The 57,434-nt window shown below is 74.3% G+C and carries 55 protein-coding genes (2 of these 55 cut by a window edge); 39 read left to right on the top strand and 16 right to left on the bottom strand.

Going from position 1 to position 57,434, the window contains the following annotated elements; genetic code table 11:
* Positions 1-24: the beginning of a helix-turn-helix domain-containing protein gene (locus ACR9E3_RS14080; protein ID WP_460380917.1), read on the bottom strand. Its footprint begins 900 nt before the window's first position; the window shows 24 of its 924 coding nt (coding positions 1-24); its start codon is at positions 22-24; its stop codon lies beyond the left edge, outside the window.
* A 67-nt stretch (positions 25-91) separates the two neighbouring features.
* Between ACR9E3_RS14080 and ACR9E3_RS14075 the strand changes: the two genes are divergently transcribed.
* Positions 92-391 carry a hypothetical protein gene (locus ACR9E3_RS14075; RefSeq protein WP_460380916.1) on the top strand — a complete coding sequence of 100 codons (300 nt, stop codon included), beginning with the start codon at positions 92-94 and terminating at the stop codon, positions 389-391.
* Positions 392-401: 10 nt separating this feature from the next.
* Here ACR9E3_RS14075 and ykgO read toward each other — a convergent pair whose 3' ends face one another.
* Genes ykgO through rpmG form a run of 4 tightly spaced genes read right to left on the bottom strand, consistent with a single transcriptional unit; the run spans position 402 to position 1,210 of the window.
* Positions 402-524 (bottom strand): type B 50S ribosomal protein L36, encoded by a 123-nt coding sequence (gene ykgO / locus ACR9E3_RS14070; protein WP_460380915.1) that lies wholly within the window; start codon positions 522-524, stop codon positions 402-404.
* 40 nt (positions 525-564) lie between these two features.
* Complete coding sequence (gene rpmB / locus ACR9E3_RS14065; protein WP_460380914.1) at positions 565-801, bottom strand: 50S ribosomal protein L28; 237 nt, start codon at positions 799-801, stop codon at positions 565-567.
* 2 nt (positions 802-803) lie between these two features.
* Positions 804-1,049 carry a 30S ribosomal protein S18 gene (gene rpsR / locus ACR9E3_RS14060; protein ID WP_460380913.1) on the bottom strand — a complete coding sequence of 82 codons (246 nt, stop codon included), beginning with the start codon at positions 1,047-1,049 and terminating at the stop codon, positions 804-806.
* Positions 1,046-1,210: a 50S ribosomal protein L33 gene (gene rpmG / locus ACR9E3_RS14055; protein WP_337712131.1), complete on the bottom strand. Its 165-nt coding sequence runs from the start codon at positions 1,208-1,210 to the stop codon at positions 1,046-1,048. Before rpmG ends, rpsR begins: the two co-directional genes overlap by 4 nt.
* Positions 1,211-1,270: 60 nt before the next feature.
* On the opposite strand from rpmG, the gene mrf reads away from it, so the two are divergent.
* The 4 genes from mrf to ACR9E3_RS14035 are packed head-to-tail and all read left to right on the top strand — an operon-like array spanning position 1,271 to position 4,114.
* Entirely contained in the window at positions 1,271-2,536 is a 1,266-nt protein-coding gene (gene mrf, locus ACR9E3_RS14050; protein ID WP_460380911.1) for a ribosome hibernation factor-recruiting GTPase MRF, read from the top strand.
* Complete coding sequence (locus tag ACR9E3_RS14045) at positions 2,533-2,892, top strand: hypothetical protein (protein ID WP_460380909.1); 360 nt, start codon at positions 2,533-2,535, stop codon at positions 2,890-2,892. Before mrf ends, ACR9E3_RS14045 begins: the two co-directional genes overlap by 4 nt.
* 21 nt (positions 2,893-2,913) lie before the next feature.
* Entirely contained in the window at positions 2,914-3,783 is an 870-nt protein-coding gene (locus ACR9E3_RS14040; RefSeq protein ID WP_460380908.1) for an EamA family transporter, read from the top strand.
* A gap of 7 nt (positions 3,784-3,790) precedes the next feature.
* A complete protein-coding gene (locus ACR9E3_RS14035; RefSeq protein WP_460380906.1) occupies positions 3,791-4,114 on the top strand; it encodes a hypothetical protein in 324 nt (107 codons plus the stop codon).
* A gap of 29 nt (positions 4,115-4,143) precedes the next feature.
* Here the strand turns inward: ACR9E3_RS14035 and ACR9E3_RS14030 are convergent, their stop codons facing one another.
* From ACR9E3_RS14030 to ACR9E3_RS14015, 4 genes are read right to left on the bottom strand one after another with little or no spacing between them, the layout of a single operon-like run.
* Complete coding sequence (locus tag ACR9E3_RS14030) at positions 4,144-4,704, bottom strand: TetR/AcrR family transcriptional regulator (RefSeq protein ID WP_460380905.1); 561 nt, start codon at positions 4,702-4,704, stop codon at positions 4,144-4,146.
* Entirely contained in the window at positions 4,701-7,865 is a 3,165-nt protein-coding gene (locus ACR9E3_RS14025) for an acetyl-CoA carboxylase family protein (RefSeq protein WP_460380904.1), read from the bottom strand. The genes ACR9E3_RS14030 and ACR9E3_RS14025 overlap by 4 nt, the downstream gene beginning before the upstream one ends.
* The gene (locus ACR9E3_RS14020; protein WP_460380903.1) at positions 7,862-9,454 is read right to left on the bottom strand and encodes an AMP-binding protein; all 1,593 of its coding nucleotides are present in this window, start codon (positions 9,452-9,454) and stop codon (positions 7,862-7,864) included. The genes ACR9E3_RS14025 and ACR9E3_RS14020 overlap by 4 nt, the downstream gene beginning before the upstream one ends.
* A gap of 55 nt (positions 9,455-9,509) precedes the next feature.
* Positions 9,510-10,364: a 3-methyladenine DNA glycosylase gene (locus ACR9E3_RS14015; RefSeq protein WP_460380901.1), complete on the bottom strand. Its 855-nt coding sequence runs from the start codon at positions 10,362-10,364 to the stop codon at positions 9,510-9,512.
* A 94-nt stretch (positions 10,365-10,458) separates the two neighbouring features.
* On the opposite strand from ACR9E3_RS14015, the gene ACR9E3_RS14010 reads away from it, so the two are divergent.
* From ACR9E3_RS14010 to ACR9E3_RS13985, 6 genes are all read left to right on the top strand, one after another.
* Entirely contained in the window at positions 10,459-11,253 is a 795-nt protein-coding gene (locus ACR9E3_RS14010) for an ArsR/SmtB family transcription factor (protein WP_460380900.1), read from the top strand.
* A 201-nt stretch (positions 11,254-11,454) separates the two neighbouring features.
* On the top strand, positions 11,455-12,534 hold the full coding sequence (locus tag ACR9E3_RS14005; RefSeq protein ID WP_460380899.1) for a uroporphyrinogen decarboxylase/cobalamine-independent methonine synthase family protein: 1,080 nt from the start codon (positions 11,455-11,457) through the stop codon (positions 12,532-12,534).
* A 52-nt stretch (positions 12,535-12,586) separates the two neighbouring features.
* Positions 12,587-13,537, top strand: coding sequence for an NAD(P)-dependent oxidoreductase (locus ACR9E3_RS14000; RefSeq protein ID WP_460380897.1), 951 nt, complete (start codon positions 12,587-12,589; stop codon positions 13,535-13,537).
* A gap of 229 nt (positions 13,538-13,766) precedes the next feature.
* Complete coding sequence (ligA, locus tag ACR9E3_RS13995; protein ID WP_460380896.1) at positions 13,767-15,926, top strand: NAD-dependent DNA ligase LigA; 2,160 nt, start codon at positions 13,767-13,769, stop codon at positions 15,924-15,926.
* Between the two features lie 199 nt (positions 15,927-16,125).
* A complete protein-coding gene (locus ACR9E3_RS13990; protein ID WP_460380895.1) occupies positions 16,126-16,944 on the top strand; it encodes a 3-keto-5-aminohexanoate cleavage protein in 819 nt (272 codons plus the stop codon).
* Positions 16,945-17,140: 196 nt separating this feature from the next.
* Positions 17,141-18,532, top strand: coding sequence for an FAD-binding oxidoreductase (locus tag ACR9E3_RS13985; protein ID WP_460380894.1), 1,392 nt, complete (start codon positions 17,141-17,143; stop codon positions 18,530-18,532).
* On the opposite strand, the gene ACR9E3_RS13980 is transcribed toward ACR9E3_RS13985, so the two are convergent.
* Positions 18,529-19,188: an ACT domain-containing protein gene (locus ACR9E3_RS13980; protein WP_460380893.1), complete on the bottom strand. Its 660-nt coding sequence runs from the start codon at positions 19,186-19,188 to the stop codon at positions 18,529-18,531. The genes ACR9E3_RS13985 and ACR9E3_RS13980 overlap by 4 nt on opposite strands.
* A gap of 343 nt (positions 19,189-19,531) precedes the next feature.
* On the opposite strand from ACR9E3_RS13980, the gene gatC reads away from it, so the two are divergent.
* From gatC to ACR9E3_RS13960, 4 genes are all read left to right on the top strand, one after another.
* Positions 19,532-19,828, top strand: a complete 297-nt coding sequence (gatC, locus tag ACR9E3_RS13975; RefSeq protein WP_460380892.1) for an Asp-tRNA(Asn)/Glu-tRNA(Gln) amidotransferase subunit GatC — start codon at positions 19,532-19,534, stop codon at positions 19,826-19,828.
* A complete protein-coding gene (gatA, locus tag ACR9E3_RS13970; RefSeq protein WP_460380890.1) occupies positions 19,825-21,393 on the top strand; it encodes an Asp-tRNA(Asn)/Glu-tRNA(Gln) amidotransferase subunit GatA in 1,569 nt (522 codons plus the stop codon). Before gatC ends, gatA begins: the two co-directional genes overlap by 4 nt.
* A complete protein-coding gene (gatB, locus tag ACR9E3_RS13965; RefSeq protein WP_460380889.1) occupies positions 21,390-22,898 on the top strand; it encodes an Asp-tRNA(Asn)/Glu-tRNA(Gln) amidotransferase subunit GatB in 1,509 nt (502 codons plus the stop codon). The genes gatA and gatB overlap by 4 nt, the downstream gene beginning before the upstream one ends.
* A 173-nt stretch (positions 22,899-23,071) precedes the next feature.
* The gene (locus ACR9E3_RS13960) at positions 23,072-23,584 is read left to right on the top strand and encodes a hypothetical protein (RefSeq protein WP_460380888.1); all 513 of its coding nucleotides are present in this window, start codon (positions 23,072-23,074) and stop codon (positions 23,582-23,584) included.
* A gap of 208 nt (positions 23,585-23,792) precedes the next feature.
* On the opposite strand, the gene ACR9E3_RS13955 is transcribed toward ACR9E3_RS13960, so the two are convergent.
* The gene (locus ACR9E3_RS13955) at positions 23,793-24,962 is read right to left on the bottom strand and encodes a PQQ-dependent sugar dehydrogenase (RefSeq protein WP_460380887.1); all 1,170 of its coding nucleotides are present in this window, start codon (positions 24,960-24,962) and stop codon (positions 23,793-23,795) included.
* Between the two features lie 128 nt (positions 24,963-25,090).
* Between ACR9E3_RS13955 and ACR9E3_RS13950 the strand changes: the two genes are divergently transcribed.
* Together ACR9E3_RS13950 and ACR9E3_RS13945 are read left to right on the top strand one after the other, a co-directional pair.
* Complete coding sequence (locus ACR9E3_RS13950) at positions 25,091-26,005, top strand: 2-hydroxyacid dehydrogenase (protein ID WP_460380886.1); 915 nt, start codon at positions 25,091-25,093, stop codon at positions 26,003-26,005.
* Positions 26,006-26,100: 95 nt separating this feature from the next.
* Positions 26,101-26,283, top strand: coding sequence for a hypothetical protein (locus ACR9E3_RS13945; protein ID WP_460380885.1), 183 nt, complete (start codon positions 26,101-26,103; stop codon positions 26,281-26,283).
* A 9-nt stretch (positions 26,284-26,292) separates the two neighbouring features.
* Here the strand turns inward: ACR9E3_RS13945 and ilvD are convergent, their stop codons facing one another.
* The gene (ilvD, locus tag ACR9E3_RS13940) at positions 26,293-28,134 is read right to left on the bottom strand and encodes a dihydroxy-acid dehydratase (protein ID WP_460380884.1); all 1,842 of its coding nucleotides are present in this window, start codon (positions 28,132-28,134) and stop codon (positions 26,293-26,295) included.
* 45 nt (positions 28,135-28,179) lie between these two features.
* Positions 28,180-28,776, bottom strand: coding sequence for a PH domain-containing protein (locus ACR9E3_RS13935; protein ID WP_460380883.1), 597 nt, complete (start codon positions 28,774-28,776; stop codon positions 28,180-28,182).
* A 238-nt stretch (positions 28,777-29,014) separates the two neighbouring features.
* Between ACR9E3_RS13935 and ACR9E3_RS13930 the strand changes: the two genes are divergently transcribed.
* The 9 genes from ACR9E3_RS13930 (at position 29,015) to ACR9E3_RS13890 (ending at position 40,050) form a co-directional block, all read left to right on the top strand.
* Positions 29,015-30,976 (top strand): acetolactate synthase large subunit, encoded by a 1,962-nt coding sequence (locus ACR9E3_RS13930; RefSeq protein WP_460380882.1) that lies wholly within the window; start codon positions 29,015-29,017, stop codon positions 30,974-30,976.
* Entirely contained in the window at positions 30,973-31,479 is a 507-nt protein-coding gene (ilvN, locus tag ACR9E3_RS13925) for an acetolactate synthase small subunit (RefSeq protein WP_285655883.1), read from the top strand. Before ACR9E3_RS13930 ends, ilvN begins: the two co-directional genes overlap by 4 nt.
* Positions 31,480-31,523: 44 nt before the next feature.
* Positions 31,524-32,546 carry a ketol-acid reductoisomerase gene (gene ilvC, locus ACR9E3_RS13920; protein WP_460380880.1) on the top strand — a complete coding sequence of 341 codons (1,023 nt, stop codon included), beginning with the start codon at positions 31,524-31,526 and terminating at the stop codon, positions 32,544-32,546.
* 293 nt (positions 32,547-32,839) lie between these two features.
* Complete coding sequence (gene serA, locus ACR9E3_RS13915) at positions 32,840-34,411, top strand: phosphoglycerate dehydrogenase (protein ID WP_460381009.1); 1,572 nt, start codon at positions 32,840-32,842, stop codon at positions 34,409-34,411.
* A gap of 195 nt (positions 34,412-34,606) precedes the next feature.
* On the top strand, positions 34,607-35,653 hold the full coding sequence (locus tag ACR9E3_RS13910; protein ID WP_460380879.1) for a 3-isopropylmalate dehydrogenase: 1,047 nt from the start codon (positions 34,607-34,609) through the stop codon (positions 35,651-35,653).
* 92 nt (positions 35,654-35,745) lie between these two features.
* Positions 35,746-36,681, top strand: a complete 936-nt coding sequence (locus ACR9E3_RS13905) for a hypothetical protein (protein ID WP_460380878.1) — start codon at positions 35,746-35,748, stop codon at positions 36,679-36,681.
* Positions 36,682-36,708: 27 nt separating this feature from the next.
* Positions 36,709-37,503 carry a fumarylacetoacetate hydrolase family protein gene (locus tag ACR9E3_RS13900; RefSeq protein WP_460380876.1) on the top strand — a complete coding sequence of 265 codons (795 nt, stop codon included), beginning with the start codon at positions 36,709-36,711 and terminating at the stop codon, positions 37,501-37,503.
* A 43-nt stretch (positions 37,504-37,546) separates the two neighbouring features.
* Entirely contained in the window at positions 37,547-39,193 is a 1,647-nt protein-coding gene (lysS, locus tag ACR9E3_RS13895) for a lysine--tRNA ligase (protein ID WP_460380875.1), read from the top strand.
* A gap of 122 nt (positions 39,194-39,315) precedes the next feature.
* Positions 39,316-40,050, top strand: a complete 735-nt coding sequence (locus ACR9E3_RS13890) for a thermonuclease family protein (RefSeq protein ID WP_460380874.1) — start codon at positions 39,316-39,318, stop codon at positions 40,048-40,050.
* A 509-nt stretch (positions 40,051-40,559) separates the two neighbouring features.
* Here the strand turns inward: ACR9E3_RS13890 and ACR9E3_RS13885 are convergent.
* Together ACR9E3_RS13885 and ACR9E3_RS13880 are read right to left on the bottom strand one after the other, a co-directional pair.
* Positions 40,560-41,321 (bottom strand): AIM24 family protein, encoded by a 762-nt coding sequence (locus ACR9E3_RS13885; protein WP_460380873.1) that lies wholly within the window; start codon positions 41,319-41,321, stop codon positions 40,560-40,562.
* 12 nt (positions 41,322-41,333) lie between these two features.
* Positions 41,334-42,749, bottom strand: a complete 1,416-nt coding sequence (locus ACR9E3_RS13880; protein ID WP_460380872.1) for a class F sortase — start codon at positions 42,747-42,749, stop codon at positions 41,334-41,336.
* Between the two features lie 165 nt (positions 42,750-42,914).
* On the opposite strand from ACR9E3_RS13880, the gene ACR9E3_RS13875 reads away from it, so the two are divergent.
* From ACR9E3_RS13875 to ACR9E3_RS13815, 13 genes are all read left to right on the top strand, one after another.
* Positions 42,915-44,090, top strand: coding sequence for a CaiB/BaiF CoA transferase family protein (locus ACR9E3_RS13875; RefSeq protein ID WP_460380871.1), 1,176 nt, complete (start codon positions 42,915-42,917; stop codon positions 44,088-44,090).
* A 48-nt stretch (positions 44,091-44,138) separates the two neighbouring features.
* Positions 44,139-45,470, top strand: coding sequence for an MFS transporter (locus ACR9E3_RS13870; RefSeq protein WP_460380870.1), 1,332 nt, complete (start codon positions 44,139-44,141; stop codon positions 45,468-45,470).
* A gap of 60 nt (positions 45,471-45,530) precedes the next feature.
* Complete coding sequence (locus tag ACR9E3_RS13865; RefSeq protein ID WP_460380869.1) at positions 45,531-45,956, top strand: Rieske (2Fe-2S) protein; 426 nt, start codon at positions 45,531-45,533, stop codon at positions 45,954-45,956.
* Positions 45,953-47,056, top strand: coding sequence for an amidohydrolase family protein (locus ACR9E3_RS13860; protein ID WP_460380868.1), 1,104 nt, complete (start codon positions 45,953-45,955; stop codon positions 47,054-47,056). The genes ACR9E3_RS13865 and ACR9E3_RS13860 overlap by 4 nt, the downstream gene beginning before the upstream one ends.
* Entirely contained in the window at positions 47,053-48,120 is a 1,068-nt protein-coding gene (locus ACR9E3_RS13855) for an amidohydrolase family protein (RefSeq protein WP_460380866.1), read from the top strand. The genes ACR9E3_RS13860 and ACR9E3_RS13855 overlap by 4 nt, the downstream gene beginning before the upstream one ends.
* Positions 48,117-48,950 (top strand): alpha/beta fold hydrolase, encoded by an 834-nt coding sequence (locus ACR9E3_RS13850; protein ID WP_460380865.1) that lies wholly within the window; start codon positions 48,117-48,119, stop codon positions 48,948-48,950. The genes ACR9E3_RS13855 and ACR9E3_RS13850 overlap by 4 nt, the downstream gene beginning before the upstream one ends.
* 55 nt (positions 48,951-49,005) lie before the next feature.
* Positions 49,006-49,989 (top strand): LysR family transcriptional regulator, encoded by a 984-nt coding sequence (locus ACR9E3_RS13845; RefSeq protein ID WP_460380864.1) that lies wholly within the window; start codon positions 49,006-49,008, stop codon positions 49,987-49,989.
* A 127-nt stretch (positions 49,990-50,116) separates the two neighbouring features.
* Entirely contained in the window at positions 50,117-51,172 is a 1,056-nt protein-coding gene (locus ACR9E3_RS13840) for an ABC transporter substrate-binding protein (protein ID WP_460380862.1), read from the top strand.
* 1 nt (position 51,173) lies between these two features.
* The gene (locus tag ACR9E3_RS13835) at positions 51,174-52,037 is read left to right on the top strand and encodes an ABC transporter ATP-binding protein (RefSeq protein ID WP_460380861.1); all 864 of its coding nucleotides are present in this window, start codon (positions 51,174-51,176) and stop codon (positions 52,035-52,037) included.
* Position 52,038: 1 nt separating this feature from the next.
* Entirely contained in the window at positions 52,039-52,830 is a 792-nt protein-coding gene (locus ACR9E3_RS13830; protein ID WP_460380860.1) for an ABC transporter permease, read from the top strand.
* Position 52,831: 1 nt separating this feature from the next.
* Positions 52,832-54,121 (top strand): FAD-dependent oxidoreductase, encoded by a 1,290-nt coding sequence (locus ACR9E3_RS13825; protein ID WP_460380859.1) that lies wholly within the window; start codon positions 52,832-52,834, stop codon positions 54,119-54,121.
* Positions 54,122-54,132: 11 nt separating this feature from the next.
* Positions 54,133-54,681: a UGSC family (seleno)protein gene (locus ACR9E3_RS13820; protein WP_460380858.1), complete on the top strand. Its 549-nt coding sequence runs from the start codon at positions 54,133-54,135 to the stop codon at positions 54,679-54,681.
* The gene (locus ACR9E3_RS13815) at positions 54,674-55,960 is read left to right on the top strand and encodes a hypothetical protein (RefSeq protein WP_460380857.1); all 1,287 of its coding nucleotides are present in this window, start codon (positions 54,674-54,676) and stop codon (positions 55,958-55,960) included. The genes ACR9E3_RS13820 and ACR9E3_RS13815 overlap by 8 nt, the downstream gene beginning before the upstream one ends.
* On the opposite strand, the gene ACR9E3_RS13810 is transcribed toward ACR9E3_RS13815, so the two are convergent.
* Positions 55,942-57,434: the 3' portion of a LamG-like jellyroll fold domain-containing protein gene (locus tag ACR9E3_RS13810; RefSeq protein ID WP_460380856.1), read on the bottom strand. Its footprint extends 313 nt past the window's final position; the window shows 1,493 of its 1,806 coding nt (coding positions 314-1,806); its start codon lies beyond the right edge, outside the window; the stop codon is at positions 55,942-55,944. The genes ACR9E3_RS13815 and ACR9E3_RS13810 overlap by 19 nt on opposite strands.

Raw genomic sequence — 57,434 nt, 5'->3', positions numbered from 1 at the left:
CGTCGCGATGTCCCAGACCGCCACCGTCCCGACGGTAGCCCCGCGCCCGTCCCCGCGGAACGGTGTCGGACCCGCCCGGCACACTGCGGGCATGACGACGGCGGACGGGGACGACGCGGACCTGGTGGCCGGGGAACCGCGCAGGGTGCTGCGCCGGGCCCTGTCCCACCTGTCCACGCAGCGCCGCGACGACGGGTCGCTGGAGCTGCTGGGCGACGTGCCGCCGGAGCTCGCCGACCCGCTGGTGCGTGCCATGGGGCGCATCGGCGAGGAGCTGGCGGCCGACGACGAGCGTCGCGGTGAGGTGCCCCGCAGCGGCGGGCGGTTGCAGGCCGACGCCTTCCTCGCCCTGCTGCTGCGGGTCACCGACACGCCCCCGGACCGGGCCTAGGCCTCCCGGCTCAGGCCTGGCGCGCCTTCCACCGCGGGTTCTGCTTGTTGATCACCAAGACCTTGCCGTGCCGGCGCACGACGCGGGATCCCGGCTTCTGCTTGAGGGCCTTCAGTGACGCGCGGACCTTCATGGAGTCCTCCTCACCCCGCCCGACGTCGTGACGCCGGGCATCACATCCTCTCCCCGGCCGCCCGCAGGCGGGCCACGACGGCGTCGATGCCCTCGCGGTCGACCGTCTTGATCCCCTTCGCGGACAGCCGCAGGCGGACGTGCCGCCCGAGGCTCGGCGCCCAGTACCGGCGGTCCTGCACGTTCACGCCGAAGCGGCGCGGCGTGCGGACGTGCGAGTGCGCGACGTTCTTCCCCGACCCGGGCGAGCGCCCGGTCAGCTGGCAGCGTCGGCTCATGGTCACCCCTTCCCGGGCGCCGAGGAGTACGGCAGCAGCGCCATCTCCCGGGCGGTCTTGATCGCTGCGGCCACCTGGCGCTGCTGCTGGCCGGTCAGGCCCGTCACCCGGCGGGAACGGATCTTCCCGCGGTCGGACAGGAACGTGCGCAGGAGCGCGGTGTCGGTCCAGTCCACGCTCGTGATCCGGCGCTGGTGCAGCGGGTTGACCTTGCGGCGGGCCGGCCGCGGCGAGCGCGCGGGGCTCACCGCTCCTCGCGGAAGTCGACGTGCCGGCCCACGCGGGCGTCGTACTTGCGCAGCACGAGCCGGTCGGGGTCGTTGCGGCGGTTCTTGCGGGTCACGTACGTCGTGCCGGTCCCGGCCGTCGAGCGCAGCTTGACGATCGGTCGGATGTCGTTGCGGGCCACCTGTTCCCCTCGTTGTTGAGAATGATTATCGTTCACGATAACGCCGACGGAGGGAGCCTTATGCCGGAGGGTCCGGAGACCGGGCTGACGCTGGTGAGCGGTGCCGACCGGGTCGCGACGGCCGCGCTGGCCGCCGGGATGCGGCGGCACGGGGCCGTGCTCGTCGCCCACGACCTGCGGGAGCTGGGCGAGGGTGTGGTGCACCGGCGGGTCGTCGAGGACGACGGCGAGCACGACGCGGTCCTCGAGCTCGCGCACGGGTGCGTGTCCTGCACCCTGCGGGAGGACCTGCTGCCGCTGCTCGTGTGGCTGGCGCGCGATCCCGAGGTCGGTGAGGTCGTGCTGCTGCTCGACCCGGGCATGGAGCCCGAGGCGGTGTGCGAGGCGCTGCACGCCCTGGTCCCCGAGGGTGCCGCGGGGCCGGTGACCGACCTGCTCGCGCTGCGCGGCGTGGTGACGGTGCTCGAGGCGGCGCGCTGGCTGGACGACGCGGGTGGCGACGACGCCCTCGCCGAGCGCGGCCTGGGGCTCACCGCGGACGACGAGCGGACCGTGGCCCAGATGGTCGTCGGGTCGGCTGAGCTGGCCGATGTCCTCGTGGTCGCGGGACGGTGCCCCACGCCGTGGGACCGGGTCCGGCTCGAGGCCGTGCTCGACCGGCTCGCGCCGCGCGCGGTGCGGCTGAGCGCCGAGGACGCCCTCGCCCCCGAGCTCGCCGCGGACCTCGGCGTGGAGATCGTCGAACGCCTCGCGACGCTCCCGCGCGGGGCCCGCCGCGGAGTGCCCGAGGACGCGCACACCCCGCTGCTGCGGGGGCAGCCGCCGCTGACGCGCGACGCCGGGGTGTCGCTGCTGCACGTCGGGCACCGCCGCCCGTTCCACCCCGAACGGCTGCACGCCGCGATCGACGTGCTCCTGCACGGCACCGTCCGGGCCCGCGGCCGCGTGTGGGTGGCCTCGCAGCCCGAGCACGTGCTCTGGCTCGAGTCCGCGGGCGGTGCCCTGCAGATCGGCCTGGCCGGCACCTGGCTCGCCGCCGACCCGCAGGCCTGGGACGACGCCGAGGACGAACGGCGCGCGGCCGCGTCCCTGAGCTGGGACGAGCGCTTCGGCGACCGCGAACAGCAGGTCGTGGTGCTCGTCCACGACGCCGACCCCACGGGCATCGTCGAGGCGCTCGACGCCGCACTGCTCACCGACGCCGAGCTGGCCCTCGGCGAGGACGCGTGGCGCCGCTTCCCCGACCCGTTCGAGCACCGCCACGTCGACCCGTGCGAGGACGTCCCCGACGAGGCGCGGCAGGCGCGGGACCGGGGGGAGGCATGAGCACCCCCACCGGCTTCACGGCCGTCTACTGCGGCACCCCGGCGTGCCCGCACCACCAGCACCCGGCGCCGGACGGTGACGTCGTCGGGGAGGCCCTGCGCGGCGCGGTGCGGCGGTGCCCGCACGGGCTGCTCGTGCGCGCACCCTGCCTCGCCGCGGCGGCGTGCGGGCAGGGCACCGCGCCGCACGGGGCGGGCGGGCTCGTGCTCGTCCAGCCGTGCGACCACGAGCGCACGCCGACCGGCCCGGCCGTCGTCGCCGGCCCGCTGCACGAACGGGCGGACGTCGACGATCTCTGCGACTGGCTGGCCGGCGGCGTCGAGCACCCGCCGCCGTCGCACCTGCGCGCGGGCTGATGTCGCCCTAGCGTCGGGGCCGTGACGGGCGTGCGGGAGGAGTCGGCCACCCGGACGCGTGCCGGCGCCGTCGTCATGGTGCTGGTCGGGCAGTTCTCGGTGCAGTTCGGCGCCACGGCCGCGACAGGGCTGTTCGGCCGCGTCGGACCGGTCGGCGCGGTCGCCCTGCGCCTCGCGTTCGCGTCGCTCGTCCTGCTCGCCGTGTGCCGGCCGCGCGTGCGCGGGCTCGGCAGGCGCGACGGCGCGCTGGTCGTCGGCTTCGGGGTCGCCCTCGCGGGCATGAACTCGATGATCTACGAGGCGATCGCGCGCATCCCGCTCGGCGCCGCGGTGACCCTCGAGGTGCTCGGGCCGCTCGTGCTCTCGGTCGCCGCGTCGCGGCGGGCGTCGAGCTGGCTGTGGGCGGCGCTGGCGCTCGCCGGCGTCGCCCTGCTCGGCCGCGGGGGCCTCGCGGACCTGACGGTGCCCGGGGTGCTGTTCGCGCTGGGCGCGGCGACGATGTGGGCGGCGTACATCCTCGCCTCGCAGCGCGCGGGCGGGCGCTTCGACCGCCTCGACGGGCTCGCCCTCGCGATGACGGTCGGCGCCGTGCTGACGGTGCCGCTCGGGGTGCTGCAGGGCGGCGCGGCGATGCTCGACCCGGTGGTGCTCGGGTGGGGCGCGGCGGTGGCGCTCCTGTCCTCGCTCGTGCCCTACAGCCTCGAGCTGCTCGCCCTGCGCCGGCTGCCGGCCTCGGCGTTCTCGGTGCTGATGAGCCTCGCGCCGGCGATCGCCGCGACGGCCGGGTTCGTCGTCCTCGGCCAGGAGCTCACGGCGCTCTCCGCGCTGGCCATCGCGCTGGTGGTGGCGGCGAGCATCGGCGCGGTCCGGGCGTCGCGGCCGGCGGGGTAGCGACGCCGTGGCGATCCTCAACGCCGTCGTCCTGGCCGTCGTCGCCGCGCTGTTCACGCTCTACGCGCTGCTCCCGTTCGCCATGGCCAACGACGACCCCGCCTCCGGGCCGCTCGTGCGCCACGGGGTCCTGCAGCTCCTCGCCTACGGCGGGCTGATCGCCTGGGCGGTGGTCGGCGTGGTCGTCGCCTGGTCGGCGGGCGACCACGCCGGGTGGGCCGCCGTGGGCGTCGGCGCGGCCGGATGGGGTGTGTGGATCGGCGGCGTCGTCGCGACGATGGCGGTGTTCTTCCTGCTCGCCCGGCTCGACACGGCGCTCGGCGGCCGGTGACCCGTACGGCCGGGTCGCGGAGGACCTGATCAGTGCAGGCCGGTGAGCCGCAGGTAGGCGGTGACGGCGTCGTCGGCGAGACGGTCGCGGACGGCGGGGGAGGCGTCCTCGGCGAGCTCGGCGAACCGGCGCACGATGCCGGTGATCGCCTGCGACACCGTGTCGGCGTCGAGCGCGGGGTCGGCGCGCCCGGCCGCGGCGAGGCGGTCGACGAAGCGGGCGTTGCGCCGGTGGACCCGCGCGAGCAGGTCGTCACGGGCGGCGGCGACCGCCGGGTCGGTGCGGGCCCGCTGGTCGATCGCCGCGAGCAGGGGCAGGTGGCGGACGTGCAGCGCGAGGTAGGAGGTGATCACCGCGCGCGCGACCGCGACCGGGTCGTCGCCCTCGGGTACCTCCTGCGCGGCGAGGAAGGCGTCGCGGACCTCCCCGACGAGCGCGGTGAAGATCGCTTCCTTGGTGTCGAAGTACGCGTACACGGTGGGGCGGGTGACCCCGGCGCTGCTCGCGATCCGGCCGATGCTCGCCGCGCCCACGCCCTCGTCGGCGAACACCTGGGACGCCGCGTCGAGGATCGCCGTGCGGGTGCTCACCAGGTGTCCACGATCGGGTGGCGGGGCCCGAGGTCGTCGCCCGCGGTGTCGAGGGCGGCCAGGACGACGTCGCGGGTCGCGGCCGGGTCGACGACGTCGTCGACCTCGAACACGCTCGCCACCGACAGGCCCTTGCCGCGCTCGTAGTACGCGCCCACCAGCTCGTCGAAGCGGGCCTTCCGCGCCTCGCCGGTCAGGGCCTCGAGCTCCTGGCGGTAGCCGAGGTGCACCGCACCCTCGAGCCCCATGCCGCCGAACTCGGAGGTGGGCCAGGCCGCGGTGATGACGGGCCGGTGGAGGTGCCCGGCGGCCATGGCCATGGCGCCGAGCCCGTAGCCCTTGCGCAGCACGACGCACACGACCGGCACCCGCGCGTTCGCCCCGGCCACGAACATCCGTGAGAACCGGCGGACGGTCGCGGTGCGCTCGGCGTCCGGGCCGACCATGAACCCGGGGGTGTCGCACAACGAGACCACCGGCAGCCCGCGCGCGTCGCAGAGCTGCAGGAACCGGGCGGCCTTGTCCGCGGCGGGGGCGTCGATCGCGCCGCCGAGGTGGCGGGGGTCGTTGGCGAGGACGCCGACGGGCCGCCCGCCGACGCGGGCGAACGCCGTGATCATCCCGACGCCGAACGCGGGGCGCAGCTCCAGGACGGTGTCGGGGTCGGCGATCGTGTGGAGCACGCGGCGCACGTCGTAGACCCGCAGCCGGTTCTCGGGCACGGCGTGGCGCAGGGTGCGCTGGTCGTGGGGCGTCACGGGGTCGGTCGGCCCGGCGCAGAACCCCAGGTAGCGCTTCGTGACCGCGACGGCCTCGGCCTCGTCGTCGACCACCACGTCGAGCACCCCGTTGGGTCCCTGCACGTCGGCCGGACCGACGTCGCCGGGAGCGACCGCGCCCAGCCCGCCGCCCTCGATCATCGCCGGACCGCCCATGCCGAGCGACAGGTCGCGGGTGCCGACGATCAGCTCGGCGCACCCGGCCAGGGCGGCGTTGCCCGCGAAGCAGTAGCCGGCGACGACGGCCACCGTCGGGACCCGCCCCGAGAGCTGCGCGAACAGCGCGAACGTGGTGACGTCGAGGCTCGCGACGGCGGTCGAGTCCGTGTCGCCCGGACGCCCGCCGCCGCCCTCGGCGAAGAGCACCACGGGCAGCCCGTGGTCGAGCGCGAGGCGCAGCAGCCGGTCGGTCTTCGCGTGGTTGAGCACACCCTGGGTGCCCGCCATGACCGTGTAGTCGTAGGCCAGCACCGCGATCCGCCGGCCCTCCACGGTGCCGGTCCCGGTGACGATGCCGTCGGCCGGGGTGCGCGCGACGAGGTCCTCGACCGACCGCCGGCGGCGTTGCGCGGCCAGCGCCAGCGCGCCGTACTCGACGAAGCTGCCCTCGTCGAGCAGGTCGGCGAGGTTCTCCCGGGCCGTGCGCCGCCCGACGTCGCGGCGCTTCGCGACGGCCTGCGGGCGCGCCGCGTCGGTGGTGACGCGGTGGCGCTCGAGGGACTCCGCGAGGTCCGGGCGGACGTGGTCGGGGTCGACGGAGGCGTCGGCTTCCCGCTGATCGGCGTCGGCGTCCCCGGGCGTCACCGTCGCCAGCACGGCGCCGGCCGTCACGTCGTCGCCGACCGCGATCCGCAGCTCCGCGACGGCGCCCGCGACGCCGGCGGTGACGACGTGCTCCATCTTCATGGCCTCGAGCACGACGAGCGTGGCGTCGGGTCCGACGGTGTCGCCGGCCGCCCGCTCCACGGCGACCACGACGCCGGCGGTGGGGGCGCGGACGGCGTGGACGTCACCGTCGGGCTCGTCGACGGCGTCCTCGGCCTCCGGGGCCAGCTCGGCCGCGTGGCGGTCGACGAAACCGGTGTCGAGGGCGCCGACGGCGAGGCCGGGCTGGTCGAGCAGCGCGGTCAGCACCTCGAGGTTGGTGGGGACGCCGTCGATCTCGAACGCGCGCAGGCACCGCCCGGCCCGGGCCAGCACGCTCGTCGCGTCACCGGCCGGGTCGTGCACGACGACCTTGGCCAGCAGCGAGTCGTACCGCGGGCTGACCGTGTGGCCGGCGTGGCCGTGGGTCTCGATCCGCACGCCGCGCCCCGTCGGCGGGGTGAAGCGCGTGAGGGTGCCCGCCTGCGGGGTGACGGTCCCGTCGGCGTGCAGCGTCTCGGTGCACACCCGCGCCTGCACGGCCGTGCCCCGGACCGCGGGCACCGGGTCGAGCCCGGCGGCGCGCAGGTCGGCGCCGTCCGCGAGCCGGAGCTGCGCGGTGACGAGATCGAGCCCGAGGACCTCCTCGGTCACCGTGTGCTCGACCTGCAACCGGGGGTTGACCTCGAGGAACGCGGTCGTGGCGCCGTCGACGAGGAACTCCACGGTCGCGAGTCCCCGCAGCCCGACCGGGGCGACGATCCGCCGCGCGGCGTCGTGCAGGCCCGCGCGCACGTCGTCGTCGAGCGCGGGCGCCGGGGCGATCTCGACGAGCTTCTGGTGGCGGCGCTGGGCGCTGCAGTCGCGGTCGGAGAGCACCACGACGTCGCTCCCGTCGCCCGCGACCTGCACCTCGACGTGCCGGGCCCGCGGCAGGAGGCGCTCGACGACCACGGTCGGGTCGCCGAACGCGGCGGCTGCCTCGCTCGCGGCGCGTGCCAGGGCGTCGTCGAGGTCGGCCGGGTCGCGCACGGCCCGCATCCCGCGCCCGCCGCCGCCCGCGACGGCCTTGACCATGACCGCACCGACGCGGTCCAGGAAGGCGCGGGCCTGCTCGGGCGCGGTCGCCTCGAGCACGTCGACGCCGACGGCGCGCGCGTGCTCCTTCGACCGGGCCTTGTCGCCGAAGAGCTCCAGCACCGCGGGGTCCGGCCCGACGAAGGTGACGCCGGCCTCGGCGCAGGCCCGGGCCAGGGCCGGGTTCTCGGAGAGGAAGCCGTACCCGGGGTGCAGGGCGTCGGCGCCGGACTTCTGCGCGGCGGCCACGACGGCCTCGACGTCGAGGTAGGCGGCGGGCCCGGTGCCCGGGAGCTCGACGGCGTCGTCGGCGGCGTCGACGTGGCGGGTGGTGCGGTCGTCGGCGGGAGCGATCGCGACGGTCCCGAGACCGAGGTCGGCGGCCGCGGCCAGGACGCGCAGCGCGATCTCCCCGCGGTTGGCGACGAGGAGGCGGTTCACCGGCTCGTCACGCCCGTGCGGCGCACCTGGATGCCGGCGGCCTCGCGGTCCCAGCCGGTGGCGCCGCTCTCGCGCAGCTGCGCCTTCTGGACCTTGTGCGTCGGCGTCTTCGGCAGCTCGTCGGCGAGCTCGACGTAGCGCGGCACCATGAAGTACGGGAGCCGGTCGACCAGGAAGTACGTGAGCTGCTCGGGGTCGACGGTCGCGCCCTGCTGCGGGACGACGACGACCTTGATCTCGTCCTCGCCGACCTCGGACGGCACGGCGACCACGGCGCTCTCGTAGACGTCGGGATGGGCGTTGACCACGCTCTCGACCTCGAAGCTCGAGATGTTCTCGCCGCGGCGGCGCAGCGCGTCCTTCATGCGGTCGGAGAAGAAGAAGCGCCCCTCGGCGTCGGTGCGGAACGCGTCGCCGGTGTGCACCCACCCGTCCCGGATCGTCCGGGCCGTCACCTCCGGCAGGCCGTGGTAGCCGGCCATCACGGTGTGCGGCTCCTCGGGGCGGACGAGCAGCTCACCGATCTGTCCGGGGGCGACGTCCTCGCCGGCCTCGTCGACCAGCCGCAGCGTGAATCCCGTGCGAGGAAAGCCGCATTCCCCGCCGACGATGGACGCGGGCGGGCCGTCGAGGACGCAGCCGATCTCGCTCATGCCGTAGACGGCGGCGACGTCGGTGCCGAAGCGGCGCCGGAAGCCCGCGACGTCGCTCGCGAGCGGGGCCATGACGGCGAGCTCGAGGGGGTTGTCGGCGTCGTCGGGGGCCGGCGGCGTCTGGGCGAGGAGCTCGGCGACCGCCCCGAGCATGGTCGTGTACGTGATGCCGTGCTCGCGCACGGCGCGCCAGAACCCGCTGACCGAGAACCCGGGCTCGAGCACGCACGGGATGGTGTGGATCAACGCCTGGTAGACGCCGTACCACTGCCCGGCGAGGTGGAAGATCGGCAGCGTGACCAGGGAGCGGTCGCCGGGTCCCGGCTTCTCCAGGTGCTCCCGGCTGGCGTAGGTGTAGGCGTGGGCGTGCGGGACGAGCACGCCCTTCGCGCGGCCGGTGGTGCCCGACGTGTACATGATCGCCATGAGGTCGCCGGGCCCGCGGCGGACGGGGTCGGCGGGGCGCGCGGTCTCGAGGTCGGACCAGGGAATCTGTGTGAAGCGGCTGGTCTGCTCGGTGACCTCGCCCAGCACCACCAGCGTGTGCAGCGCCGGCACCTCGTCGGCGACGGCGAGCACGCGCTCGACGTAGCCCGGCTCGACGACGAGCACCTCGGAGCCCGAGTCGCGCAGGACGTGGGCGAGGAAGCCGCCCTTGTAGGCGGTGTTGACGGGCACCTGCACCCCGCCGACCAGCGCGAGCCCGAGCGCGGTGTGCACGGCGTCGAACGAGTTGTCGACCATGAGCGCGACGGGGGCGTCCGGCCGCACCCCGAGCCCGTGCAGCCCGCCGCCGACCCGCCGCGACCGGTCGAAGGCCTCGGCGGTGGTCCAGCGCCCGGCGCGGTCGATCTGGGCGACGTCGTCGGGCGCCCGGTCCAGGGCGCGCTCCAGCGTGGCGAGCACCGTGCGCCGCTCGAGCGCGGGGAGTCCCATGGCCCGGACTTTACAACCCTGTCAAGTGCGATTCCCAGGTGAGCAGTTGGCGCCCCTACCGGGGCGCCAACTGCTCACAGACGTGGAGGAGGCGGGCGCGGAGGGCGGCGCCGCGGTCGGCGAAGCCGCGCTGGGCGGCGGCGTACTCGGCCTTGCCCTCGGGGGTCTCGATGCGCACCGGGTCGTAGCCGAGGTCGGCGAGGTCGTAGGGCGACGCTCGCATGTCGAGCACCCGGATGTCGCGGGCGAGCGTGAACGCGTCGAGCAGCAGCTCGCCGGGCACGAGCGGACCGAGCTTGTCGGCCCACTTGTAGAGGTCCATGCCCGCGTGCAGGCAGCCGGGCTGCTCGAGCTCCGGCTGGCGCTGCCGGGACGGGGTGACCGCGTTGCGCGGCGCCGCGGCGTCGGTGAAGAAGCGGTAGGCGTCGAAATGCGAACAGCGCAGGCGGTGCGACTCGACGACGGCGTCGGTGCCCTCGGTGCCCAGCCGCAGCGGGACCGGGTGCCGGGTGTCCCCGTCGCGGTAGACCATGGCCCACTCGTGGAGCCCGAAGCAGCCGAGCTGGGGCTCCCGCGACGCCGTGGCGCGCAGCAGGGCGGCGACGAAGGTGATCGTGGCGCCGCGCTCCTGCCCGAGCGTCTCGTGGTCGACCCTCGACCCGCCGTCCTCGACCACGTAGTGGCGCCACCCCGCCCGCTCCTCGGCGTCCGCGAGCACCACCCCGGCCCCGGGGTGCCAGCGCCGCAGCCGGCTGGGGCGGGTGGGGTAGTAGGTGTAGAGGAAGTCCTCGACCGGGTGCGCCTCGCCGCGCTGCCGGCGCGCCCGGTGGCCGGCGGTCAGGGCGTCGGCCCGCGCGGCGTGCTCGGCCGCCCGGGCCCGCCACTCCGGCCCCGCCAGCACCTGCGCCACGGGACCATGCTCCCAGCCGGTCGGCGTGGCGTTCTCACGAGAGGCGGCGACGATTCGGTGCACGCCGCAGCGTCGCGCTCCTACGGTCGGAGCCATGGCATCGCAGACACCCGGCGGTGACGTCGACATGGCCGCGGTGGGCGAGCTCCTCGCCGACCGGGCGCGCTGCCGCATGCTGCTGGCCCTCGCCGACGGGCGGGCGCTGCCCGCGAGCACGCTGGCGTCGGAGGCGGGCGTGGCCCCGTCGACCGCGAGCGGGCACCTCGGCCGCCTGACCGACCGCGGGCTGACCGAGGTCGTCCCCGTCGGTCGCTACCGCTACTACCGGCTCGCGGGCCCCGAGGTCGCGCGGCTGGTCGAGGTCCTCGGGCGCATCGCGCCGGCCCGACCCGTCCGCTCGTTGCGGGAGGGCACGCGGGCGCACGCGATGCGCCTGGCCCGCCGTTGCTACGACCACCTCGCCGGCCGTCTCGGCGTCGCCGTCACCGACGCGCTGCGCGACCAGGGCTGGATCGAGGGTTCCGACGGCACGCCGGACCCGGCCGAGCACCAGGGCCACCAGCTGCCGGGCCGCGTCCCCGAGGACGGCGCCTACCGCCTCACCGACGCCGGCCGGGCCGGTCTCGCGGACGCCGGCGTGGCCGTTCCCGACGGTCTGTTCGCGGTGCGCTGCTGCGTCGACTGGACCGAGCAGCGCCACCACCTCGCGGGCCCGCTCGCCGCGGCGCTGCTCGCGCGGTTCGACGAGGACGGCTGGTTGCGCTCGATGCCCGGTCACCGCGCCGTCAAGGTGACCGACGACGGCGTCGCCGGGCTCGCCGACCGCTTCGGCGTGGGCTGGCCGCCGCCGGCCGTGGACCTCGCCCCCGCGGTCGGCGCCCGCGGCTGAGGTCGCCCGGGTCTCCCGAGATCACGGGCGCACTATCGACCGACCCCCCGGGCCCCGGCCGCGTGGACGACGCGCTCCTGATCTCCCCTGACCCGCCGGGGTTCCGGAGCAGGGTGCCCCGTGCCCGCTCGTCCGCTCGACCGTGGCCTCCGCCCCGAACCCACCCGGCGCGCCACCGCGCGCCGGGTGGATCCTGAGCAGGTGAGCGAGACGACCGACGCCGAGCACGTCGAGATCGCGCGGCGGGAGCCCGAGCCCGGCGACCGTGCGACGGGGCTGGGCTCGTGGCCCGGGACCGACCGGCAGGAGGCCGCGCGCACGATCGTCGGCGAGGTCCCGGGGCTGCCCTACGTCCCGGAGCTCCCCGCCCGCGGCGCCGGCGCGGACATGATCGGGCGCGCCGCGGCGATGCTCGTCGACCTCGCCGTCGAGGTGTGGCCGTCGGGCTACCGGGTCGTGCGCAGGCCCGGCGGCGACCAGCGGCGGGCCGAGGACCTGCTCGCCCGCGACGTCGACGCCCTCGACGAGGCCCTCGGCGCGGCCGGGGCCACGCCGCCGGCGGTGAAGTGCCAGGTCGCGGGGCCGTGGACGCTGGCCGCGGGCGTCGAGCTGCACTCCGGCCACCGGGTGCTCACCGACCGCGGCGCCGTCGCCGAGTTCGCCGCGAGCGTCGCCGAGGGGCTGGGCACGCACGTCGCCGAGCTCGCACGCCGTACCGGCGCCCCCGTCGTCGTCCAGATCGACGAGCCGACGCTGCCGGCCGTGCTCGCCGGCTCGCTGAAGACACCCTCGGGCTACGGGACGGTCGGCGCGGTGCCCGGCGCCGAGGCCCGTTCCCTGCTCGCCGAGACGGTCGGGGGAGCGCGCGCCGCGGGTGCGGAGAAGGTCGTCCTCCACTGCTGCCACCCCACCCCGCCGCTCGCCCTGCTCGGCGCCGCCGCCCCGGATGCCGTCGCCGTCGACCTCACCGCGCTGGGCGGCCCGGACGCCCCCGAGGAGGTCCTCGACGCGCTCGGGGAGCTCTGGGAGGCGGAGGTCGAGCTCTGGCTCGGGATCGTCCCGTCGACCGACCCGAGCGCCCGACCCGACCTCCACGCCCTGGCCACGCCCGCCCTCGAGCTCGCCGACCAGCTGGGGTTCGACCGCGCCCGCCTCGCCGACCGCGCCGTCGTCACCCCGACGTGCGGCCTCGCCGGGGCGAGCCCGGCCTGGGCGCGGCGGGCGACGAGCACGACCGTCGAGCTCGCCCGCGCGTTCGCGGATCCCCCCGCGAGCTGGTGACGGTGCTCCCCGCGGCGCACGCGCCGGGCCGCGGGATCCGATACTGGGCGCCGTGCGGATCGGATTGGTGGGCGGCGGGTTCGCCGCCCTGCGCGGAGCCCTCGAGACGGCGTTCGATGCGGTCGGCTGGACCGGCGTCGAGATCGTCGACGTCCCCGTCGAGGTCCCCGACGGCGGCCTCGGGCACGTCGACGTCCTCTGCCCCATGGGCAGCACGATCTCCGGCGCGCTGATGGACGCGACGACCCCACGCATGATCCAGCAGTTCGGCGTCGGTCTCTCCGGGGTCGACCTGCCCGCCGCGGCGGAACGCGGCCTGCCGGTCGACAACGTCTCGGGCGCCGAGTCCGGCAACGCCGTCGCCGTCGCCGAGATCGCGCTGCTCCACCTGCTCGCGCTCCTGCGGCGGTTCGAGGAGGCGCGCGCGAACGTCGCGAAGGAGCTCGTGGGTGAGCCGTCCGGCCGCACCCTGGCCGGGCGCACCGTGGGCGTCCTCGGCGTCGGCGACATCGGCGCGGAGGTGATCGTCCGGCTGCGGGCCTTCGGCGCGGAGCCCGTGGGGGTCGGGCGGCGCCCGCGGGCGGAGACGCCCCGAGCGGCGGACCTGCTCGACGACGCGCACTACCACCGCGTCGACGACCTGCCCGCCGCACTCGCCCGCTGCGACGACCTCGTGGTGGCGTGCCCCCTGACCGACGAGACGCGCGGGATCGTCGGTACGGCCGCGTTCGACGCGCTGCGGCCCGGTGGCCACGTCGTCAACGTCGCCCGCGGCGGGGTGGTCGACAAGGACGCGCTCCACGCGGCCCTGCGGTCGCGGAGGCTCGCGGGGGCGGGCCTCGACGTCACGTGGGCCGAGCCGATCGACCCCGACGACCCCCTGCTCGCCGAGAACGTCGCCGTGACCCCGCACGTCGGTGGGGTCACCGAGACCTCCTACGCCGGCATCGCCACCGGCTTCGTCGCGTCGGTGGAACGGCACCTGGGTCGACACGTGGAGTGATCGACAGGCGACGACCACCCCCTCGAACGGCCGATCGCGCGTACTCTCCTGCTCGGCGCGGGCCGGACCGTCCTCACCCCCGCGGGCCTCGCGGCGACCGTGCTGGTGTTCTCCTGCTTCGGCGTCCTCACGCTCGCGTGCTCGATCCCGTTCCGCGCCGCGCCGCCGCCGGGGCCCGACACGGTCGAGTCACGGTTCACTGTCGGGGTGCGCGGCTAATCTCGGCCCCGTGACCAGCACGGAACACGTCCCGGAGCACGACGTGCCGACCGAGGACGCCCAGCGCCACCGCGAGCTGGCGGAGATCGTGTCCGATCACCAGTTCCGCTACTACGTGCTCGACGCCCCGATCGTCACCGACGGGGAGTTCGACGAGCTGTTCGGCGAGCTGCAGCGTCTCGAGGAGCAGCACCCCTCGCTGGTCACCCCTGCGTCGCCCACGCAGCGGGTCGGGGGAGGGTTCTCCACCGACTTCGTCGCGGTCGACCACCTCGAGCGGATGCTCTCGCTCGACAACGCGTTCACCGCCGACGAGCTGCGCGAGTGGGTGCTGCGGGTCCAGCGCGAGCTCGACTTCCCCTCCGAGGAGCTGCTCTACCTCTGCGAGCTCAAGATCGACGGGCTCGCGGTGAACCTGCTCTACGAGAACGGGCACCTCACCCGGGCGCTCACGCGCGGCGACGGGCGCACCGGCGAGGACATCACGCTCAACATGCGCACGCTGGCCGACGTGCCCACCGAGCTCACCGGCACCGACGAGTTCCCGGTCCCCGAGATGATGGAGGTCCGTGGCGAGGTGTTCTTCCGCCTCGCCGACTTCGACGAGCTCAACGCCGGGCTCGTCGCCGCGGGCAAGCAGCCGTTCGCCAACCCACGCAACTCCGCGGCGGGCTCGCTGCGCCAGAAGGACCCCCGGGTCACCGCCACCCGGCCGCTGCACCTGATCTGCCACGGGCTGGGCAGGCGCCGGGGCTTCACCCCCGAGCGCCAGTCCCAGGCCTACGACGCGCTCGCCGCCTGGGGGCTGCCGGTCTCGTCGCACACCCGGGTGCTCCACGGCGTCGACGCGGTCATCGAACACACCCACTACTGGGGCGAGCACCGCCACGACGCCGAGCACGAGATCGACGGCGTGGTCGTGAAGGTCGACGACGTCGCGCTGCAGCGGCGCCTCGGCTCGACGTCGCGGGCCCCGCGCTGGGCGATCGCGTTCAAGTACCCGCCGGAGCAGGCCACCACGACGCTGCGCAACATCAGCGTCAACGTCGGCCGCACCGGGCGTGTGACGCCGTTCGCGGAGATGGACCCGGTGCTGGTCGCGGGGTCGACGGTCTCGCTGGCGACGCTGCACAACGCCGGCGAGGTCGAGCGCAAGGGCGTCCTCATCGGCGACCGCGTGATCATCCGCAAGGCGGGCGACGTCATCCCCGAGGTGCTCGGCCCGGTGGTCGAGGCCCGCACCGGCGACGAGCACGCCTTCGTCATGCCGACCCACTGTCCCGAGTGCGGCACCGAGCTGCGGCAGATGCGCGAGGGCGACAAGGACCTGCGCTGCCCGAACGCCCGCTCCTGTCCCGCGCAGCTGCGTGAGCGCCTGTTCCACGTCGCCGGGCGCGGCGCGTTCGACATCGAGGTCCTCGGCTACGAGGCGGCCACCGCGCTGCTCGACGCCGGGGTGGTGCAGGACGAGGGCGACGTCTTCCGGCTCACCGAGGACGACCTGATCCAGGTCGACCTGTTCCGCACCAAGGCGGGCAACGTCTCGGCCAACGGCCGCAAGCTGCTCACCAACCTCGAGACCGCGAAGCACCGCCCGCTGTGGAAGGTGCTGGTCGGGCTCTCGATCCGCCACGTCGGCCCCACGGCGGCGCAGGCCCTCGCGCGCCACTTCCGGTCGGTCGACGCGATCGACGCCGCGACCGAGGAGGAGCTCGCCGCCGTCGACGGTGTCGGGCCCACGATCGCCGCGGCGGTGCGCGAGTGGTTCTCCGTCGACTGGCACCGCGAGGTGGTGGAGAAGTGGCGCGCCGCGGGCGTCGAGCTCGCCGAGGAGGCCGACGAGTCCGTGCCGCGGATCCTCGAGGGGCTCTCGATCGTCGTCACCGGCTCGCTGCCGACGTTCTCCCGCGACGAGGCCAAGGAGGCGATCCTCGCCCGCGGCGGGCGCGCTGCCGGTTCGGTCTCGAAGAAGACGGCGTTCCTCGTGATGGGCGACGAGCCCGGGTCCAAGTACGACAAGGCGGTGTCGGCGGGGGTCCCGATCCTCGACGAGGACGGCTTCCGCGTGCTGCTCGAGCAGGGCCCGGACGCCGCGGCGGGGACGGCCGTGGCCGGGGGTGCCGAGCCGGCCGCCGACACCGCGCCCGACACGTCGCCCGAGGGAGGGTGACGAGATCGACCGACCGGCCGGTAGCGGACCCACCCGAGGTGTCGGGCACACTCACACCGTCGGGTGACGGGGGTGCGACCGTCCGGGTGGCGTGCCGCCGGCATCCCGAGCGCTGACGCGTTGGCGTTGCCCTCGCCGCCGTCAGCGTCGAAGCTGGACACCCCGGACGAGGCTCACGGGCGGAGGGAGGGACGCCGCGGTGCTGCAGTGCTGCCCCAACGGTGCCCGTCCCGCGGACGTGTACCCCGCCGTCCCGATGAGCCCGCGCCACCTCGCGCGCGACGCCCGGGCGGTGGCCGCGCTGGGCGTCGAGAGCCTGCACGTCCACCCCCGCGACCGCGACGGCCAGGAGAGTCTCGACCCGCGCGTGATCGGCACGGTGGTCGACACCATCCGTCGCGAGGCGCCCGGCCTCGAGATCGGCGTCACGACCGCCCGCTGGGTGGAGCCCGACCCCCTCAAGCGCACCGAGATCATCGGCCAGTGGGGGCGCCTGCCCCGGGAGGCCCGCCCCGACGTCGCGGCGGTCAACGTGCACGAGCGCGGCTGGCAACGCGTGTGCGCCGCGCTCGACGCCGTCGACATCGGCGTCGAACTGGGCGTGTGGACCACCGGCGACGCCGTGCAGCTCAAGCAGGCCGGCCTGCCGCGGGGGACCGTCCGCGTGCTCGCCGAGGTCACCGTCACCGACCCGGACACCGCCGTCGCCGAGGCCGTCCGCATCCTCAAGGCCCTGGGCCCCGTGCCGGCGCCGATCCTGCTGCACGGCGAGGAGGCAGGCGCCTGGCCGGTGCTCGAGTACGCGCAGCGCAACAACCTCGACTGCCGCATCGGCTTCGAGGACACCCTCAAGGGTCCCGACGGCACCTGGCTCGCGACGGGCAACGAGGAGCTCGTGCGGTACGCGCTGGGCAAGGACGTCGGCGGCCGCTGGGACCGGAAGCGCAACGGCGCCCGCACCGGCGGCCTGCGCGCCGCCGGGTTCTGGCCGGGGTCCCGCGCCGAGCACCGCCGCTGAGCCTCCACGCTCTGACAGAGTGTAGCGATCAGGCTGATTTCGCCGGGATTGTCTTCGCATGGCTATCCATGATGCCTCGTTCGGAGCAGCTTTCGATCACGCAGAGTGGCGCTAGCGTGGGCGACTCCTCCAGGGCGAGCAGCGCCCCGGAGACAGGGCCGCGGGGGAGCAAGGCCCGGGGGAAGGAGTCCGACCCATGACACAGGTCATCTCACGATTCGAGGAACTGCGCGCGGCATTCACGGGGACCGTCGTGACCGCGGACGACGCGGGCTACGACCAGGCCCGCCGGATGTGGAACGGCGACATCGACCGGAGGCCATCCGTCGTCGCCTACTGCGCGACCGCCGAGGACGTCGCCGCGGCGGTGTCGTTCGCTCGGGACGCATCACTCGAGATCTCGGTCCGCTCCGGCGCGCACTCCGTCCCGGGCATGTGCGTCGGCGATGCAGGGATCGTGATCGACCTGAGCCGGATGAACGGGGTCGCCGTGGACACGGCGAACCGCAGGGCGACGGTCGGTGGCGGGGCGCTGCTCCGGGACGTCGACGCGGCGACCCAGGCGCACGGGCTCGCGGTGCCGTTGGGCGAGGTCGGCCACACCGGGATCGGCGGGATCGCGACCGGTGGGGGCATGGGCTGGCTGACGCGTCAGCACGGGCTGACCTCCGACAACGTCGTGTCGGCGCAGGTGGTCCTCGCGAACGGGCGGATCGTCCGAGCCGCGGCGGACGAGAATCCGGACCTCTTCTGGGCCATCCGCGGCGGCGGCGGGAACTTCGGGGTCGTGACCTCCGTCGAGCTCGCCCTGCACGAGGCAGGTCCACAGATCGAGTTCGGTCTGCTCTTCTACGGGATGGACCAGGCGTCCGACGCGCTCCGGGCGGCCCGCGAGGTGATCCCCGACCTGCCCTCGGACGTGAGCTTCCAGGTGGTCGCCCTCCACGCTCCGCCGGAGCCGTTCGTCCCGTCGGAGCACCACTTCCGGCTGGGCTTCGCGCTGGTGGCCGTCGGTTTCGGCTCCGAGGAGAGCCATCGGGAGGTGCTCGACCGCGTGCGCGGCGCCGTGCCGCCGCTGTTCGAGATGGTCACCCCGATGCCATACGTCGGGCTGCAGCAGATGTTCGACGACGCGTTCGCGTGGGGTGTCCACGCGTACGAGAAGTCGCTCTACCTCGCCGACCTGAGCGACGACGTCATCGACGTGGCCGTCGACCGCGTCGGCGCGATGGGCTCGCCGATCTCTGCGGTGTTCTTCTACGTGCTCTCGGGGGGCTACAGCGCCGTCGACGACGCGAGCACCGCGTTCAGCGGCGGGAGGTCACCGCGCCTGGGTGTGTTCATCCTCGGACTGACATCGGACGAGGGCGACCACGTCGGGGAACGCGCCTGGGTCCGCAGCTTCTTCGACGCCCTCGCGCCGCAAGCCCTCGGCCGGGGCGCGTACGTCAACGCCCTGGGTGTCGACGACGCCCACCGCGTCCCGAGCTCCTACGGCACGAAGTACACGCGGCTCGCGGAGATCAAGGCCGATTACGACCCGGACAACGTCTTCCACCGCAACGCCAACATCATCCCGGCGACCTAGCCCACGATCGTCGCGACGATCCCGCACAGGTGGGAGAGCCGGGCGAGCTCGGAGGGCCGGAAGGCCGGCCCTCCGGGCCGCCCGACGACGAGCGCGCGTTCCGGGCGTCCGACGGGTGCGGCGGCGAGCTCCGTGTCGAGGTCGGTCCAGGCCTCGGGCACGGTGTGCCCGCCCATCGGGTCGAGCACGGTGGCCTTGTCCAGCGGCAGCCAGGACAGTTCGGCGGCCTCGGTCTCGGGCGCCGCCGGGCTCGAGGCGACGCGGCGCACGCCCTGGCCCTCGCCGGTGGCCTCGGTGACGAGCGCCCACGCCGAGCGGAACAGCCCGGGCACGCCCTCGGCGAGCAGCCGCACGCCCTCCTCGGGGTGGGCGGCGACCGCCTCGACGAGCTCCAGCTCGCGGGTGGTGTCCAGGGCGCCGGCGAACGGGCGCACCGATTCCACGATCACGCCGTGGACGGCCTCGGCGGCGGTGATGAGCACGTCGGGCGGGCGGGAGCTGGGCATGTCGACCACGAGGTCGTCCACCGCCGAACCGGCGCCGCGCTCCACCACGTCGACCGAGAGGATGTCCGCGCCCTCGGCGCCGAGGGCCGAGGCCAGCGAGCCGAGCGTGCCCGGACGATCGGGCAGCACCACACGCAGCAGGTAGGTCACGACCCTCCTCGACTCCCGGACGCCCGACGACCCCCGCCTGGTGGGCCGGCGCGGGCACTCGGCTGTACCCCGCCGGGGAGGCGGCGGTCGCACTTCCCGGGCGCCCCGCCGAGATACCCCACCGGCGGGACCGGCGCATCCTCCCAGGCCGACCCCCGCCGGGGCGAGCGATGATCAGAGCTTGACCGCGGCAGCCGTCGGAATCCTCGTCGAGGGCCCGCGCGACCCGGTCCTAGACTGGACATCCGCGCCGGGAGACAGCGTCCTGCGGGCTCGCGCCCGGCGCCGGGAGACGCAGCGAAGCGCCGCTCGACCCGAGGCACGTGCAGCACCCCGGAGGGACATGTCCGACATCACCCGCGACGACGTCGCCCACCTCGCCCGGCTGGCCCGGCTCGCCGTCTCCGACGCCGAGCTGGACATGTTCTCGGGGCAGATCGACGCGATCGTCGACACGGTCTCGAAGGTCGGCGAGATCCCCGACGACGTCCCGCCGACCGCTCAGGTGGTCCCGCAGACGAACGTCCTGCGCCCGGACACGATCGAGCCCTCGCTGCCGCGTGACGCGGTGCTCGCCGCGGCCCCCGCCGCCGAGGAGGGCCGCTTCCGCGTGCCGCGGATCCTGGGGGAGGGCGCGTGAGCTGGGACACGCAGCGCAGCGGAGCTGGACCGGTGGACTCCGAGCTGGTCTCCCTCGACGCCGCCGAGCTGGCGCGCCGCATCCACGCCCGCGAGGTGTCCTCGGTCGAGGTCACCCGCGCCCACCTCGAGCGCATCGAGGCCGTCGACGGTCCCGCCGAGAGCGGCGTGCACGCGTTCCTCCACCTCGACGCGGAGGGCGCGCTGACCGCGGCCGAGGCCGCGGACCGCGCGATCGCCGACGGCGGTCCGGTGTCGCCGTTGGCCGGGGTCCCGATCGCCCTCAAGGACAACCTCGCGACCACCGACATGCCCACGACGTGCGCGTCGCGGATCCTCGAGGGCTGGCGTCCGCCGTACGACGCGACCGTCGTCTCCCGGCTGCGTGCCGCCGGCCTGGTGCCGCTGGGCAAGACCAACCTCGACGAGTTCGCCATGGGCAGCTCGACCGAGAACTCCGCGTTCGGGCCCAGCCGCAACCCCTGGGACCTCACCCGCGTCCCCGGCGGCTCCGGCGGCGGGTCGTCGTCGGCGGTCGCCGCCGGCGAGTCGCCGCTCGCCCTCGGCTCGGACACCGGCGGCTCCATCCGCCAGCCCGGCGCCGTGACCGGCACCGTGGGCGTCAAGCCGACCTACGGCACCGTCTCGCGCTACGGGCTCGTGGCCTTCTCGTCGTCACTGGACCAGATCGGGCCGTGCGCGCGCTCGGTGCTCGACGCGGCACTGCTGCACGAGGTCATCGGGGGCCAGGACCGGAACGACCAGACCTCGGTGAGCGCGCCGCTGCCGCCGGTCGTCGAGGCCGCGCAGGCGGGCGCCCGCGGGGATCTCGCCGGCGTCCGGGTCGGTGTCGTCTCCGAGTTCTCGGGCGAGGGCTACCACTCCGGCGTGCTCGCGGCGTTCACCGACGCCGTGCGGGTGCTGGGCGAGCTGGGTGCCGACGTCGTCGAGGTGTCGTGCCCGTCGTTCGGCTACGCCCTGCCGGCGTACTACCTCATCGCGCCCAGCGAGGCCTCGAGCAACCTCGCCCGCTTCGACGCGATGCGCTACGGCCTGCGGGTCGGCGACGACGGGGAGCACGCGGCCGACGAGGTCATGTCGCTCACGCGCGAGGCCGGCTTCGGGGCCGAGGTCAAGCGCCGCATCATGATCGGCACGCACGCCCTGTCGGCCGGCTCGTACGACGCGCTCTACGGCAAGGCGCAGAAGGCGCGCACGCTGATCGTCCGCGACTTCACCGCGGCGTTCGAGACCTGCGACGTGCTCGTCTCGCCGACGACGCCGACGACGGCGTTCGCCATCGGTGAGCGCACCGACGACCCGCTCGCGATGTACCTCGCCGACCTCTGCACGATCCCGTCGAACCTGGCGGGCAACGCGGCGCTCTCGGTGCCGTGCGGGCGGTCGGCCGACGACGGTCTGCCGGTCGGTCTGCAGGTCATGGCGCCGGCCCTGGCGGACGACCGCGCCTACCGGGTCGCCGCCGCCTACGAGGCGGCGCGCGCCTCGACCGACGACGCCACGCCCCGCATCCCCGAACTCCGCGCCCTGGAGACCACCCGATGACGGCCACCGTCGAGTCCGCGCCGTACACCGTCGAGGAGGTCTGCGAGCACTTCGACCCCGTCATGGGGCTCGAGGTGCACGTCGAGCTCAACACCGACACCAAGATGTTCTGCGGCTGCGCCAACGCCTTCGGCGCCGAGCCCAACACCAACATCTGCCCGGTCTGCCTCGGCCTGCCCGGGGCGCTGCCGCGCGTCAACGGCACCGCCGTGGAGTCCGCGATCACGATCGGTCTGGCCCTCAACTGCCAGGTGCGGGAGCGCTCGGGCTTCGCCCGGAAGAACTACTTCTATCCGGACATGCCCAAGAACTTCCAGATCTCCCAGTACGAGGACCCGATCGTCTTCGACGGGTACCTCGACGTGCCGCTGGACGACGGCGGCACGTGGCGGGTCGAGATCGAGCGCGCGCACATGGAGGAGGACACCGGCAAGTCGCTGCACATCGGCGGGGCCACCGGGCGCATCCACGGCGCGGACTACTCGCTGCTCGACTACAACCGCGCCGGCGTGCCGCTCATCGAGATCGTCACCAAGCCGATCGTCGGCGCCGGTGTCCGCGCGCCCGAGGTCGCGCGGGCTTACGTGACCGCGCTGCGTGACGTGCTGCGCGGGCTGGGCGTGTCCGACGTGCGCATGGACCAGGGCTCGATGCGGTGCGACGCGAACGTGTCGCTCAAGCCGAAGGGCACCGAAGAGTTCGGCACCCGCACCGAGACCAAGAACGTCAACTCGCTGCGCTCCGTCGAGCGCGCGGTGCGCTACGAGATGGGCCGCCACGCGGGCGTGCTGCTCTCCGGCGGCACGATCCGCCAGGAGACCCGGCACTTCGACGAGCAGTCCGGCACGACGTCGGCGGGCCGGCCGAAGGAGACCTTCGCCGACTACCGCTTCTTCCCCGAGCCCGACCTGCCGCCGCTGGAGCCCTCCCGCGACTGGGTGGAGGCGCTGCGCTCCGGGCTCCCGGAGCGCCCCTGGGAGCGCCGGGCCCGCATCCAGACCGAGTGGGGCCTGTCGGACGAGGAGCTGCGCGACCTGGTCAACGCCGAGGCGCTCGACCTCGTCGCCGACACCGTCGACGCGGGCGCGGCCCCCGAGGCGGCGCGCTCGTGGTGGGTCTCGTACCTCGCCCAACAGGCGAACGCGTCGGGCGTGACGCTCCCCGAGCTGGCGATCACGCCGGCCCAGGTGGCGCGCGTGGTGGCGCTCGTCGGCGAGGGCACGCTGACCAACAAGCTGGCCCGCCAGGTGGTCGACGGCGTCCTGGCCGGCGAGGGCGAGCCCGACGAGGTCGTGTCCGGGCGGGGTCTCGCGGTCGTGAGCGACGAGAGCGCGCTGACGACGGCCGTGGACGAGGCGCTGGCCGCGCAGCCCGACATCGCGGAGAAGATCCGCTCGGGCAAGACGAAGGCCGCCGGCGCGATCGTCGGTGCGGTGATGAAGGCCACCCGGGGGCAGGCGGACGCCGCCCGTGTGCAGGAGCTGGTGCTCGAGCGCTGCCGGTGAGCCCCGACTCACCGAGATCGATCATGTTTTCCGTGATGTACCCGTAACCCGGACGAGATCCCTCCGTTGGGTGATTCAGGGAGCAGCGTGTAGCCGTTCTCTAGCCGGGCGTGACGGCGTGCCCACCGTCCGGTTCATCCCCCGATGCCATACGAAGTACTGGAGGGTTCCGAATGGGTGCACACAGTGCCCGCCAGACCAGCACGGTCGGTAAGGTCGCCGGCCGGGGCGCGCTGACTGCTGCCGCGGCGCTCGCGCTGACCGGCGGGACCGCGTCGTTCGCCTTCGCCGCCGAGGCGCCGAACGTCGACAACACCACGAGCACGCTCTCCGACGTCGCGCAGGAGAACGCCGCGGCGCTGCAGGACCTGCCGAACACCGACGTCCCGACGACGTTCAAGGGCGGCGAGGAGCTCGTCGGCGGCCACGTCTCGGCGGGCCAGCACCAGGTCAACCGCATCACCTCGGCGGCGACCTCGGACCTGCAGACCGCGGCCAACGCCAACGGCATCCCCGTCGGCAGCCACGCCACCGACACCGAGCAGAAGATCTCCGGTGCGGTCAACGAGGCCTCCGGTCACCTGCACGACGCCACGGGCCGCGGCGCCCACCAGGTCGACGACGCGATCGCCTCGCACGGCTCGAGCCTCATGTCCTTCGGTCACAGCAGCGACAGCGACGACTGAGACGGATCGACGTTCGCCTGGTCCGCTCCCCAGATCAGGTGGCCCACGGCCCCGGTCCTCCCCACCCCGAGGTGGAGGACCGGGGCCGTGGTGCGTCCGGGGTCGTGTCAGCGAAGTGCCGTCGCAGACGCTCAGCGTCCGTATCGGTACTTCGATCACTGGGGGCCGGCCGAGGGACGAGTCCGGTGCCGTCCGGGCCGGCGGAGGCCTAGTCCGCCCCGCTCGCCCCACCCGAGGGCGGCCGGATGCGCACGACGCGGTCGTCGGTCGGCGTCACCGGCCCGCCGCCGCCCTTGTTGGCCGTGGTGAACCAGATCAGGCCGTCGGAGGCCACGTCGGTGCCCGTGATGCGCCCGTAGGTGCCCTGCAGCACGGCCTGGGGTGCGCCGACGAACCCGCCCTGGGGCGTCGGGCGCAGCACGAACATCGCACTCGACCCCTGCAGGCCGACGACGAGCGTGCCGGGCAGGGCCGCGCAACCGGCGACGCCGGGCCGCTCGGGCCAGGTCCACGCCGGTGAGGCCGCCGCGTCCGCGCCGGGGGCGACGCCGGGACGCACGGCGAGCAGCACGTCGCGGGCCCCGGCGCGGTCGGTCACCCAGCTGACGCCGGCCGCGGGGTCGGCGCAGACGTCGCCGGGGGAGTGCAGCCCGCTGCCGACGACCGGCGAGGCCGGGTTCGGCGTGCCCGGGACGGGCCGGCCGAACGGGTCGATGCGCAGGAGCTTGCCCGCGAGCGAGGTGGGCGCGGCGGCCGCGGCCGCGTTGCCGGCGTCGCCGGTGGCCACGAGCAGCGTCCCGTCGGGCTCGACACCGATGGCCCCGCGGTTCCCGGACGCCCCGCGCGGGATGCCGCCGAGCACGACCTTGGGGACGTCGCCGGGGGCGATCCGGAACACCGCGTTGCCAGCGGCGGTGGTGCCGTAGGCGTAGATCAGCTGGTCCTCGGCGAAGCTCGGGGAGAGCGCGAGGCTCATCAGCCCGCCGTCGCCCGCCGCGTCGACGGGCACCGTCGCGACCTGCTCGGGTGTCTCGTCGGGCGTGATCCGCAGGATGCGCCCGGTGGTCCGCTCGGCCACCAGGGCCGACGCCCCGCCGGGCAGCGTGACGACCGCCGACAGCGGGTCGAGGCAGGTGGCGACGACCTGCGGGTCCGGGTCCACGCACGGCGGGGGCACCGAGGGGCCCGCGGAGTTCGGCGCGGGCGTCGGCTCGCCGGTCTCGGGGAGCTCGGGCTGGGGCGCCCGCTCCGCCGAGAGGTCGGGTCGCTCGCGCCACGGCTGCGTGCCCGCGTCCGGGAACTGCGCGCAGCCGGCGAGCAGCGCGGTGAACGTCGTCAGCGCGACGATCAGCGCGACCCTGCGGAGCGGACCGGACACGGCACGACACAGTAGGCGTCCCGGGTTCTGCCGGCCGTGAGACGGGGCGGGTCGGGGTCGATCACCGCGCCGCTCCGCCCCGCGCCGACCCGGGGGAGTAGCGTCCGCCGACCGTGAGTCCGGAACCCGTGACCGTCTTGGTACCCCACGACGAGGGCGAGGCCGCGCTCGCCGACATCGACGGCCTCGAGCTCGTCCGCTACGACGAGCAGGCCGACGAGCTCCCCGACGCCGCCGCCCGGGCCGCGGTGCTCATCCCCGGCTTCCTGGCCACGAGCGACGCGCTGGCCCTCGTGGAGCGCTGCCCGCGCCTGCGCCTGGTGCAGCTGCTCTCGGCGGGCGCGGAGCTGTGGGTCGGGCGGCTGCCGGCGGGCGTGCAGCTCTCGGACTGCCAGGGCGCCCACGGCGGCGTCACCGCCGAGTGGGTGCTCGCGGCGACGCTCGCGGTGCTGCGCGAGATCCCGCCGTTCGTGCGCGCCCAGGACGAGCGCCGCTGGGACCAGCACATCACCGACACGCTCACCGGCAAGCGGGTCCTGCTCGTCGGCGCGGGGGACCTCGCCGAGCAGACCGCCCGGCGCCTCGAGACGTTCGACGTCGCCACGATCACCCGTGTCGGGCGCCGCGCGCGTGACGGCGTCCACGCGACGTCCGAGCTGCCCGACCTGCTGGGAGACCACGACGTCGTCGTCCTGCTGGTGCCCCTCACCGACGAGACGCGCGGGCTGGTCGACGCCGCCTTCCTCGCCGCGATGCCCGACGGTGCGCTGCTGGTCAACGCCGCGCGCGGACCGGTGGTCGACACCGACGCCCTGCTCGCGGAGCTGCGCGCGGAGCGCCTGCGCGCCGTGGTCGACGTCGTCGATCCCGAGCCCCTGCCCGTCGACCACCCGCTCTGGACGGCGCCGAACCTGCTGATCACCCCGCACGTCGGCGGCAGCGTCCCCGGCCACCTCGACCGCGCCTACCGCGTCGTGCACACCCAGCTCGCGGCCGTCGCCCGCGGGGAGGACCCGCCGAACCTGGTGATCAACGGGTACTGAACCCGAACACTTACTTGCCAGCCGACACGCAAGTATGTAGAACGGACTCCGACGCCCACGTACCGGACGTGGACGACGTCGGAGCGGAGTGGGCCATGACGGCGTGGACGAGCGTGAGCAGCGGGGCCGGCGAGGAGATCGTGAGCGTCCAGGTCGACGACGGCGACCCCTTCGCGGTCATGACGATGGGCCGGCACACCGCCGTGCTCACGCGCGACGAGTGCCGCCGGATCGCGGACGCCCTGCGCGCCGCGTCCCTGCGGCACCCGCTGCGGTGAGGGGTGCGCCTAGACCGAGCGGACCGCCCCGGTCGCGCCCGAGGTGACGAGCTTGGCGTACGCGCGCAGGGCGCTCGTCAGGGGACGGTGGCGCTCGGCGGCGGGCTGCCAGGGCCGCTCGGAGGCGTCCATCTTGGCGCGGCGCTCGGCGAGCACGTCGTCGTCGACCAGCAGCTCGATGCGCCGGGTGTCGACGTCGAGGAGGATCTCGTCGCCGTCCTGCACGAGCCCGATCGCGCCGCCCGCGGCCGCCTCGGGGGAGACGTGGCCGATGGAGATGCCGCTCGACCCGCCGGAGAAGCGGCCGTCGGTGACCAGCGCGCACACCGCGCCGAGCCCCGCGCCCTTGAGGAACGCGGTCGGGTGCAGCATCTCCTGCATCCCCGGGCCGCCCGCGGGGCCCTCGTAGCGCACGACGAGCACGTCGCCGGGCTGCACCTGCTTGCCGAGGATGACCGAGACGGCCTCCTCCTGGCTCTCGACGACGCGCGCGGGGCCACGGAAGTGCCGCCCGTCCTCGGGCAGGCCGGCGCTCTTGATCACCGCGCCGTCCGGGGACAGGTTCCCGGTCAGCACGGCGAGCCCGCCGTCGGCCGAGAAGGCGTGCCCGACGTCGCGGATGACCCCGTCGACGCCGTCGGTGTCGAGCGACGACCAGCGGTTGGTCGTCGAGAACGGCTCGACCGTGCGGACGCCGCCGGGGGCGGCGTGGAAGAGCTCGACGGCCTCGCCGGACGGGGACCCGCCGCGGATGTCCCAGGCGCCGAGCCACTGCTCGAGCGACGGCGCGTGCACGGCGTGCACGTCGCGGTGCAGCATCCCGCCCCGGTCGAGCTCGCCGAGGATCGCGGGGATCCCCCCGGCACGGTGGACGTCCTCCATGTGGTGCGACGAGTTCGGCGCGACCTTGGCGACGCAGGGCACCCGCCGGCTGACCGCGTCGATGTCGGCGAGGCTGAAGTCCAGCTCGGCCTCGTGGGCGGCGGCGAGGATGTGCAGCACGGTGTTCGTCGAGCCGCCCATGGCGACGTCGAGCGCCATCGCGTTCTCGAAGGCGTGCTTCGAGGCGACGTTGCGCGGCAGCACGGACTCGTCGTCCTCGGCGTAGAAGCGCCGGGCCAGCTCGACCACCGTCCGGCCGGCCTGCAGGAACAGCTCCCGACGGGCGGCGTGCGTCGCCAGCGTCGAGCCGTTGCCGGGCAGCGAGAGGCCCAGCGCCTCGGTCAGGCAGTTCATCGAGTTCGCGGTGAACATGCCCGAGCACGACCCGCACGTGGGGCACGCCGAGCGCTCGACCTCGGTGAGCCCGTCGTCGCTGACCTGCGGCGACGCCGAGGCGGAGATCGCGGTGATGAGGTCGGTCGGCGCCTGGGCGACGCCCTCGACGACGACGGCCTTGCCCGCCTCCATCGGCCCGCCGGACACGAACACCGTCGGGATGTTCAGCCGCATCGCGGCGTTGAGCATGCCCGGGGTGATCTTGTCGCAGTTCGAGATGCACACCAGCGCGTCGACCGCGTGGCCCTGGACCATGTGCTCGACGCCGTCGGCGATCACCTCGCGCGACGGCAGCGAGTGCAGCATCCCGCCGTGACCCATGGCGATGCCGTCGTCCACCGCGATGGTGTGGAACTCGCGCGCGATCCCGCCGGCCTCGCGCACGGCGCCCGCCACGAGCTCGCCCAGCTCCTTGAGGTGCACGTGACCGGGCACGAACTGGGTGTACGAGTTGGCGATCGCGACCAGCGGCTTGCCGAAGTCGGAGTCGGTGAGGCCGGTGGCGCGCCAGAGGGCCCGGGCCCCGGCGGCGTTGCGGCCCTGGGTGGTGACGCGCGAGCGCAGCGGCGGCACGGCAGACCTCGCAGGGAAACGATCAGGCGGTGGACGGTGGCGAGGCTACGCCCGCTCGTCGGCCCCCTCGGCCGGAGCGTCCTCGGCGACCTGCGCCGTCGCGGCCTGCCGCTCCCGCAGCGCCGTGATCCGCATCCGGGCGGCCTCGAGCTCGCGCTCGTGCTCGCGGGCCTCCTCGACCTCCTCGGGGGTCGGCATGGTGATCCGCCCGCCGCTGGCCTGGGCGACGCGGCCGAGGTGCCGCGCGCGCACACCGACCAGGGCCGGCTCCTCACGGTCACCCGCCTCCGGCGCGGCAGCTCCCGCTCCGCTCCGTGCCGCCCCGCCGCGGACGGCCCGGACCCAGCCGCGGTCGGCGACCCGCAGCGTCTCGACGTCGTCCCACGGGATCCGGCGGGAGCCGCCGAGCGTGAGCACGCGCAGGGACGTGTCGTCGACGACCGTCCGCGTGCGGATCACGACCCACGCCAGCGCGACGGGGACGAGCAGGACGAGGAACCAGGGCCCGCCCAGGAACGCGATCGGCGAGATCCCGATCGCCAGCATCCCCACCGCGACCAGGGCCGGGAGGGGGATCGGACGGAAGGTCACGCGCCCCGACGCCGCGTCGATCGTGGTCGTGGTGGTGTCCTCGTTCGTCACCGCACCGATGGTGCCACCACCCCGGTTTGACGACCTGCGGAGCCGCCACCTACTCTCGCCCCCGTGATCCAGCGGCGAATTCTCGTACTCCCGGGGCGCGTCAGCGCCTGACGGGCCTTGCCGCCCGCCGCGAGTTCCTGCTGACGCGCCTGCCCTCTCCGCCTCGAGGCGGTGGGGGCTTTTTCATGTTCGGCCCCAGTTCCACACCCGGTAACGACCGCTTCGAGGCAGACACCCGATGACTCAAGCCAAACCCTCCGCGCCGCCCGGCACCCCGGGCCCGGCCGCGAACGGCGCCGCGACCCGGCGCCCCGCTCCGCGCGTCGGCGCACCCAGCGAGCAGCAGGACACGGTCTCGCAGGAGCCCGTCCGTCCCGACGCCCCGCGTCCCACGCACGTCGACCCCGAGCCCGCCACCGGCGCCCGCTCGCTCGTGCGCTCCCTCGAGTCGGTCGGCTGCGACGTCGTCTTCGGCATCCCGGGCGGCGCGATCCTCCCGGCCTACGACCCGCTGTTCGACTCGACGCTCGTGCGGCACATCCTCGTGCGCCACGAGCAGGGCGCGGGTCACGCCGCCACCGGCTACGCGCAGGCCACGGGGCGGGTCGGGGTGTGCATCGCGACCTCCGGGCCGGGGGCGACCAACCTCGTCACCCCGCTCGCCGACGCGATGCTCGACTCGGTGCCGGTCGTCGCGATCACCGGTCAGGTCGGGCGCAAGCTCATCGGCACCGACGCGTTCCAGGAAGCCGACATCTGCGGCATCACGATGCCGATCACCAAGCACAACATGCTGGTGACCGACCCCGCGGACATCCCGCGGGCGATCGCGGAGGCGTTCCACATCGCGTCGACGGGACGTCCCGGGCCGGTCCTCGTGGACCTGCCCAAGGACGTCCTGCAGGCGCAGACGACCTTCAGCTGGCCGGTCGAGACCCGGCTGCCCGGCTACCGGCCGACGACCCGGCCGCACTCCAAGCAGATCGCCGCGGCCGCCCGCCTCGTGCGCGAGGCGCGGCGTCCCGTCCTCTACGTCGGCGGCGGCGTCATCAAGGCCGAGGCCTCCACCGAGCTCCTCGACCTCGCCGACGAGACCGGCGCGCCCGTGGTCACCACGCTCATGGCCCGCGGCGCCTTCCCCGACGGCCACCGCCAGAACCTGGGGATGCCGGGCATGCACGGCACCGTCGCCGCGGTCGCGGCGATGCAGAAGTCGGACCTCCTCATCGCGCTGGGGGCCCGCTTCGACGACCGTGTGACGGGCGATCTGTCGACCTTCGCGCCGGACGCGAAGATCATCCACGCCGACGTCGACCCGGCCGAGATCGGCAAGAACCGCCCCGCGGACGTGCCGATCGTCGGCGACGCCCGCGAGGTGATCACCGAGCTCACCGGCGCCCTGCGCTCCGGGGAGTCCGACCGCGAGGAGCGCCACGAGCGGCTCCGGCCCTGGTGGGAGCAGCTGGAGGGCTGGCGGCAGACGTTCCCGCTCGGCTACGACGACCCCGCCGACGGCACCCTCTCGCCCGAGTACGTCATCGAGCGGATCGGGGCCATCGCCGGACCGGACGCGATCTACGCCGCGGGCGTGGGCCAGCACCAGATGTGGGCCGCGCAGTTCATCCGCTACGAGAAGCCGCGCACGTGGCTCAACTCCGGCGGCGCCGGGACCATGGGCTACGGCGTGCCCGCCGCGATGGGCGCGAAGGTCGGGATGCCCGACACCACGGTGTGGTGCATCGACGGCGACGGCTGCTTCCAGATGACCAACCAGGAGCTCGCGACCTGCGCGATCGAGGGCATCCCGATCAAGGTCGCGGTCATCAACAACGGCAACCTCGGCATGGTCCGCCAGTGGCAGACCCTGTTCTACGAGGAGCGCTACTCGAACACCGAGCTCGGCACCCACAAGCACCGCGTGCCGGACTTCGTCATGCTCGCCCAGGCGCTCGGGTGCGAGGGCCTGCGCTGCGAGTCGAAGGACGACGTCGACCGGGTGATCGAGCAGGCGATGGCGATCGACGACCGTCCCGTCGTCATCGACTTCACCGTCGGCGCCGACGCGCAGGTCTGGCCGATGGTCGCCGCCGGCACCGGCAACGACCAGATCATGGCCGCGCGCGACATCCGCCCGCTGTTCGACGACCCGGAGACGGGTGGAGCCGACGAGGTTGCCAATAAGGAGTTGGGCTCAGCGTGACCACGACCCACACGCTCTCGGTGCTCGTCGAGGACAAGCCCGGCGTGCTCGCCCGCATCTCCGGGCTGTTCTCGCGGCGCGGCTACAACATCCAGTCGCTGGCCGTGGGCCCCACCGAGGAGGAGGGGATCTCGCGGATGACGATCTGCGTCACCGTCGACGACTTCCCCCTCGAGCAGGTCACGAAGCAGCTCAACAAGCTCGTGCACGTCATCAAGATCGTCGAGCTGGAGCCGACCACGTCGGTGCAGCGCGAGCTCGTCATGATGAAGATCCGTGCCGACGCCAGCGTGCGCTCGCAGGTCCTCGAGGTGACGCAGATGTTCCGCGCCAAGGTCGTCGACGTCTCGCCCGAGGCGGTCACGGTCGAGGCCACCGGCACCGAGGACAAGCTGAACGCCCTGCGCCGGATGCTCGAGCCCTACGGCATCCGCGAGGTCGTCCAGTCCGGCATGGTCGCGCTGTCCCGCGGCCCGCGGTCGATCGCCGCCCACCACCGCTAGATTCGGTTCCCGTACTCCGTTCCCGGAAGGAAGTAGTCCCGCCCATGAGTGCCCCGACCACCGGCAACGCCGAGGTCTTCTACGACAGCGACGCCGACCTCTCGATCATCCAGGGGCGCAAGGTCGCCGTCATCGGCTACGGCAGCCAGGGCCACGCCCACGCGCTGTCGCTGCGCGACTCGGGCGTCGACGTGCGGGTCGGCCTGCCGGAGACCTCGAAGAGCCGCGCCGACGCCCAGGAGGAGGGCCTGCGCGTCGTCACGCCGGCCGAGGCCTCCGCCGAGGCCGACGTGATCATGATCCTGGCGCCGGACACCAAGCAGCGCACGATCTACGCCGAGGACATCGCGCCGAACCTCGAGTCCGGCAACGCGCTGTTCTTCGGCCACGGCTTCAACATCCGCTACGACCTGATCGCGCCGCCCTCGGACGTCGACGTCGCGATGGTCGCCCCGAAGGGGCCCGGCCACCTGGTGCGCCGCCAGTTCGTCGACGGCAAGGGCGTGCCGTGCCTCATCGCCGTCGAGCAGGACGCGACGGGCGGCGCCCAGGCGCTCGCCCTGTCCTACGCCGCGGCCATCGGCGGCGCGCGCGCCGGCGTCATCAAGACGACCTTCACCGAGGAGACCGAGACCGACCTCTTCGGCGAGCAGGCCGTGCTCTGCGGCGGCACGTCGGCGCTGGTCCAGGCCGGGTTCGAGACGCTGGTCAACGCCGGCTACCAGCCCGAGATCGCCTACTTCGAGTGCCTCCACGAGCTCAAGCTGATCGTGGACCTCATGTACGAGAAGGGCATCTACGGCCAGCGCTGGAGCTGCTCGGACACCGCCGAGTACGGCGACCTCACCCGTGGCCCGCGCATCATCAACGCCGCGGTGAAGGAGGAGATGGGCCGCGTCCTCTCCGAGATCCAGGACGGCTCGTTCGCCCGCGAGTGGGTCGCCGAGGACGACAACGGCCGCCCGAACTTCACCAAGCTCGAGGAGGAGGGCAAGGCCCACCAGATCGAGCAGGTCGGCGCCAAGCTCCGCGGCCTCATGCCCTGGATGGCGCGCCCGACGACGTAGTCGCCCGCTCGCTCGGATGCGCGCCGCGCGCGGCGTCCGGAGCAGCGTGTCTGGTGAACGAACGGCGCTCTCGCTGCTTCCGAAGCAGCGAGAGCGCCGTTCGTTCGTCACGCCGTGACCCTGTGAATCGGTTCACGACGGGTCGGTAAGCTCGCCGTGAGTGCGGGACGATCAGGCCCGTACGCACGTCGGCGTGTGTGACATCGAGTAGGTGCAGGGCTCGTCGGCGTGGGCCGCCGACCCCCCGGGAGCGATCACACGTGACCACCGCCGCCAGCAAGCCCGTCGTCCTGATGGCCGAGAAGCTCGCGCCGTCGACGCTGGAGGTGTTCGGCGACGAGGTCGAGGTCCGCTCCGTCGACGGCACCGACCGTGCCGCGCTGCTGGACGCCGTCGCGACGGCCGACGCCCTGCTCGTGCGGTCGGCGACGCAGGTCGACGCCGAGGTCTTCGACGCCGCGAAGCAGCTGAAGATCGTGGGCCGCGCCGGGGTGGGGCTCGACAACGTCGAGGTCCCGGCGGCGACGTCCCACGGCGTCATGGTGGTCAACGCCCCCACGTCGAACATCGTCTCCGCCGCGGAGCACGCGCTCGCGCTGCTGCTGGCCACCGCCCGCCACATCCCGCAGGCCGACGCGAGCCTGCGCGACGGCAGGTGGGAGCGCAGCAAGCTCTCCGGCGTCGAGATCCAGGGCAAGACGGTCGGCGTCATCGGCCTCGGCAAGATCGGCCAGCTCTTCGCGGCACGCATCGCATCGTTCGGCACGCACGTCATCGCGTACGACCCCTACCTGCCGCAGAGCCGCGCGGCGCAGCTGGGCATCGAGCTCGTGGAGCTCGACGAGCTGCTCGCCCGTGCGGACATGATGACCATCCACCTGCCGAAGACCCCGGAGACCCAGGGCCTCATCGGCAAGGAGGCGCTGGCCAAGACCAAGCCGGGCGTCATCATCGTCAACGCCGCGCGCGGCGGGCTGGTCGACGAGGACGCGCTGGCCGAGGCCGTCCGCTCCGGCCACGTCGCCGGCGCCGGCATCGACGTCTACGTCACCGAGCCGACGACGAGCTCGCCGCTGTTCGAGCTCCCGCAGGTGACGGTGACGCCGCACCTGGGGGCGTCGACCGCGGAGGCCCAGGACCGCGCCGGCACCGACGTCGCCCACTCCGTGCTCGCCGGCCTGCGCGGCGACTTCGTCCCCGACGCCGTGAACGTCTCCGGCGGCGCGGTGGGCGAGGAGGTCCGGCCGTGGCTGGGCATCACGCAGAAGCTCGGCATCCTGCTCTCCGACCTCGTCGGGGCCCCGGCCGAGCTGCAGGTGCAGGTGCGGGGCGAGCTCGCCCACGAGGACGTCTCGGTGCTCGCGCTGGCGGCGCTGCGCGGGGTGTTCGGCGAGGTCGTCGACGAGCCCGTCACCTTCGTCAACGCCCCGGCCCTGGCCGAGGAGCGTGGCGTCGCCGCGACCGTCGAGACCGCGACCGAGAGCCCGAACCACCGCAGCATGGTGACCCTGCGGACCGTGCGCGACGGGTCGGACGGCTCCGACGCGGTCACGGTCTCGGGCACCCTGACCGGCGAGGACGAGGTCGAGAAGCTCGTCGAGATCAACGGCCGCAGCTTCGACCTGCGCGCCGAGGGCCACGTGCTGCTGTTCGAGTACTCCGACCGCCCGGGCGCCATGGGCACCGTCGGCACGATGCTCGGCGAGTCGGACGTCAACATCGAGGCCGCCCAGCTCTCGCAGCAGCGCGACAGGTCGTCGTCGATCATGCTGCTGCGCGTCGACCAGCCCGTCGGGTCCGAGGTGCTCGAGACGATCGGCCAGGCACTGGACGCGCGGACGACGCGGCTGATCACCTTCGACTGATCCGCCCGGGTCGGCGGAGATCCTGTGGGGCCGTTCCGCCGATCAAACCCCGCCGGGCGCAGCAACCCCGTCGGAGAGCGCATTCCTACGATCCGGCGATCCGGTTCCGTGATCGACCGACACGCCTAGTAGTCTCCCCGGGTCAGCCCCGGTCACCCCGTCGCGGGGCGACCCGCTCGGTGGAGGTTGTTGCGGATGCGACTCGCGGTGGTGCCCGGGGACGGCATCGGTCCCGAGGTCGTCGGCGAAGCGCTGAAGGTTCTGGACGAGGTCGCCCCCTCGGTGGAGGCGACGCAGTACGACCTCGGCGCCGCGCGGTGGCACTCGACGGGGGAGCTCCTTCCCGAGTCGGTGCTCTCCGAGCTGCGCGAGCACGACGCGATCCTGCTCGGCGCGGTGGGCGACCCGTCGGTGCCCAGCGGCATCCTCGAGCGCGGCCTGCTGCTGCGGCTGCGCTTCGAGCTCGACCACCACGTCAACCTGCGCCCCGCCCGGCTCTACCCGGGCGTGCGGGGGCCGCTCTCGGGCAACGCCGAGATCGACCTCGTCGTGGTCCGCGAGGGCACCGAAGGCCCGTACGCGGGCACCGGCGGGCTGCTGCGCAAGGACACCCCGCAGGAGATCGCCACCGAGGTCAGCGTCAACACCGCGTTCGGCGTCGAGCGCGTCGTGCGGGACGCCTTCACGCGCGCCAACAACCGCCCGCGCCGCAAGCTCACGCTCGTGCACAAGACCAACGTGCTCACCCACGCCGGCTCGCTGTGGTCGCGCGTGGTCGAGGAGGTCTCGCTCGAGCACCCGGAGGTCTCGGTCGACTACCAGCACGTCGACTCGACGACGATCCACCTGGTCACCGACCCGTCGCGCTACGACGTGATCGTCACCGACAACCTGTTCGGCGACATCCTCACCGACCTCGCGGCCGCGGTCACGGGCGGCATCGGCCTCGCCGCCTCGGGCAACCTCGACGTCTCGCGCGCCAACCCGAGCATGTTCGAGCCCGTGCACGGCTCCGCGCCGGACATCGCGGGCAAGGGCATCGCCGACCCGACCGCCGCGATCCTGTCGGTGGCCCTGCTGCTCGACCACCTCGGCGAGCCCGAGCTCGCCCGCCGCGTCGAGGCGGCCGTCGCCTTCGACCTCGCCACCCGCGACCACACCAACCCGGGCGGCACCTCGGCGGTCGGCGACCGTCTCGCGGCCCTGGTCTCCTCGACCGCGGGCACCCGCACCCCCGCCTAGTCGAAGGTCTGCGGGAAGCGCGCTGACACGGCTTCGCTCGTGTCAGCCTGGCGTCCACGCTGACGTTGAACGTCAGAAAAGGCACCACGATCATGAACGCCCGGTGGTGGGAGATGCTGGTCGCCGGCGTCGAGATCGCCTGCGGCGTCGGGATCGCGGCGTACTTCGTCGTCGTCGGCGTGACGGCCGAGGGGCCGGACCGCACGGTCGTCGACCGCGCCTTCCCGTTCGTGCTCGCCGCGCTGGGGCCTGCGGTGTTGGGCGTGATGGCCTGGCGCAGCCTCCGACGGGCCCGGGCGACACCGGCACGACCGCAAGATCGTGGGGACTTTCCTGACGTTGAACGCCAGCGTGGCCGCCACGCTGACACGCCAGCGACCACGCCGGCGCCTCCGACCCCGCCGCAACCGCCGACCCCGCCGGAGCTGTCGCCGCAGGGGCGGGCGGCGACGGAGCGGTTGCTGCGGGAGCTCGGCGAGGCCGGTGTGCTCCCGACCGCCCCCGACGTCGACGCGATCGCCGAGGCCGTCGCCGACGCGGGCGAGCCGCCGACCGCCGGGTCGGTGCTCGGCGCGATCGGGGAGGCCGCGTTCTGGCACCCCGGGTTCGACGCCGAGCCGCACCTCGCGGACCTCGCGTTCCACGACGGCCACGTCGAGCAGTTCGCCGACACCCTGCGCGACCAGGTCGACGACCTCGCCCGGCTGGTCGGTGACGCGCTCGCCGTGCAGCTCGAGCACGTCGAGATCACCGACGACCGGCGCCACGACCTGCGTCTGCGTCTGGGCGACGACGTGGCGGACCTCGACTACGCCGGCCACGTCAAGTACCTCAGCAACGTCCTGCACGTCGAGGTCGCCCGCGCCGCGCACGCCGCCGGCACCCGTCTCGCGTGGCTGTGGGTCGACCAGGGCGTGTACCTCGCCGTGCCGGCCACGGGCCTCGCGGAGCTGAACGCCGTCGCCCCGGACCACGAGCGGTGGTCGTGGGTGGACGAGGACGAGCCGATGGCCGCCGGCGCGGTCTGAGCACCCCGCCGGATAGGGTCGGCGGCCGTGCGCCTCGCCCGGATCGCCCATGCCGAGGGCGTCTCGTTCGCCGCCCTGCAGTCCGCCTCGACCGCCGGGGGCGAGCCCGAGTCCTCCGCCGACGTCTGCGCCGAGATCGCCGAGCACCCGTTCGGCGACCCGACCTTCACGGGACGGACCTGGCCGCTCGCCGACGTCCGGCTGCTCGCGCCGATCCTGCCCACCAAGGTCGTCTGCATCGGCAAGAACTACGCCGCGCACGTCGACGAGATGGGCGGCGAGGCCCCGCCGGCCCCGCTGATCTTCATGAAGCCCTCGACGAGCGTCATCGGGCCCGGCCTGGCGATCCAGCTGCCGCCGGACTCCCAGCGCGTCGACTTCGAGGGCGAGCTGGCGATCGTCATCGGCCGGCCGTGCCGCGACGTCCCCGAGGCCCGCGCCCGCGACGTCGTGCTCGGCTACACCGTCGCCAACGACGTCACCGCGCGGGACCTGCAGCAGTCCGACGGGCAGTGGACGCGGGCCAAGGGCTACGACTCGTTCTGCCCGCTGGGGCCGTGGATCGAGACGACGATCGACCCGGACGACCTCGCGATCCGCACCGAGCTCGACGGCGAGGTCCGGCAGGACTCCCGCACGCACCTGCTGCTGCACCCGATCGACGAGCTGATCGCCTACATCTCCCGGGTCATGACGCTCCTGCCCGGCGACGTGATCCTCACCGGCACGCCGTCCGGCGTCGGACCCATGACCGCCGGTCAGCAGGTCAGCGTCACCGTCGAGGGCATCGGCACGCTCACCAACCCGGTCCAGGCGCGATAGCTACGCTGGAACGGGATCGATCCGGGAGAAGGAGCAGGCGCAGGTGGTGGAGACGGCCGGGACACCGGAGCCGGACTGGGTGTCGACGATGGCCGACGAGGTGATCGAGCGTGCCGGGCCGGAGAGCAGGATCGTCTGCGCGTCCGGCCTGAGCCCCTCGGGCCCGATCCACCTCGGCAACCTGCGCGAGGTCATGACGCCGCACCTCGTCGCCGACGAGATCCGCCGCCGCGGGCACGACTGCGAGCACCTGGTCTCCTGGGACGACTACGACCGCTTCCGCCGCGTCCCCGCCGGCATCGACCCGTCGTGGTCCGAGCACATCGGCAAGCCGCTCTCGGAGGTCCCGGCGCCGTTCGGCAGCCCGTACGAGAACTGGGCTGACCACTTCAAGGCCCCGATGATCGCCGCGCTCGAGGAGCTGGGCGTGCCGTTCCGCGGCATCAGCCAGACCGCGATGTACACCTCGGGCGCCTACCGCGACCAGGTGCTGCTCGCGATGCGCGAGCGCGCGACGATCGACGGCATCCTCGGCCGCTTCCGCACGAAGAAGAAGGACGCGGAGGACGACGACCCCGACGATGACGCCGACGTCGTGAACAGCGCCGAGTACTTCCCGTTCAAGCCCTACTGCGGCGGCTGCGGGCGCGACGACACGACGATCACCGCGTACGACGACGACACCACCGCGATGACGTACACGTGCGCCTGCGGGTTCTCCGAGACGGTGCCGCTGCGCGAGTTCACCCGCGGCAAGCTGGTGTGGAAGGTCGACTGGCCGATGCGCTGGTCGTACGAGGGCGTGCACTTCGAGCCCTCCGGGGTCGACCACTCCTCGCCCGGCTCGTCGTACCAGGTCGGCGGGCTGATCGTGGACGAGGTCTTCCGCGGCCGGCAGCCCATCGGGCCCATGTACGCCTTCGTCGGCATCACCGGGCAGGCGAAGATGTCCAGCTCCCGCGGCGCGGTGCCCACCCCGGGCGACGCCCTGGCGATCCTCGAGACACCGGTGCTGCGGTGGCTGTTCGCGCGCCGTCGGCCCAACCAGGCCATCAAGGTCGCCTTCGACGCGGAGCTGCACCGCCTCTACGACGAGTGGGACGCCCTGGAGCGCAAGGTCGCGGCCGGGACGGCGGGCGGGATCGAGACCACTGGGCACGTCCGCGCGGTGAGCACCGCCGAGCGCGCGCTGCCCCGCACCCCGGAGCCCGTCTCCTACCGCACGCTCGCCTCGGTCGTCGACATCACCGCCGGCGACCCGGCCCAGCTCGAGCGCATCCTCGCCGGGCTCGGCGTCACCCTCGACGGCGCGCGCCCGCGCCTCGACCGGGTCACCCAGTGGGTCGAGAGCTACATGCCCGAGGATGCGCACACCCGCGTGCGCGACGAGCCCGACACCGCACTGCTCGCCTCCCTCGACGAGCAGGACCGCGAGGCCGTGGCGATGCTGCGCGACCACCTCACCGACGACTGGTCGCTCGACGGGCTCACCACGCTCGTCTACGGCGTGCCCAAGAAGCAGGCCGGTCTGCCGCTCGACGTGAAGCCCACCGACGAGCTCAAGGCGGCCCAGCGCCGCTTCTTCGTCGTCGTCTACCGGTTGCTGGTCGGCGCCGACACCGGGCCGCGCCTGCCCACGTTGCTCCTCGCCGCCGGTCCCGAGCGCGTCCGGCACCTGCTCGGCGGCTGACGAGCCGAACATTCCCCCGATCGGACCGATAACGGCGACCGGTCGGCGCACGACATCGGGGTGGAACCGCGCGCATCGGACGCGGACCTCACTCACCATGTCCGTCGCCCAGGGGGAGAAGCGTGTCCGCGAAGGGTCTGTTCGCCGGAGCCGTCGTCGTCATCGCCGTCGTCGGTGGCTGCAACGCCTCGCACGATGACGCCCGCACCTCGGCGGCGTCGTCCCCGGCGGCGTCGTCCCCGGCAGCGGTCCCCGTGACCGCGCCGACCTCGTCCTCGTCCTCGTCCGGCTGGTCGGCGCCGAGCGCGGCCGGGGCGTCCCCCGTGACCACCGCGTCGCACGTCGCCCGGGTCATCGATGGCGACTCGTTCGCGCTCGACAACGGCGACGAGGTCCGCGTGCTCGGCATCGACTCGTGCGAGATGTCGACCGACGAGGGCGACGACGCGAAGTCGGCGGCCGAGGGCTTCCTGACGGGCGCGCAGGTCACCCTGACCGCCGAGCCCGGCGTCGACCGCGACCGCTACGGCCGCATGCTGCGCTACGTCTCCACGACCTACGGCAGCGACATGGGCGAGTACATGGTCACCGGCTCCCACACGGCGGTGTACGAGGGCCACAACGACGCGTCCGCGAGCCGTCTGGCGCGGCTGCGCTCGCTGGACACGGGCGGGCGCACCTGCGACGAGCCGGACTACACGCCGGCGCCCGACCCCGTCTACGTCCCGGACACGTCGGACGACGACGGCACGTACGTCCCCTCGCCCGGTCGGCGCCACACCGGCAACACCGGACACCCCTGCCTGCCCGGCGAGCGGGACGGCGACAACGACGGCTACTGCGGCGAGGGCCGCTGACGCCGGGAGCGAGGGACGCCCTGGGTGCGGGGGACGCCCCGAGTGCGGGGGACGCCCTGGGTGCGGGGGACGCCGAGGGTGCGAGGGACGCCGAGGGAGCGAGGGACGCCCTGGCTGCGTCGCACGCAGCGGAGGCGTCCATCGCTCCGCCAGGCGCGGGAGATCGCCGCGCCGCCGGAGATCGCTCTGCATCCGCGTGGGAGATCAGGGGCGCGTGGTGCACCGGGGCAGCCGGGAACCCCTCGATGAGGTGCTCCTGATCATGCTGGGGCGTCGCATCGGCGCCCGGCCCGCCCACGACCGGCACGTTGCGCATGATCGACAGGCGCCGCAGCCTGCGGAATGTGCCCCTCGCGAGGCGCCGAGGACCGAGGGCCGCCCCGACTGCGTCGCACGCAGCGAAGGCGCCCCTCGCGCCCCACGCGACGCAGCGAGGGCGCCCCTCGCTCCCGGCGCGACGCAGCGAAGGCGCCCCTCGCTCCCTACCCCGAACGCCGACGCCAGCCACGTCAGCGCAGGAAGCTCCCGAGCACGCCGCCGACGCCGCCCTGGCCCGCCTGCTGGCCACCGCCCTGCCCGCCGACGCCGCCGACGCCGGCGCCCGCCGGGACCTCCTCGGAGGGCTGGACGATCACGAAGCCGTGTCCCGAGAAGCCCATCGTGAAGGCCTCGCCGGTGGTGCGGCCGAAGAGCGTGCCGAGGCCGACCTGGTCGGCGCGGTGCACGCCGGTCTGCAGCCCCGCCGACCAGGCGACGGCGGCCTGGGGGTCGGCGAAGGTGGGCTGGTCGACGGTGAGGACCACCGGCGTGCCCTTGCACGTGATCGCCAGCCGGCCCCGTCCCGAGAAGACGCAGTTGAACAGCCCCGCTCCCGACATCATCCCGGCGCCCTGCACCATCTGGATGTCGTAGGACAGCGACGGCTCGAAGGCGAGCACGTTCTTGCCGTTGATCGACAGCGCGTCGTGCGGGCCCTCGAGGTCGATGAGGTGCACGTCCTGGGCCGCGTCGGCGAGGAAGACGTCGCCCCGGCCCGTGACCTTCATCAGCGGCACGCCCTCGCCGGTCAGCTGCTGCTTGATGAAGCCGCCGATCCCCCCGGACCCCAGCGCCTCGAAGTGCACCTGACCCTGGAACGCGACCATCGAGCCCTGCCGGGCGAGGAACTCGCCGTTGAGCTCGGCCTTGAGCATCTTCGAGTTCTGCAGACGCAGGCCCGGCTGCGCGGACTCCTGCTCCTGGTTCTCCGGGGCGAACAGGTTGCTGCGCATGCGGTGAGTCTGTCAGCGCGGGGAGGCGAAGACGACGACGTTGTCGACGTACGAGCGGGTCCGTGGGTCGAACGGCCCGCCGCAGGTCACGAGGCGCAGAGCGGGCGTGGCCGTGGGGCCGTAGACGCGGTCGGTCGGGAACGTGTCCTTGCCGAACTGCTCCACCGAGTCGACGACGAAGCGCGCGACGGAGCCGTCGCTGCGGGGGACGTCGATCGCGTCTCCGGGGCGCAACTGGTGCAGCCGCGCGAAGACGCCGGGCCCCTGCCAGGAGTCGACGTGCCCGACGACGACGGCCGGGCCGGACTGCCCGGGCACCGCCCCGTCGGTGAACCACCCGAGGTCCTGCGGGCCGGTCGGCGCCTGGAGCGCCCCGCCGCCGTCGACGGCCAGGTCCTGCAGGGAGCCGGCCGAGATGCCGAGCGCCGGCACGGACAGGCCGGTGGGACGCAGGCCCGCCCGCGGTGCGGCGGGGACGGCGAGCACCGGCATGGGACGGGCGACCGGGGTCGGCGCCGACGCGCCCGCGAGACCTCCGAAGCCCGCCGGCACGCCCCCGCTCGGGGTCGTGCGCGTCCGCGGCGTCGGGCTCGGGGACGTCGACGGCCCGGCCGACGCGGTCGGTGTCGGGGTCGCGCCGGTCGGGGAGGAGGACGACGAGCTCGGGGCGCCCTCCGGCCCCGCGGTGGCGGCGTCGGGGACCGCGACGACGGCGAGCGCGCCCTGCGGGTCGCGGGTGACGATCACCGAGCTCACCGACCGGCTCGCGACGGGCAGCGTGACCTGGGTGGTCTGACCATTGCTGGTGGTGACGTCCATCGTCCAGACCCGCGCGTCCACCGTGGCGTAGTCCGAGGCCGCGCCGTAGAAGACGTCGTCGGCGAGCGGCCCGCCGCCGCGGGCGGTGACGTCGACGGCGCCGACGCCCGTCGCGGCGGACACGACCCGCACGAGGGCCCGGCCGTCGGCGGGCGCGGCGGTGCGGTCGGCGAGGATCTCCGCCTGCGGGGTCCCGTTCGGACCGACGTCGACGAAGGCGGCGGTCTGGGCGGACCCGGCGGTCACGGCGACGCTCGCGGTCAGCGCCGGCAGCGAGGTGGCGGCGGCGCCGGCGGGGCGGGCCTGCAGCGTGTAGACGCCGGGCGCGGCCGGGAGGTAGCCGGTGAGGCCGCGGTAGGAGACGCCGGACGCGACCTTGGTCAACGGGAGCCCGGGCCCCTCGGCGTACATGTCGACCGCGCCGGTCGAGGGCGAGAGGTGGGCGACGCGCAGCAGGCCCTGGTCGGTCGGCGCCGACTGCGAGGACGGCGCGACGGCGAGCGACACCACCCCGGCCTGGGCGAGGACGCCCGTCCCGCCGATCGCGAGGGCCGTCGTGGTGAGCGCGAGCGCGGCCGTGCCCGCGCGCCGCCCGATCAGTCGACCCATCCGTGGTCCCATTCCGCCGTCTCCCGCTGCTCGCCGTGGTCACATCCCAGCCCCGACCCCGCGTCGTTCGTCCGAACGGGCGAGTCGGTTCAGGAGATCGACTGGCGCGTTCGTCACAACGAGCGGCATCGCGCGGGGATGCGACCCGCGCGGCACGATCACGTCATGACCGATGCGGACCCCGGCACACCCGCCCTCCCGCTCGACGGCGTCCTGGTCGTGGCGTGCGAACAGGCCGTCGCCGCGCCGCTGGCGACCCGCCACCTCGCCGACCTCGGCGCCCGCGTCATCAAGATCGAGCGCCCGGGCCGCGGGGACTTCGCGCGCGACTACGACACGGTCGTCGGCGGTCTCTCGAGCCACTTCGTCTGGCTCAACCGCGGCAAGGAGAGCGTGACGCTCGACCTCAAGGACCCCGAGGCGCTCGCCGCGCTGCGGCGGATCCTCGCCCGCGCCGACGTCTTCGTGCAGAACTTCGCCCCCGGGGCCGCCGAACGCCTCGGGCTCGGCGCCGACGACCTCCGCCGGGAGCACCCGCGGCTGGTCCACTGCAGCATCTCGGGCTACGGCGCCGACGGCCCCTACCGCGACGCGAAGGCCTACGACCTGCTCATCCAGGCCGAGACGGGGCTGGTGACGATGACCGGCACGCCCGAGCACCCGGCGAAGGCCGGCATACCCGCCGCCGACATCGGGGCCGGGATGTACGCGTTCTCCGGCATCCTCGCCGCGCTCTACGACCGCGAGCGCACGGGGGAGGGGACCGCGCTGGAGGTCAGCCTCTTCGACGCCCTGAGCGAGTGGATGGGCTTCCCGCTGACCTACGCCGCGGGCGCCGGACGCGCTCCGCGGCGCGCCGGGACGTCGCATCCCGCGATCGCGCCCTACGGGACCTTCGCCGCAGGCGACGGCACCGAGGTGGTGCTCGCGATCCAGAACGAGCGGGAGTGGGCGCGCTTCTGCGCCGAGGTCCTGGGCGACGAGGGGCTGGCGACCGACGAGCGCTTCGCCACCGGGTCCGCACGGCTCGAGCACCGCCCCGAGCTGCACGCCGCCATCGACGCGGTGCTCGGCGCTCTCGACGGCGAGGAGGTGGTCGCGCGCCTCGCCGGCGCCGGGATCGCGCACGCCCGGCAGCGCGACCTCGTCGGCGACGAGGGCGTCCTGCGCCACCCGCAGCACACCGCCCGCGACCGCTGGCGCACCGTCGGCTCCCCGGCGGGCGCGGTGCCCGCCCTGGTCCCGCCGATCGGGCTGCCGGGCCGCCCGCTGCGGATGGGTGCGATCCCGGACGTCGGCGAGCACACCGACGCCGTCCTTTCCGAGTTCCGGAAGACCTGACGCCGCCCGCTTGTCCTCGCCCGAGCGGGTGCGCTTCCCTGCCGCACCATGGCCGGTCCCTCCCGCAGGAGCATCTTCACGGCGAGCTTCGTCGGCACGTCGATCGAGTGGTACGACTACTACATCTTCGGCACCGCCGCGGCGCTGGTGTTCGGGAGCCTCTTCTTCCCGCAGTTCTCCTCGGTGGCCGGCACGCTCGCCGCGTTCGCCACGTTCGCGGTGGGCTTCATCGCGCGCCCGTTGGGTGCGGCGGTCATCGGCCACTTCGGCGACCGCCTCGGCCGCAAGGCGATGCTCGTCCTGACGCTGCTGCTCACCGGCGGGGCGACCGCGCTGATCGGCCTGCTGCCGACGTACGCGGCGATCGGCATCGGCGCCCCGCTGCTGCTGGTGGCGCTGCGCGTGGTCCAGGGCTTCGGGGTCGGCGGCGAGTGGGGCGGCGCGGTGCTGATCGCCACCGAGCACGCCTCCCGCCGGCAGCGCGCGCTCTACGGCAGCTTTGCGCAGTTCGGGGTCCCGATCGGCGTGCTGACCTCGAACCTGGCGTTCCTCGCCGTCGCCGGTCTGCCCGACGAGGCGTTCCGTTCGTGGGGCTGGCGCGTCCCCTTCCTGCTGTCGGTGGTGCTCGTCGTCGTGGGCTTCGTCGTGCGCAGCCGGCTCCAGGACGCGCCGGAGTTCGAGCGCGTGAAGCGGGAGCGGACCACGAGCCAGGTGCCCGTCGCGGAGCTCGTGCGCCGGCACCCGCGGGTGCTCGGCCTCGCCAGCCTGGCGTCGATCGCGCCGCCGGCCGTCGGCTACACCGTGATCGTCTACATGCTCAGCTACGGAACGACGGTGCTCGACTACGAGCGCACGACACTCCTCACGCTGATCATGATCTCCACGGTGATCTGGGTGGCGACGATCGTCGTGGCCGCGATGCTCTCCGACCGGTACGGCGCGCGCCCCGTGTACGTCGTCGGGGCGATCACCGCCGTCCTCTGGCCGCTGCCGATGTTCGCGCTGGTCAACACGGGGTCCGCAGCCCTGGCAGGACTCGGGTTCGCCGTCGCGGCGGTGGTCCAGGGGATCATGGCCGGCGCCCAGGGCGGGCTGTTCAGTGAGATCTTCCCGGTCCGCGTGCGCTACAGCGGGATCTCCATCGCCTACCAGATCGGCGGGATGGTCGGCGGGGCGATCACGCCGCTGGTCGCGACCGCGCTCTTCGGCGCGACGGGCTCGTCGACCCCGATCGCGCTCTACGTCTCCGCGCTGTCGCTGCTGACGCTGCTCGCGGTGTTCGGCCTGCGCGAGGGGTCCGCGCGGTCGCAGGAGGAGGTCGCGGAGGACGACGCGGGGGACGACGCGGAGGACGACGCGGTGCGGCATCAGCCGAATTGATGCGCGCCATTCCCGATCGCTGTTTCTCGGGCCGCGGCGTGCATTCCTACGATCGATCGCGTGAGGATCGTGGTGTCGCGGCTCGACGAGTTCGGGCCGGGGGAGCGGCGCATCGTCGAGGCGGGGCGCCGGTCGATCGGCGTGTTCCGGGTCGGTGACCGGTTCTACGCCCTGAACAACCACTGCCCGCACCAGGGCGGGCCGCTGTGCCTGGGACGGGTCGCGCCGTGGCTCCGTTCCGCGGCGCCGGGCGACTACCGCGTGGACGGCGAGGACGCGCTGCTCGCGTGCCCCTGGCACGGCTGGGAGTACGACCTCGCCACCGGCCAGTCGTTCCTCGGTCCCGGGGAGGCGCCGGTCCGGACCTACGGGGTCTCGGTGGGAGCGCGGGAGCCCGGCCCGTACGTCGCCGAGACGTTCCCGGTGCACGTGGAGGACGCGTGGGTCGTGGTCGACACGACGGCCCGCGGGGAGGAGCCCGGATGACGACCACTGCAGCGCCGAGCACACGGCCCGGACGACAGCGCACCGCGCGGACCCTCGTCGACGCCGACATCCACCCCCACGCCCTGGCGCCCGACGTCGCGGCACGGCTCGCGCCCGCCCACCGCCGCCGGTGGGAGATGTTCGGCAGCCGCGTCCCCGGGCCGCCGGAGATCTACCCGCGGGTGCGCAACGCCGGCTTCCGCGTCGACGCGTGGCCCGACGGCGGCTTCCCGGGCAGCGACCTCGGGATGGTGCGCGACCAGCTCCTCGACGAGTTCGACGTCGACCACGGCATCCTCATCCCGCTGCAGGGCCACAGCTGGGGCGTCGAGGCGCCGGAGTACGCGGCCGCGTTGTGCGGCGCGCTGAACACCTGGATCCGCGAGGAGTGGCTCGACCGGGAGCCGCGCCTGCGCAGTTCGATCGCCGTCCCCCACGAGGCGCCCGACCTCGCGGCCGCCGAGATCCGCCGCCGGGCCGGCGACCCCGGGTTCGTGCAGGTGCTCCTGTCGACCGGCACGGAGCTGTCCGTGGGGCGCCGGAACTACTGGCCGATCTTCGCGGCGGCCGCGGAGGCCGGGCTGCCGATCGCCGCCCACACCGGCGGCCTCGCCCAGCACCGGTCCGCCGGCTGGCCCTCGTTCTACCTCGAGGAGCACGTCTGGAACGGCAACACCATGGCCGCCCTGCTCATGAGCTTCCTGCTGGAGGGCGTCTTCGAGGAGTTCCCGACGCTGCAGCTCGTGCTGATCGAGGGCGGGATCGCGTGGGCCGGTCCGCTGCTCTGGGCCCTCGACCAGGCGTGGGCGACGCTGCGCGAGGACGTCCCCCACCTGCGGCGGCCGCCGTCGGAGATCGTGCGGGAGCGGGTCTGGTTCACCACGCAGCCGATCGAGGAGCCCGACGACCCGCGCCACCTCGAGCTCGCGTTGCGCCACCTCGACATGGACGACCGGATCCTCTTCGCCTCGGACTACCCGCACTGGGACTTCGACTCGCCGCGCCACGCCCCGCGCAGCTTCCCGTCCGCGATCCGGGACACCGTGATGGGCGCGAACGCCTGCCGCCTCTACGGACTGCCGGCGCGGGACGCCGGGTGAGCACCGCGGTCGGGACGGGCGCGGTCGACTGCGACGTCCACTGCGCGCCGGCGCACCTCGACGAGCTCGGCGGCTCCTTCGACGCCTACTGGCGCGGCTACGTGCGCGACGCGGGCCTCGCGCTCTCGCCGACCCAGGCCGGTGCCTACCCGCCGGGCGCGCCGACGAGCGCGACGCCCGCCGCCCGGGAGGCCGGGCTGCTACCCGCGGCGGGCACCGTCGACGCGCTGCGTGACGCGCTCCTCGACCCGGCCGGCCTGCAGACCGCGGTCCTGAGCTGCACCAGCGCGTTCCCGGTCAACCGCAACCCGTACTACGAGGCGGCGCTGACCCGGGCCGTCAACGACTGGCTCCTCGAGCAGTGGCTGGCCCGGGACACCCGCCTGCGGGCGAGCATCGTCGTGCCCACGCTCGACACGCGGGCCGCCGTCGCGGAGATCGAGCGGGTGGGGTCGCACCCCGGTGTCGTGCAGGTGCTGCTCCCGGTCCGCACCGACGCGCCGTGGGGCAACGTGCGGCACCGTCCCGTCCTCGAGGCGGCCGCCGAGCACGGTCTGGTCGTCGGCCTGCACGCGTGGGGACGCGCCGGGCAGGCCGGGACCCCGTCCGGGCTGACCCACACCTACGTCGAGGACTACCTGACCAACTCGCAGGTGGCCGCCCAGGCGCAGCTGACCAGCCTGGTCACCGAGGGCGCGTTCGCCGCGGTACCGGAGCTGCGGGTGACGCTGGTCGAGTGCGGTTTCTCGTGGCTGCCGGCCCTGCTGTGGCGCTTCGACAAGGACTGGAAGGGCGTCTGGCGCGAGGTGCCCTGGGTCGCCGGGCGGCCCTCGGAGATCGTGCGGGAGCACGTGCGGTTCACGACGGCGCCGGCCGCGCTCCCGCCCGACCCCGCGCGGATCCGCGAGGTCCTCGAGCTGCTCGGCGGGACCGGCGCGCTGCTCTGGGCGAGCGACCACCCCCACGACCACGGGCCGGGCGGAGGGTGGTTGCTCGACGCGCTCACCGACGACGAGCGGGCGGCGGTGACACGCGACAACGCCGTCGCCTGGTACCGGCTGTGACCCTGCCCGGCTTCGCTCCGCGCGACGTCCCGACCGAGTCCGGCGTCCGCATCCGCGTCCACACCGCCGGTGACGGACCGCCGGTCCTGCTCCTGCACGGGTGGCCGCAGACCTCGGCCATGTGGCACACCGTCGCGCCCGACCTCGCCCGCGACCACACCGTCGTCGCGGCGGACCTGCGGGGATACGGGGCCAGCACCGCATCCGCGACCGCGCGGTTCGACAAGCGCGCCATGGCCGGCGACCAGGTCGCGGTGATGGCGGCGCTGGGTCACGAGCGCTTCGCCGTCGTCGGCCACGACCGCGGTGCCCGCTGCGCCTACCGGCTCGCCCTGGACCACCCCGAGGTCGTCACCGCGCTCGCCGTGCTCGACGTCCTGCCGACCGGGGACGTGCTGGCCGCCGTCGACGCGGCCTTCGCGCTCGCGGCCTGGCACTGGTTCTTCCTCGCCCAGCCCGGCGGTGTGCCGGAGCGGATGATCCTGGCCGACCCGGACGCGTTCTTCGCCCGCCACGTGCCCGATCCCGAGCCCTACCGCGACGCCTGGCGCCGCCCCGAGGTCGTCGCGGCGATGTGCGCCGACTACCGGGCCGGCGTCACCGACGACGCCGCCCACGACGAGGCCGACCGCGGCCGGCGCGCGATCGCCTGCCCGACCCTGGTGCTCTGGGGCCGGACGGGACCGCTGGGGAGGGCGCCCGACCCGCTCGGGACGTGGCGGCGGTGGGCCCCCGCGGCCACCGGCCGGGCCCTCGACTGCGGCCACCACGTCGCCGAGGAGCGCCCCGCGGAGACGCTGGCGGCGCTGCGGGAGCTCCTCGACCGTTGACGCGGAAGGTCCCGGACCCACCAGAATCGGGCATGCCACCGACGGCGGGTCACCGATGAGCCGCCCCCGCGCGTCGCTGGCCAACCTCGACCTCAACCTCGTCGTCTTCCTCCGGGAGCTGCTGCGCGAGCGCAACGTGACCCGGGCCGCCGAGCGGATCGGGGTGACGCAGCCCGCCGCGAGCGCCGCCCTGCTGCGGCTGCGCCGCCACTTCGCTGACGAGCTGCTGGTCCGCAACGGCGCGCAGTTCGTGCTCTCGCCGCTCGCCGAGCAGCTCGCCGGGCAGGTCGAGCCGGTGTGCGAGGGCCTGGAGGCCCTGTTCGTGACCACCGGGGACTTCCGGCCGGAGGATTCGCAGCGCGAGTTCACCCTCCTCATGCCCGACTACGCGGTCTGCGCGCTCGGCGAGTCGCTGTCACGCGCGATGTACCGCGAGGCGCCCGGGACGCGCCTGCACGTCAAGATCGTGAACGAGGCACTGCCGACCGATCCGCTCGACACCCTCCGTGTGATCGACGGGATCATCTCCTCGCCGACGCAGGCCCTGCGGACCGCGGGCATCCGCGACCTCGAGCTCTTCCGCGACCGGTGGGTCTGCGTGCTCGACCGGCACCACCCGGCCGCCGACCGGCTCACCCTGGCCGACCTCGAGGACCTGCCGTGGGTGGTGCCGCACCATCCCGACGGCGGCTATCCGGCCAGCTACCCGCTGACCCCGTTGCTGGCGCGGCTGTCGCGGCGCCCGCGGGTCGCGGTGCGCGTCGACAGCTACCGCGCGACGCCGTACTTCGTGGCCGGCACCGACCGGGTGGCCGTGATGCAGCGGCGCCTCGCGGTGACTTTCGCCGACCACCCCGACCTCGTCATCGTGCCGTGTCCCGGCGACCCGCCCGAGATCGTCGAGTGCCTCTGGTGGCACCACCGCGTCGACGACGACCCGTCGCACCGGTGGTTGCGCGGCGTCGTCCGTCGGGCGGCGCGGATCTCTCCCGACGCCGATCTCGGAACGATCACGCCGGTCGGCCATACACCCGGATGATGACGTCAATTCGAACTACTGATTTCCCGTCGGATCGGAATCGTTCGTAGTGTGATTTCGGCCGTCGAGGGATGCGTTTCCACCATTCCCCGGGCGCGCCACCACGAGGCCAGACGAGGAGGCTCGGGTGACGACGTCGTTCCCGATGACCCCGGCGCTGTCGCGCCGCCGGTTCCTGCACCGCGCCGGCCTCGCCGCGACGGTCGGGGCCGCCGCGGTGGTCGTCCCCGCCTGCTCCTCCGGGCCCGGCGGGTCCGGCGAGCGGGTCGTCTTCCTCAACGTCCTGCCGCTGGAGACGCTCTCCTTCACCCCGGAGCTCGTCGCCGCGGCCGGGGGGCACTTCGCGCGGGAGGGCCTGGACGTGCAGTTCCAGACCACGCGCGGGTCGGCCCAGGCGATCCAGACGCTCATCGCGGGCAGCGCCCTCGTGTCCCGCATCGGCGACATCGAGACGATGATCGCCGTCGGCCAGCGCAACGCGCCGCTGGTCAACGTCAGCACGATGCTCCAGCAGGTCACGGTGCGGATGGTCTCCGCGGCGAGCGCGCCGATCCGGACGCCCGCCGACTTCGCCGGCAAGACGATCGGGCTGCCGTCGCAGGGCGGCACCAGCGAGACCACCCTCGACCTCGTGCTCGCCCGCGGCGGCGTCGACCCGGCCACGGTCCAGCGCCAGGTCGTCGGCGTCGCGCCGGGGGTGTTCGACCTCGTGGCGCAGGGCCGCATCGCCGCCTACGTCGCGTCGCTGGACACCTCCGAGCAGCTGCGCACCCAGCGCCCGGACGCGGTCGTGTTCAACCCGGCCGACGTGATCACCAGCGGCGCCCAGCTCTACGCGACGTCGCGCCCCCAGCTCGACGACCCGCGCAGCCGCGACCTCATGACCCGCTACCTGCGCGGGATCCGGTCGGCCGTCGGCGCGGTGCTGGCCGACCCGACCGGCGACCAGACGCTCGCGACCATCCGCAGCCGCTACGACTTCCCGATCCTGCAGGACACCGAGCTGGCGAAGACCAGCCTGCGGGCCTACACCGCGAACTGGAACGCGGCGGGACCGCAGAACCTCATGCGCACCGACCCCGCACGCTGGCAGGCCACCTACGCCGAGCTGACCGCCGCCCGGATCATGCCCGGCGGTCTCCAGCCCGACCCCTGGTTCACCAACGACCTGCTCGGGACCTGACATGACCGACCACCTCCTGGAAGAAGCGGCCCCCGCGGGTGCCGTCGTGCACCCCGAGCTCGAGCTGGCGGGCGTCGACAAGGTCTACAGCTCGCGGCGGGGCAGCACCGAGGCCCTGCGCGGCATCGACCTGAGCGTGGCGAGCGGCGAGTTCGTGGCGCTGGTCGGCCGCTCCGGCTGCGGCAAGACCACCCTGCTGCGGATCCTCGCGGGCCTGCTCCCGCCGACCGCCGGCGAGGTGCGCGCGGGCGGGCGCCCGGTGTGGCGCGGGACGCGGCGCGACGAGGAGACCGTCAGCCGCTTCGGGTTGGTCTTCCAGGACGCGAACCTCTTCCCCTGGTTCTCCATCGAGGACAACGTCGCGCTCCCGCTCAAGCTGCGCGGAACCGATCGGGCCACGCGGCGGGCACGGGCCCACGAGCTGTGCGACCTGGTCGGGCTCGGCGGCTTCGAGAAGTCGCTGCCGCGCGAGCTGTCCGGGGGGATGCGCCAGCGCGCGGCCATCGCCCGGGCGCTGAGCTGCGACCCGAGCGTGCTGCTCATGGACGAGCCCTTCGGCGCGCTCGACGCCCTGACCCGCGACCGGATGAACATGGAGCTGCAGAGCATCGCGGCGAGCACGGGGGCCACCGTCGTGTTCGTGACCCACTCGATCCCCGAGGCGGTCTTCCTGGCCGACCGCGTCGTGCTGCTCTCCCCGCGGCCGGGCCGCATCCACTCCGTCGTCGACGTCGACCTCGCCCGCCCCCGCGAGCTGGAGATCGACGTGGAGCCCGCCTTCCGGGAGACGGTGCGGTCGCTGCGCGGGGCGCTGGACGAGGAGGACACGGAGCGAAGCGGAGCTGGACCATGGGAGGAGGACTGACATGGAACAGCGCGGTCTCTCGAAGTGGCTGCCGTGGGTCTCGGCGCCGGTGCTGCTCGTCCTGCTGGTGGTCGTCTGGTCGCTGGCGGTCTCGCTGTTCGGCATCTCGGAGTTCGTCCTGCCGCCCCCGTCGGCGGTGGGCGCATCGCTGGGCGAGCTGCTGGTCGACCCGGAGACATGGGGCCACGTGCAGGTGACCGTCTCCGAGGTGCTCACCGGCTTCGTCATCGCGCTGGTGCTCGGGGTGCTCGGCGGGTGGGTCCTCGGCCGGGTCGCGTGGCTCGAGGTCGCGATGCGCCCGGCGCTGGTCGCCTTCCAGGTCGTGCCGAAGGTCGCCCTCATCCCGATCTTCGTGATCTGGTTCGGCTTCGGGCTCACCTCGAAGGTGATCATGGCCGCGATCCTGGCGTTCTTCCCGATCCTGCTGAACGTGCTGCTCGGCGTGCGGTCGGTCGACCCGGGCCACCGCGACGTCATGCGCGGCCTCGGCGCGAGCCGGTGGTCGACGTTCCGCAACCTCGAGCTGCCGAGCACGCTGCCCTACGTCTTCGCCGGCATGGAGGTCGCGATCGTCTTCTCGGTGATCGGCGCGATCGTGGGCGAGTACCTGGGCGGCAACGAGGGGCTGGGCTTCCTCGTGGTCTCGAGCCTCAACGCCCTCGACGCCCCGGCGCTGTTCGCGGTCATCGTCCTGCTCGCCGCCGTCGGCTCGGTGCTCTTCTTCGCCGTGAACATGGCGAAGCGCCTCGTGATCCCGTGGCACGAGTCGGTGAGCGAGAAGGAGTTCGCGTGACGTGCCGCATCCCCTGACGCCGCTGCGGCTCGACACCGTCGTCCGTCCGGCCGCCGAGGCGCCGCACGTGCTGCGCGCGGACGTGTGCGTGGTCGGCGCGGGGATCGCCGGGGTGTCCGCCGCGCTCGAGGCCGCCCGTCTGGGTCGCGACGTCGTGCTGGTCGACGCCCTGCCGGTGCTGGGCGGTCAGATGGTCACGTCGCTGATCGGGCTGTTCTGCGGGGTGTTCGGCAACGCGCCGGGGTACCACCGGCTGACCCGTCACGTGTTCGACGGGATCCTCGCCGACCTCGGCGCGTCGGGGGACCTCGCCTATCACCACCGGCACACCGTGACGGTCAGCTACGACGAGGTGGCGCTCGGGCGGTGGGTCGAGCGGGCCGTCCGCGACGCCGGGATCCGGGTCGTGCTCGGGGCGTCGGTGCAGGGGGTCGACGTCACCGACGGGCGGGTCCGGAGGGTCCGTGCCGCCACGCGGTACGGCGACGTCGTCGTCGACGCGAACGGGTTCGTCGACGCCAGCGGGGACGCGGCGCTGACCTGGCACGCGGGCCTGCCCTGCCGCGTGCCCGAGCGCCCGATCTACGGCAGCCAGCAGATCGTGCTCGAGCACCTCGACGAGGACCAGAAGCCGGACCCCGCCGAGCTCGCGGCGCGCGTCGGCGCCCGCGTCGCGGACTACGGGCTCGTGCGCCGCGACGGGCTCGCGTTCTTCTTCACCGGCCGCGACCAGGCGGTGATGAACATGACCCACGTCGAGGCGCCGCTCGACCCCGTGGCGGCCGCCGCGGCCCAGCTCGAGGGCCGGGAGCAGGCCGACCGCGTGGTGGCGTTCCTGCGCGCCGAGTTCCCCGCGGCGTTCGGGAAGGCCCGTGTGCGGGCCTACGGGTTCCCGGGACGCCGCCAGACGCGGTGGATCGTCGGCGCCGGGCAGGTCACCGTCGACGACGTGCGGTCCGGGCGGCGCCCGACCGACGCCGTCGCCCGCACCGCCTGGCCCATCGAGCTGCACGACCGCGTCGAGGGCTACGTGTGGGAGACCTTCGACGCCGACCACGTGCACTACGTGCCGCTCGCGGCGATGACCCCGCCCGGCGTCGCGAACCTCGTCGCCGCCGGGCGCTGCGTCGACGGCGACGCGGCCGCGCTCTCGAGCGTGCGGGTCATGGGCCCGTGCTCGGCCATGGGCGTGGGCGCCGCGCACGCGCTCGACCTCGCGGGCACCGGTTCCGTGCACGACATCGACCACGCCGCGCTCGGCGCCCGGCTGACGGCGAACCTCGACTCCTGAGGAGCACGCAGATGACGATCACCTGGGACCCGCCGATCCTCGACCCGTCGGGCGGCGGAGCGCGCGACACCGACCCGGCCCTGACCCCGCGGCCGGCGGCGCTGACCGGCCTGCGGCTCGGCCTGCTCGACAACGGCAAGCCCAACGCCGCGGCGCTGCTCGACGCCGTCGCCGACCGGCTGGACGCCCGGTTCCGGCTCGCCGCCGTCGTGCGCGAGACCAAGGGCTACTTCGGCACCCCGGCCGACGAGGACCAGATCCTGCGGATGCTGCGCTCCTGCGACGTGGCCGTCACCGCGATCGGCGATTGAGGCTCCTGCAGCGCGGCCAGTCTGGCCGACGGGATCGCACTCGAGCGCGCGGGCGTGCCGGCCGTGTCGCTGTGCACCGACGCGTTCACCGCCGCCGCGGGGGCGATGGCCCGCGTCCAGGGCCACCCCGACTTCCCGTACGCGGTGCTGCCCCATCCGCTCGCGAGCCTCGACCGCGACGGCGTCGCCGCGCGGGCGGAGGCGATCCTCCCGCGGGTGCTGGCGATCCTGGGGGTGACCGATGCCTGACCCACGGGTGGCCCGCGCGGCCATCGAGCACTGCTACGACGCGGGCTGGACCGACGGGCTGCCGGTGGTGCCGTGCACCGAGGACGCGCTGGCCGAGTTCCTCGCCACGACGGCCCGCGACCCCGACGAGGTCCTGCTCGACCTGCCGCAGATCGGGCGCGCCGCGACCGTGCGCCTGGCCGCCGTCACCGCCGTGATGGCCGGCTGCCGCCCGGAGTACTTCCCGGTGGTCCTCGCGGCGTGGGACTCGTTGCGCGCCGAGCGCTACCCGGGCCGCGGCATCTGGCAGTCGACCACCGGCACGGCGCCGATGGTGCTGGTCAACGGCCCGGTCGCCGAGCGGATCGGGCTCAACGCCGCGGGGAACGTCTTCGGTTCCGGGGTCCGCGCCAACGCGACGATCGGCCGGGCGATCCGGCTCGCCGCGATCACGATCTTCGGCCTGCGCCCGGGCGAGCTCGACCAGGCCACCCAGGGCACGCCGGCCAAGCACACGTGCTGCCTGGCCGAGAACGCCGCCGCGAGCCCGTGGGACCCGCTGCACGTCGACCTCGGCTTCGACGCGGCGGCGAGCACCGTCACCGCGATCGTCATCCGCTCGATCGTCCACGTCGAGGCCCGGCACACCGCGCGCCCCGAGCAGCTGCTGCGCGACCTCGCGGGCACCGCCGCGCGCACCGGTGCGCTGCTGCACGCCAGCACCAGCGCCGCGCTCGTGCTCTCCCCGGAGCACGCGCACCTGCTCGCCGACGCCGGCTGGTCGAAGGCCGACGTGTCCCGCGCCGTCCACGAGGAGTCGTGGATCGACCGGGAGCGGCTCGCCGCGGTCGGCAAGTCCGCGGTGTCGTCGACGACGCGCTGGCGGGTGCCCGACGACCACCCCGAGGCCACCGGCCACGTGGAGTCCGGGCTCCACGCGCTGACCTCGCCGGACGCGGTGCTCGTGGTGGTCGCCGGCGCCGCGAACGCGGGGGTCTCGGCGGTCGTCGACACCTTCGGGCCCCGCGGCGGCCCGCCGCCCACGGTGGCGGTCGAGGACGGCGACCTCGACGGCGCGCTGGCCCCGTTGCGGCACCTCGTCGGCCGCGACGGTTACGAGCTCCGGTGGAGCGTGCGCGACGGCGCCGTCGCGGTCGACATCACCGCTGGCCCGGACGCGTGCGAGGACTGCCTGGCCCCGCGTCCCGTGATCGCCGGGGTGCTGACCGACGCCCTCGCGGGCTCCGGATGGCGTCTCGGTGAGCTCAGCCTGCCCGCGGATCAGACACCGGAGCGGTAGAGCTGGGCGACCTGGGCCGCGGTGAGCGCGTTCGTCAGCACGGCGGCGTCGTACATGCTGCCCGCCCACGCGGGGGTGGTCGGCGCGGAGGGCCAGCCGCTGAGGTTGTCCCAGCCCAGGCGCCACCAGCCGGTGCGCGTCGTGCCGCCCTCGGCGGTCGTGGTCGTCGGGTCGGCGGCCACCTGCGTCCCGTCGACGTAGAGCACCATGCCGGCCGCCGAGAGCGTGGCCGCGAGGTGCCACTGGTCGTCGTTGTAGGCGACGGGGCTGGTGACGGTCTTCGTGGCGTTGGTGTAGACGCCGAAGACGAGCTGCCCGGCGTTGGTCATGTACAGGTGCCGGTCGTAGCCGCTGGCGGTGAGCCCCGTGCGGGAGCTGCCCCAGCCCACCATCCGCCCGCCGGTGGCGGTGTTCGTCCGGAACCAGGTGACGATCGAGAAGACGTTCGTGCTCGCGATCGCGGTCGTGCTGGTCGTGGCGACGTAGGGCGTCAGGACGGCGGAGCCGTTGAACGTCGTCGCGCGCGCCGGGGTGTCGCGGGGACAGGGCTTGGTCGGGGCGGTGGTGAAGCCGAGGAGGCCGTTGTAGGTGCCGGTCGTCCCGCCGGTCAGGGAGCGGGCGGTCGCGAGGTTGGCGACGTTCGCGTCGTCGAGGGGCCAGGCGATGTAGTTGCTGCTGCCGAGCCCCGCCGTGGCGCCGAGACAGGTGAAGTAGGGGTTCGCCGTCGCGGTGTCGGTGGAGTTGGCCACGCGCGCGGTGAAGGCCGCGAGGGTGGGGCTCGGCGCGACCGTCAGCGCGAGCGCCAGCGCCATCCCGAGGGACGTGGTCGCCGTGCCCGGTCCGCGTCGGCGGTCGGACGGGCCCGGGTCGGTGTCGGGGTCGAGCGGCGGGGGCGGACCACGGTCGTCCGTGCCCCCGCCGCCGGGGCCCTCGACCAGCGGGTGGCGCCGGGCGGCGACCAGGCCGTAGACCATCGGCAGGAGCCAGCAGCCCGTCATCACGATCCACAGCCACCACGGCATGTGCACCCCGCTCGTGAGCACGTTGCCCTGGGCCTCGGGCGACCGCGGGGTGGTGAGCAGCCCGACCTGGCCGCTGACGAGGTCGAGCTCGCCGCCGGTGTCGGCCGTGACGCGGGTCGGGAGCAGCCCGGTCGAGACCAGGGTGATGTTCGTGCGGTCGGCCTCGGCGACGGTCGCGAGGGTCGTCGTCCCCACGAACGGTCGCAGGACGAGGCTGGTCGCCCCGAGCAGGATCGACAGACCGAGCACGCGCGTGGGCACCGCCCACCGCCACGGCAGCCACCGCCGCGTCGCCCACCAGAGCAGGACGACGCCCGCGATGAGGGCGGGCAGTGCCCGCACGAGCCACCCGAGGCCGGGGGCGACGGCGACGACGGTGCCGGTGAGGTCCGGGGCGTGCAGCACCCACGGGTCCGCCGCGCCGTTGATGTCGCCCTTCGTGCGCAGCCCGG

Source organism: Actinomycetospora sp. C-140 (genome assembly GCF_054796175.1).
Note: the sequence above shows the minus strand (reverse complement) of the source record. Positions and strands in the feature narration are given on the sequence as shown.

Coding starts and splice junctions, on each gene's coding strand:
- mrf (WP_460380911.1), top strand. CDS start 1,271: ATGCCGGAGGGTCCGGAGACCGGGCTGACGCTGGTGAGCGGTGCCGAC.
- ACR9E3_RS13905 (WP_460380878.1), top strand. CDS start 35,746: ATGAACGCCCGGTGGTGGGAGATGCTGGTCGCCGGCGTCGAGATCGCC.
- ACR9E3_RS14045 (WP_460380909.1), top strand. CDS start 2,533: ATGAGCACCCCCACCGGCTTCACGGCCGTCTACTGCGGCACCCCGGCG.
- ACR9E3_RS14075 (WP_460380916.1), top strand. CDS start 92: ATGACGACGGCGGACGGGGACGACGCGGACCTGGTGGCCGGGGAACCG.
- ACR9E3_RS13960 (WP_460380888.1), top strand. CDS start 23,072: ATGGGTGCACACAGTGCCCGCCAGACCAGCACGGTCGGTAAGGTCGCC.
- rpmB (WP_460380914.1), bottom strand. CDS start 801: ATGAGCCGACGCTGCCAGCTGACCGGGCGCTCGCCCGGGTCGGGGAAG.
- ACR9E3_RS13860 (WP_460380868.1), top strand. CDS start 45,953: ATGACGACCACTGCAGCGCCGAGCACACGGCCCGGACGACAGCGCACC.
- ACR9E3_RS13885 (WP_460380873.1), bottom strand. CDS start 41,321: ATGCGCAGCAACCTGTTCGCCCCGGAGAACCAGGAGCAGGAGTCCGCG.
- ACR9E3_RS13880 (WP_460380872.1), bottom strand. CDS start 42,749: ATGGGTCGACTGATCGGGCGGCGCGCGGGCACGGCCGCGCTCGCGCTC.
- gatB (WP_460380889.1), top strand. CDS start 21,390: ATGACGGCCACCGTCGAGTCCGCGCCGTACACCGTCGAGGAGGTCTGC.
- gatC (WP_460380892.1), top strand. CDS start 19,532: ATGTCCGACATCACCCGCGACGACGTCGCCCACCTCGCCCGGCTGGCC.
- serA (WP_460381009.1), top strand. CDS start 32,840: ATGGCCGAGAAGCTCGCGCCGTCGACGCTGGAGGTGTTCGGCGACGAG.
- ACR9E3_RS13845 (WP_460380864.1), top strand. CDS start 49,006: ATGAGCCGCCCCCGCGCGTCGCTGGCCAACCTCGACCTCAACCTCGTC.
- ilvC (WP_460380880.1), top strand. CDS start 31,524: ATGAGTGCCCCGACCACCGGCAACGCCGAGGTCTTCTACGACAGCGAC.
- ACR9E3_RS13945 (WP_460380885.1), top strand. CDS start 26,101: ATGACGGCGTGGACGAGCGTGAGCAGCGGGGCCGGCGAGGAGATCGTG.
- ACR9E3_RS13930 (WP_460380882.1), top strand. CDS start 29,015: ATGACTCAAGCCAAACCCTCCGCGCCGCCCGGCACCCCGGGCCCGGCC.
- ACR9E3_RS13830 (WP_460380860.1), top strand. CDS start 52,039: ATGGAACAGCGCGGTCTCTCGAAGTGGCTGCCGTGGGTCTCGGCGCCG.
- ACR9E3_RS13870 (WP_460380870.1), top strand. CDS start 44,139: ATGGCCGGTCCCTCCCGCAGGAGCATCTTCACGGCGAGCTTCGTCGGC.
- ACR9E3_RS14020 (WP_460380903.1), bottom strand. CDS start 9,454: ATGGGACTCCCCGCGCTCGAGCGGCGCACGGTGCTCGCCACGCTGGAG.
- ACR9E3_RS13835 (WP_460380861.1), top strand. CDS start 51,174: ATGACCGACCACCTCCTGGAAGAAGCGGCCCCCGCGGGTGCCGTCGTG.
- ACR9E3_RS13985 (WP_460380894.1), top strand. CDS start 17,141: ATGACACAGGTCATCTCACGATTCGAGGAACTGCGCGCGGCATTCACG.
- ykgO (WP_460380915.1), bottom strand. CDS start 524: ATGAAGGTCCGCGCGTCACTGAAGGCCCTCAAGCAGAAGCCGGGATCC.
- ACR9E3_RS13875 (WP_460380871.1), top strand. CDS start 42,915: ATGACCGATGCGGACCCCGGCACACCCGCCCTCCCGCTCGACGGCGTC.
- ACR9E3_RS14010 (WP_460380900.1), top strand. CDS start 10,459: ATGGCATCGCAGACACCCGGCGGTGACGTCGACATGGCCGCGGTGGGC.
- ACR9E3_RS13910 (WP_460380879.1), top strand. CDS start 34,607: ATGCGACTCGCGGTGGTGCCCGGGGACGGCATCGGTCCCGAGGTCGTC.
- ACR9E3_RS13815 (WP_460380857.1), top strand. CDS start 54,674: ATGCCTGACCCACGGGTGGCCCGCGCGGCCATCGAGCACTGCTACGAC.